General features: G+C 67.9%; 60 protein-coding genes (2 of these 60 only partly in view). 22 read left to right on the top strand and 38 right to left on the bottom strand.

Annotation, left to right across the window (positions count from 1 at the left end):
• Positions 1 to 205, top strand: partial view of a DMT family transporter gene (locus tag EU805_RS12475; RefSeq protein WP_129764306.1) — the final stretch only. It extends 680 nt beyond the left edge of the window; only the last 205 of its 885 coding nucleotides appear in the window; its start codon lies off the left edge, out of view; it ends in the stop codon at positions 203 to 205.
• Positions 206 to 217: 12 nt separating this feature from the next.
• Here the strand turns inward: EU805_RS12475 and EU805_RS12470 are convergent, their stop codons facing one another.
• The 3 genes from EU805_RS12470 to EU805_RS12460 form a co-directional block, all read right to left on the bottom strand.
• Positions 218 to 382, bottom strand: coding sequence for a YdcH family protein (locus EU805_RS12470; protein WP_129764305.1), 165 nt, complete (start codon positions 380 to 382; stop codon positions 218 to 220).
• A gap of 119 nt (positions 383 to 501) precedes the next feature.
• Positions 502 to 1,278: a tRNA1(Val) (adenine(37)-N6)-methyltransferase gene (locus EU805_RS12465; RefSeq protein ID WP_129764304.1), complete on the bottom strand. Its 777-nt coding sequence runs from the start codon at positions 1,276 to 1,278 to the stop codon at positions 502 to 504.
• On the bottom strand, positions 1,275 to 1,487 hold the full coding sequence (locus tag EU805_RS12460; RefSeq protein ID WP_129764303.1) for a DUF2007 domain-containing protein: 213 nt from the start codon (positions 1,485 to 1,487) through the stop codon (positions 1,275 to 1,277). The genes EU805_RS12465 and EU805_RS12460 overlap by 4 nt, the downstream gene beginning before the upstream one ends.
• 49 nt (positions 1,488 to 1,536) lie before the next feature.
• Here EU805_RS12460 and EU805_RS12455 point away from each other — a divergent pair, with 49 nt between their 5' ends.
• A complete protein-coding gene (locus EU805_RS12455; protein ID WP_129764302.1) occupies positions 1,537 to 2,535 on the top strand; it encodes a polyprenyl synthetase family protein in 999 nt (332 codons plus the stop codon).
• A 48-nt stretch (positions 2,536 to 2,583) separates the two neighbouring features.
• Here EU805_RS12455 and EU805_RS12450 read toward each other — a convergent pair whose 3' ends face one another.
• The 3 genes from EU805_RS12450 to EU805_RS12440 form a co-directional block, all read right to left on the bottom strand.
• Positions 2,584 to 3,453, bottom strand: a complete 870-nt coding sequence (locus EU805_RS12450) for a 4-(cytidine 5'-diphospho)-2-C-methyl-D-erythritol kinase (protein ID WP_129764301.1) — start codon at positions 3,451 to 3,453, stop codon at positions 2,584 to 2,586.
• Positions 3,450 to 5,159, bottom strand: a complete 1,710-nt coding sequence (locus tag EU805_RS12445; RefSeq protein ID WP_242494145.1) for a tetratricopeptide repeat protein — start codon at positions 5,157 to 5,159, stop codon at positions 3,450 to 3,452. Before EU805_RS12445 ends, EU805_RS12450 begins: the two co-directional genes overlap by 4 nt.
• Positions 5,160 to 5,263: 104 nt before the next feature.
• Complete coding sequence (locus EU805_RS12440) at positions 5,264 to 6,907, bottom strand: electron transfer flavoprotein-ubiquinone oxidoreductase (protein WP_129764300.1); 1,644 nt, start codon at positions 6,905 to 6,907, stop codon at positions 5,264 to 5,266.
• Between the two features lie 154 nt (positions 6,908 to 7,061).
• Between EU805_RS12440 and greA the strand changes: the two genes are divergently transcribed.
• From greA to EU805_RS12405, 7 genes are all read left to right on the top strand, one after another.
• Positions 7,062 to 7,532, top strand: a complete 471-nt coding sequence (gene greA, locus EU805_RS12435; RefSeq protein ID WP_129764299.1) for a transcription elongation factor GreA — start codon at positions 7,062 to 7,064, stop codon at positions 7,530 to 7,532.
• A 7-nt stretch (positions 7,533 to 7,539) separates the two neighbouring features.
• Positions 7,540 to 8,547: a hypothetical protein gene (locus tag EU805_RS12430; protein WP_242494144.1), complete on the top strand. Its 1,008-nt coding sequence runs from the start codon at positions 7,540 to 7,542 to the stop codon at positions 8,545 to 8,547.
• Positions 8,547 to 9,470, top strand: coding sequence for an AEC family transporter (locus EU805_RS12425; protein WP_129764297.1), 924 nt, complete (start codon positions 8,547 to 8,549; stop codon positions 9,468 to 9,470). Before EU805_RS12430 ends, EU805_RS12425 begins: the two co-directional genes overlap by 1 nt.
• A 64-nt stretch (positions 9,471 to 9,534) precedes the next feature.
• Entirely contained in the window at positions 9,535 to 10,362 is an 828-nt protein-coding gene (gene fghA, locus EU805_RS12420; RefSeq protein ID WP_129764296.1) for an S-formylglutathione hydrolase, read from the top strand.
• Positions 10,359 to 10,823: a YaiI/YqxD family protein gene (locus tag EU805_RS12415; protein ID WP_207208105.1), complete on the top strand. Its 465-nt coding sequence runs from the start codon at positions 10,359 to 10,361 to the stop codon at positions 10,821 to 10,823. Before fghA ends, EU805_RS12415 begins: the two co-directional genes overlap by 4 nt.
• A gap of 21 nt (positions 10,824 to 10,844) precedes the next feature.
• Positions 10,845 to 11,465: an HAD family phosphatase gene (locus EU805_RS12410; RefSeq protein WP_129764295.1), complete on the top strand. Its 621-nt coding sequence runs from the start codon at positions 10,845 to 10,847 to the stop codon at positions 11,463 to 11,465.
• Positions 11,462 to 12,367 carry an ornithine cyclodeaminase family protein gene (locus tag EU805_RS12405; protein ID WP_129764294.1) on the top strand — a complete coding sequence of 302 codons (906 nt, stop codon included), beginning with the start codon at positions 11,462 to 11,464 and terminating at the stop codon, positions 12,365 to 12,367. The genes EU805_RS12410 and EU805_RS12405 overlap by 4 nt, the downstream gene beginning before the upstream one ends.
• Positions 12,368 to 12,443: 76 nt before the next feature.
• Here EU805_RS12405 and EU805_RS12400 read toward each other — a convergent pair whose 3' ends face one another.
• Positions 12,444 to 13,649 carry a GGDEF domain-containing protein gene (locus tag EU805_RS12400; RefSeq protein WP_129764293.1) on the bottom strand — a complete coding sequence of 402 codons (1,206 nt, stop codon included), beginning with the start codon at positions 13,647 to 13,649 and terminating at the stop codon, positions 12,444 to 12,446.
• Positions 13,650 to 13,828: 179 nt separating this feature from the next.
• On the opposite strand from EU805_RS12400, the gene zapE reads away from it, so the two are divergent.
• Positions 13,829 to 14,893, top strand: coding sequence for a cell division protein ZapE (gene zapE, locus EU805_RS12395; RefSeq protein WP_129764292.1), 1,065 nt, complete (start codon positions 13,829 to 13,831; stop codon positions 14,891 to 14,893).
• Positions 14,894 to 15,037: 144 nt separating this feature from the next.
• On the opposite strand, the gene EU805_RS12390 is transcribed toward zapE, so the two are convergent.
• Genes EU805_RS12390 through EU805_RS12375 form a run of 4 tightly spaced genes read right to left on the bottom strand, consistent with a single transcriptional unit; the run spans position 15,038 to position 18,682 of the window.
• Positions 15,038 to 15,553 (bottom strand): hypothetical protein, encoded by a 516-nt coding sequence (locus EU805_RS12390; protein ID WP_242494143.1) that lies wholly within the window; start codon positions 15,551 to 15,553, stop codon positions 15,038 to 15,040.
• The gene (locus EU805_RS12385) at positions 15,543 to 16,817 is read right to left on the bottom strand and encodes a folylpolyglutamate synthase/dihydrofolate synthase family protein (protein WP_129764291.1); all 1,275 of its coding nucleotides are present in this window, start codon (positions 16,815 to 16,817) and stop codon (positions 15,543 to 15,545) included. Before EU805_RS12385 ends, EU805_RS12390 begins: the two co-directional genes overlap by 11 nt.
• Complete coding sequence (gene accD, locus EU805_RS12380) at positions 16,814 to 17,743, bottom strand: acetyl-CoA carboxylase, carboxyltransferase subunit beta (RefSeq protein ID WP_129764290.1); 930 nt, start codon at positions 17,741 to 17,743, stop codon at positions 16,814 to 16,816. The genes EU805_RS12385 and accD overlap by 4 nt, the downstream gene beginning before the upstream one ends.
• Before the next feature lie 54 nt (positions 17,744 to 17,797).
• Positions 17,798 to 18,682: a CPBP family intramembrane glutamic endopeptidase gene (locus tag EU805_RS12375; RefSeq protein ID WP_129764289.1), complete on the bottom strand. Its 885-nt coding sequence runs from the start codon at positions 18,680 to 18,682 to the stop codon at positions 17,798 to 17,800.
• A 102-nt stretch (positions 18,683 to 18,784) separates the two neighbouring features.
• Between EU805_RS12375 and ilvD the strand changes: the two genes are divergently transcribed.
• The 6 genes from ilvD to EU805_RS12345 all read left to right on the top strand — a co-directional run bounded on the left by ilvD (position 18,785) and on the right by EU805_RS12345 (position 25,691).
• The gene (gene ilvD, locus EU805_RS12370; protein WP_129764288.1) at positions 18,785 to 20,548 is read left to right on the top strand and encodes a dihydroxy-acid dehydratase; all 1,764 of its coding nucleotides are present in this window, start codon (positions 18,785 to 18,787) and stop codon (positions 20,546 to 20,548) included.
• A complete protein-coding gene (locus EU805_RS12365) occupies positions 20,545 to 21,174 on the top strand; it encodes a dihydroxy-acid dehydratase (RefSeq protein ID WP_129764287.1) in 630 nt (209 codons plus the stop codon). Before ilvD ends, EU805_RS12365 begins: the two co-directional genes overlap by 4 nt.
• 78 nt (positions 21,175 to 21,252) lie before the next feature.
• On the top strand, positions 21,253 to 22,020 hold the full coding sequence (locus tag EU805_RS12360; protein WP_129764286.1) for a DUF6478 family protein: 768 nt from the start codon (positions 21,253 to 21,255) through the stop codon (positions 22,018 to 22,020).
• Positions 22,021 to 22,035: 15 nt separating this feature from the next.
• Entirely contained in the window at positions 22,036 to 22,434 is a 399-nt protein-coding gene (locus EU805_RS12355; RefSeq protein ID WP_129764285.1) for a hypothetical protein, read from the top strand.
• A gap of 131 nt (positions 22,435 to 22,565) precedes the next feature.
• Entirely contained in the window at positions 22,566 to 24,590 is a 2,025-nt protein-coding gene (locus EU805_RS12350; protein ID WP_129764284.1) for an NADPH-dependent 2,4-dienoyl-CoA reductase, read from the top strand.
• Positions 24,591 to 24,785: 195 nt separating this feature from the next.
• On the top strand, positions 24,786 to 25,691 hold the full coding sequence (locus EU805_RS12345) for a LysR family transcriptional regulator (RefSeq protein WP_129764283.1): 906 nt from the start codon (positions 24,786 to 24,788) through the stop codon (positions 25,689 to 25,691).
• A 109-nt stretch (positions 25,692 to 25,800) separates the two neighbouring features.
• On the opposite strand, the gene EU805_RS12340 is transcribed toward EU805_RS12345, so the two are convergent.
• The 4 genes from EU805_RS12340 to EU805_RS12325 are packed head-to-tail and all read right to left on the bottom strand — an operon-like array spanning position 25,801 to position 28,722.
• Positions 25,801 to 26,712 carry an OmpA family protein gene (locus EU805_RS12340; protein WP_129764282.1) on the bottom strand — a complete coding sequence of 304 codons (912 nt, stop codon included), beginning with the start codon at positions 26,710 to 26,712 and terminating at the stop codon, positions 25,801 to 25,803.
• Entirely contained in the window at positions 26,709 to 27,275 is a 567-nt protein-coding gene (locus EU805_RS12335) for a peroxidase-related enzyme (protein WP_129764281.1), read from the bottom strand. Before EU805_RS12335 ends, EU805_RS12340 begins: the two co-directional genes overlap by 4 nt.
• Positions 27,272 to 27,973, bottom strand: coding sequence for a GNAT family N-acetyltransferase (locus EU805_RS12330; protein ID WP_242494142.1), 702 nt, complete (start codon positions 27,971 to 27,973; stop codon positions 27,272 to 27,274). The genes EU805_RS12335 and EU805_RS12330 overlap by 4 nt, the downstream gene beginning before the upstream one ends.
• Positions 27,974 to 27,999: 26 nt before the next feature.
• The gene (locus EU805_RS12325; RefSeq protein WP_129764279.1) at positions 28,000 to 28,722 is read right to left on the bottom strand and encodes a molybdopterin-binding protein; all 723 of its coding nucleotides are present in this window, start codon (positions 28,720 to 28,722) and stop codon (positions 28,000 to 28,002) included.
• Positions 28,723 to 28,757: 35 nt separating this feature from the next.
• On the opposite strand from EU805_RS12325, the gene sfsA reads away from it, so the two are divergent.
• Both sfsA and map read left to right on the top strand, forming a co-directional pair.
• Complete coding sequence (gene sfsA, locus EU805_RS12320) at positions 28,758 to 29,570, top strand: DNA/RNA nuclease SfsA (RefSeq protein ID WP_129764278.1); 813 nt, start codon at positions 28,758 to 28,760, stop codon at positions 29,568 to 29,570.
• Positions 29,515 to 30,333: a type I methionyl aminopeptidase gene (gene map / locus EU805_RS12315; RefSeq protein WP_129764277.1), complete on the top strand. Its 819-nt coding sequence runs from the start codon at positions 29,515 to 29,517 to the stop codon at positions 30,331 to 30,333. Before sfsA ends, map begins: the two co-directional genes overlap by 56 nt.
• 125 nt (positions 30,334 to 30,458) lie before the next feature.
• Here the strand turns inward: map and EU805_RS12310 are convergent, their stop codons facing one another.
• Genes EU805_RS12310 through EU805_RS12300 form a run of 3 tightly spaced genes read right to left on the bottom strand, consistent with a single transcriptional unit; the run spans position 30,459 to position 32,856 of the window.
• Positions 30,459 to 31,103: an HAD family phosphatase gene (locus tag EU805_RS12310; protein ID WP_129764276.1), complete on the bottom strand. Its 645-nt coding sequence runs from the start codon at positions 31,101 to 31,103 to the stop codon at positions 30,459 to 30,461.
• A complete protein-coding gene (rsmD, locus tag EU805_RS12305; RefSeq protein WP_129764275.1) occupies positions 31,100 to 31,654 on the bottom strand; it encodes a 16S rRNA (guanine(966)-N(2))-methyltransferase RsmD in 555 nt (184 codons plus the stop codon). The genes EU805_RS12310 and rsmD overlap by 4 nt, the downstream gene beginning before the upstream one ends.
• Entirely contained in the window at positions 31,651 to 32,856 is a 1,206-nt protein-coding gene (locus tag EU805_RS12300; RefSeq protein ID WP_129764274.1) for an NAD(P)/FAD-dependent oxidoreductase, read from the bottom strand. The genes rsmD and EU805_RS12300 overlap by 4 nt, the downstream gene beginning before the upstream one ends.
• Before the next feature lie 80 nt (positions 32,857 to 32,936).
• Between EU805_RS12300 and EU805_RS12295 the strand changes: the two genes are divergently transcribed.
• On the top strand, positions 32,937 to 33,428 hold the full coding sequence (locus EU805_RS12295) for a peroxiredoxin (RefSeq protein ID WP_129764273.1): 492 nt from the start codon (positions 32,937 to 32,939) through the stop codon (positions 33,426 to 33,428).
• A 65-nt stretch (positions 33,429 to 33,493) separates the two neighbouring features.
• On the opposite strand, the gene EU805_RS12290 is transcribed toward EU805_RS12295, so the two are convergent.
• The 7 genes from EU805_RS12290 to EU805_RS12260 are packed head-to-tail and all read right to left on the bottom strand — an operon-like array spanning position 33,494 to position 40,162.
• Positions 33,494 to 34,345: a mechanosensitive ion channel family protein gene (locus EU805_RS12290; RefSeq protein ID WP_129764272.1), complete on the bottom strand. Its 852-nt coding sequence runs from the start codon at positions 34,343 to 34,345 to the stop codon at positions 33,494 to 33,496.
• A gap of 4 nt (positions 34,346 to 34,349) precedes the next feature.
• On the bottom strand, positions 34,350 to 34,646 hold the full coding sequence (locus EU805_RS12285) for a 4a-hydroxytetrahydrobiopterin dehydratase (RefSeq protein ID WP_129764271.1): 297 nt from the start codon (positions 34,644 to 34,646) through the stop codon (positions 34,350 to 34,352).
• On the bottom strand, positions 34,643 to 35,821 hold the full coding sequence (locus EU805_RS12280; RefSeq protein ID WP_129764270.1) for a GNAT family N-acetyltransferase: 1,179 nt from the start codon (positions 35,819 to 35,821) through the stop codon (positions 34,643 to 34,645). Before EU805_RS12280 ends, EU805_RS12285 begins: the two co-directional genes overlap by 4 nt.
• A gap of 31 nt (positions 35,822 to 35,852) precedes the next feature.
• Positions 35,853 to 36,605, bottom strand: coding sequence for a glycerophosphodiester phosphodiesterase family protein (locus EU805_RS12275; RefSeq protein WP_129764269.1), 753 nt, complete (start codon positions 36,603 to 36,605; stop codon positions 35,853 to 35,855).
• On the bottom strand, positions 36,602 to 37,063 hold the full coding sequence (locus EU805_RS12270; protein ID WP_129764268.1) for a RidA family protein: 462 nt from the start codon (positions 37,061 to 37,063) through the stop codon (positions 36,602 to 36,604). The genes EU805_RS12275 and EU805_RS12270 overlap by 4 nt, the downstream gene beginning before the upstream one ends.
• A gap of 55 nt (positions 37,064 to 37,118) precedes the next feature.
• Positions 37,119 to 38,420 carry an HlyD family type I secretion periplasmic adaptor subunit gene (locus tag EU805_RS12265; protein ID WP_129764267.1) on the bottom strand — a complete coding sequence of 434 codons (1,302 nt, stop codon included), beginning with the start codon at positions 38,418 to 38,420 and terminating at the stop codon, positions 37,119 to 37,121.
• A complete protein-coding gene (locus EU805_RS12260; RefSeq protein ID WP_129764354.1) occupies positions 38,417 to 40,162 on the bottom strand; it encodes a type I secretion system permease/ATPase in 1,746 nt (581 codons plus the stop codon). Before EU805_RS12260 ends, EU805_RS12265 begins: the two co-directional genes overlap by 4 nt.
• Before the next feature lie 189 nt (positions 40,163 to 40,351).
• Between EU805_RS12260 and EU805_RS17700 the strand changes: the two genes are divergently transcribed.
• On the top strand, positions 40,352 to 41,101 hold the full coding sequence (locus tag EU805_RS17700; RefSeq protein WP_242494141.1) for a hypothetical protein: 750 nt from the start codon (positions 40,352 to 40,354) through the stop codon (positions 41,099 to 41,101).
• Here EU805_RS17700 and EU805_RS12250 read toward each other — a convergent pair.
• The 7 genes from EU805_RS12250 to EU805_RS12220 all read right to left on the bottom strand — a co-directional run bounded on the left by EU805_RS12250 (position 41,098) and on the right by EU805_RS12220 (position 47,880).
• Complete coding sequence (locus EU805_RS12250; protein ID WP_129764266.1) at positions 41,098 to 42,039, bottom strand: phosphatidate cytidylyltransferase; 942 nt, start codon at positions 42,037 to 42,039, stop codon at positions 41,098 to 41,100. The two genes, EU805_RS17700 and EU805_RS12250, sit on opposite strands and share 4 nt — an antisense overlap.
• The gene (locus EU805_RS12245; protein WP_129764265.1) at positions 42,036 to 42,704 is read right to left on the bottom strand and encodes a 1-acyl-sn-glycerol-3-phosphate acyltransferase; all 669 of its coding nucleotides are present in this window, start codon (positions 42,702 to 42,704) and stop codon (positions 42,036 to 42,038) included. The genes EU805_RS12250 and EU805_RS12245 overlap by 4 nt, the downstream gene beginning before the upstream one ends.
• A 40-nt stretch (positions 42,705 to 42,744) precedes the next feature.
• A complete protein-coding gene (locus EU805_RS12240; protein ID WP_129764264.1) occupies positions 42,745 to 43,974 on the bottom strand; it encodes a mandelate racemase/muconate lactonizing enzyme family protein in 1,230 nt (409 codons plus the stop codon).
• 144 nt (positions 43,975 to 44,118) lie between these two features.
• Positions 44,119 to 45,204 (bottom strand): alcohol dehydrogenase catalytic domain-containing protein, encoded by a 1,086-nt coding sequence (locus EU805_RS12235; protein WP_129764263.1) that lies wholly within the window; start codon positions 45,202 to 45,204, stop codon positions 44,119 to 44,121.
• A 119-nt stretch (positions 45,205 to 45,323) separates the two neighbouring features.
• Positions 45,324 to 46,109 (bottom strand): 3-oxoadipate enol-lactonase, encoded by a 786-nt coding sequence (gene pcaD, locus EU805_RS12230; protein ID WP_129764262.1) that lies wholly within the window; start codon positions 46,107 to 46,109, stop codon positions 45,324 to 45,326.
• Positions 46,109 to 47,068: a threonine/serine dehydratase gene (locus EU805_RS12225; protein WP_129764261.1), complete on the bottom strand. Its 960-nt coding sequence runs from the start codon at positions 47,066 to 47,068 to the stop codon at positions 46,109 to 46,111. The genes pcaD and EU805_RS12225 overlap by 1 nt, the downstream gene beginning before the upstream one ends.
• Positions 47,065 to 47,880, bottom strand: a complete 816-nt coding sequence (locus tag EU805_RS12220; protein ID WP_129764260.1) for an alpha/beta fold hydrolase — start codon at positions 47,878 to 47,880, stop codon at positions 47,065 to 47,067. Before EU805_RS12220 ends, EU805_RS12225 begins: the two co-directional genes overlap by 4 nt.
• 117 nt (positions 47,881 to 47,997) lie before the next feature.
• Between EU805_RS12220 and EU805_RS12215 the strand changes: the two genes are divergently transcribed.
• Positions 47,998 to 48,432 (top strand): peptidylprolyl isomerase, encoded by a 435-nt coding sequence (locus EU805_RS12215; protein ID WP_129764259.1) that lies wholly within the window; start codon positions 47,998 to 48,000, stop codon positions 48,430 to 48,432.
• 165 nt (positions 48,433 to 48,597) lie between these two features.
• On the opposite strand, the gene EU805_RS12210 is transcribed toward EU805_RS12215, so the two are convergent.
• From EU805_RS12210 to fabA, 4 genes are all read right to left on the bottom strand, one after another.
• Complete coding sequence (locus EU805_RS12210) at positions 48,598 to 49,383, bottom strand: enoyl-ACP reductase (RefSeq protein WP_129764258.1); 786 nt, start codon at positions 49,381 to 49,383, stop codon at positions 48,598 to 48,600.
• A 2-nt stretch (positions 49,384 to 49,385) separates the two neighbouring features.
• On the bottom strand, positions 49,386 to 50,615 hold the full coding sequence (locus EU805_RS12205; protein ID WP_129764257.1) for a beta-ketoacyl synthase N-terminal-like domain-containing protein: 1,230 nt from the start codon (positions 50,613 to 50,615) through the stop codon (positions 49,386 to 49,388).
• Between the two features lie 66 nt (positions 50,616 to 50,681).
• On the bottom strand, positions 50,682 to 51,383 hold the full coding sequence (ubiG, locus tag EU805_RS12200; protein WP_129764256.1) for a bifunctional 2-polyprenyl-6-hydroxyphenol methylase/3-demethylubiquinol 3-O-methyltransferase UbiG: 702 nt from the start codon (positions 51,381 to 51,383) through the stop codon (positions 50,682 to 50,684).
• A 34-nt stretch (positions 51,384 to 51,417) separates the two neighbouring features.
• Positions 51,418 to 51,927, bottom strand: coding sequence for a bifunctional 3-hydroxydecanoyl-ACP dehydratase/trans-2-decenoyl-ACP isomerase (gene fabA / locus EU805_RS12195; protein ID WP_129764255.1), 510 nt, complete (start codon positions 51,925 to 51,927; stop codon positions 51,418 to 51,420).
• 130 nt (positions 51,928 to 52,057) lie between these two features.
• Here fabA and irrA point away from each other — a divergent pair, with 130 nt between their 5' ends.
• On the top strand, positions 52,058 to 52,498 hold the full coding sequence (irrA, locus tag EU805_RS12190; protein ID WP_129764254.1) for an iron response transcriptional regulator IrrA: 441 nt from the start codon (positions 52,058 to 52,060) through the stop codon (positions 52,496 to 52,498).
• Positions 52,499 to 52,613: 115 nt separating this feature from the next.
• Here the strand turns inward: irrA and EU805_RS12185 are convergent, their stop codons facing one another.
• Both EU805_RS12185 and metG read right to left on the bottom strand, forming a co-directional pair.
• Positions 52,614 to 53,405, bottom strand: coding sequence for a lytic transglycosylase domain-containing protein (locus EU805_RS12185; RefSeq protein ID WP_129764253.1), 792 nt, complete (start codon positions 53,403 to 53,405; stop codon positions 52,614 to 52,616).
• A 131-nt stretch (positions 53,406 to 53,536) separates the two neighbouring features.
• Positions 53,537 to 53,714: the end of a methionine--tRNA ligase gene (metG, locus tag EU805_RS12180; protein ID WP_129764252.1), read on the bottom strand. Its footprint extends 1,565 nt past the window's final position; only the last 178 of its 1,743 coding nucleotides appear in the window; the start codon falls outside the window, past its right edge — the gene reads right to left on this strand; it ends in the stop codon at positions 53,537 to 53,539.

The raw sequence follows: 53,714 nt of genomic DNA, 5'->3' as shown, positions 1-53,714 counted from the left end.
CGTGGGCGTCAAGCGAGGTGACATCCAGCTTCTTGGAACCGCTGCCTATGCCGCGCCGCTTCTGTCCACCCTGGCGCTCGTATCGGCCGGGCTCGCGCCGCTCACCTGGGTGCTGGCCGTGGCCGCGGCATTGATCGTCCTGGGGGCGGCGCTGGCCGCACGGGCCAGCGCCAGGGTCGCCACGGATCAGCGCGGCAACCTCTGACCGCGGGCCTTGTCAGACCGACAGGCGGGTGATTTCCTGCTTGAGCGCCAGCTTCTCCTTCTTGAGCCGCGCGATCTGCAGATCGTCCGAGGCAGGGCTGCGCTGCAGCTCTTCCACGTTGTCCGACAGGCTTTGATGCTTTCTCTTCAACTCTGCGATGTGGGAATTCACGCTCATGGAAGGCTCCTTGATCCAGTGGTTGAGGTCGATAGTGCAGCACAGCCCGCCCGATTTGTCATCAGAATGTTACGCGGGCTTGCGTCTCGGCAGGCTCGCGCGAAATTATTGCCAATTTTCTAACGGTCGATGGGCAATTTCTCGCCGTTCCGCAGGATTCGCTCGATCTGCCGGCTGTAATCGGGCCGATCATCCCCGTGGTGTGCGCCGTCGTGAAGCGGTAGGGCCGAGGCCAGTCGCAGCGGTGACCGCCCGCCGTGCCGCGCCTCCACGATCACAAGATGCGGTGGCCTCTCGGCCCGCGGGCACAGCGGCAGGATCCGCAGCGATCCCAACCGCCCATGAAGCGCCGCGATCACCCGGTCGAGGCGGCCCGCCGGCTGGATCAAGGTCAGCCGCCCCTTGGGCCGCACCCGGCGGATCGCCGCCTCGAGCCAGTCTTCCAGTGGCACCGGACCACCGCGTCCGAGGTCACGTCCCGCGTCCCGGGCGCGGGCACCGTCGGCCCGGTCGAAGAAGGGCGGATTGGTCACCACCCGGTCGAAGGTCTGCGCCCGCAACGGCATGGGCAGATCGCGCAGGTCCGCGGTGACGATCTCCGCCTCGGCGCTCGCGGCACGGGCATTGGCGCGCGCCAGGTCGCAGACGGTCGGGTCCAGGTCGACACCGGTCAGACGCAGCCCCGGCACCCGCGTATGCAGGCACAGCATCGCCGTGCCCACCCCGCAGCCCAGGTCGAGGATGGAGTGGCCCGCCTCGGCCTCCACGCTGGCGGCCAGCAGCACCGGGTCGATGCCCGCCCGGTAGCCCTGCCGCGGCTGGGACAGGGTCAGGCGCCCGCCAAGGAAAGCGTCCTGCGTGACCGCGCCCTGCGCCGCGCGCGTCGTGCGACTCACGAGGTCTCGATCTCCGCGTCGCGCATCACGGCCTGCGCCAGAAACAGGTCCCGGTCCGCCACCATCAGTCGTTGCGGCAAGATGCCGAGGCTTCCGTCGAGGACGCTCATATTTACGTCGAAGCGGAAACAGGTTATGCCCTCTCCGTCCAGAAGGGCGGTGGCGAGGGCGATGACCGTGGGGTCGTTGGTGCGCAAGAGCTCTTTCATCCGGACAGCATAGCGACGGCCTGACGGGCCACAACACGGGATCCCCGACATGAGCCTCGATACACCGGCATCCAAGCCTCACCAACGGCTGGCGCAGGCGCTTTCGGGTGACCTCGAGGCCGTCAACGACATGATCGCCGCGCGCATGGCTTCGGAACACGCCCCCCGCATCCCGGAGGTCACGGCCCATCTCGTCGGTGCAGGTGGCAAGCGGGTGCGCCCGATGCTGACCCTGGCCGCCGCCCGGCTGTGTGGCTACGATGGGCCCTATCACGTCCACCTTGCCGCGACCGTGGAGTTCATCCACACCGCCACCCTGCTGCACGACGACGTGGTCGATGAAAGCGACAAGCGGCGCGGACGCCCCACGGCGAATCTCCTGTGGGACAACTCCAGCAGCGTTCTGGTGGGCGACTACCTGTTCGCGCGCAGCTTCCAGCTGATGACGGAAACCCACAACATCGACGTGCTCCGGATCCTGTCCAACGCCGCCGCCACCATCGCCGAAGGCGAGGTGCTGCAACTGACCGCCGCGCGCAACATCGCCACCACCGAGGAGACCTACTTCAAGGTGATCCGCGGCAAGACCGCGGCGCTCTTCTCGGCCGCGACGGAAGTCGGGGGCGTGATCGCAGGCGCGCCGGAGCAGGTGACGCGGGCGCTTTATGACTACGGCGACGCACTGGGGATCGCCTTCCAGATCGTGGACGATCTGCTGGACTGGGAAGGCGGGGCAGGCATCGGCAAGAGCGTCGGCGACGACTTCCGCGAAGGCAAGCTGACATTGCCGGTGATCCGCGCCATTGCCGCCGGTGATACCAATGACCGGGTGTTCTGGACCCGCACGTTGGAAAAGCGCGTTCAGGAAGACGGCGACCTGCCGCTCGCGCAGGAGATCCTCGCGCGTCACGGATCGCTCGACAGCACGCGAAAGACGGCGCTGGACTGGGCGGCGCGCGCCAAGTCAGCGCTCGATCCGCTGCCCGATCAGCCCTTGCGCGACATGCTGCGCGATCTTGCCGATTACGTGGTGGAACGGCTGGTCTGAGGCAGGCGGCCCCCCGGCAGAGGGGGTGCTGCCGATGTCACGCAGGGCCTAGCGGTCGGCCTGGAATACTCCGCCGGGGGCCACCCACCAGCGGGGATGGCGCAACTGCATCGCCTTGGCGGCCAGCTTCGCATCCGCGGTATGCGCGGTCAGACCCCAGCAGGTCGCGCCCGATCCCGACATGCCGGTCGCGAGGACCTGCGGCAGGCTGCGCAGCGCGGTCAGGGCGGTCTCGATCTCGGGGGCGATCTGGGTGGCGGGGGCCAGAAGGTCGTTGCGTTGCGACGACAGCCAGGCGGCGAAGTCGCCCAAGCTCATCCCTTCGGGAATGTCGGACATCGGCGCGTTGTCCTTTCTATCCAGTGCGGCGAAGACCTGCGGCGTGGGCACCTGCGCGTCGGGCCGCACGAGCACCAGCGCACAATCGGGCAGTCGCGGCGCGGGGCTGAGGATCTCGCCGATCCCGCCCATCCGCTGCGGCGCCGGACCCGCCCGGCAGACGGCGACGTCGGCGCCCAGGCTCCGGACATCCTCGTCGGTCAGCGCATCGAGGCCGACGCCCCAGAAATCGGCGAGCAGCCTCAGCGCCAGCGCCGCATCCGCCGACCCGCCACCGATCCCGGCGGGATGGGGCAGCTCCTTGTCGAGCAGCAGGGCGGCGCCGCGGGTGGCACCGGTGCGCTCGGCCAGAAGCCGGGCGGCGCGCATCATCAGGTTGTCGTCGCCACTGGGCACGCCCGGCTTGAACGGCCCCTTGACCGTCAGCCGCAAATCCGGCGCGGGCCCCACTTTAAGCCCATCGCCGACCTCCGGGAACACCACGAGCGAATCCAGCAGGTGATAGCCGTCGTCGCGCTGGCCCGTCACGTGCAAGGTCAGGTTGACCTTGGCGGGGGCGAGATGCGTGTTGGCGATCATTCCGCGGTATCTTCGGCCAGCGTGATCGGCGGCTCTCCCTCGGCTTCGCGCACGGCGTCCAGCCCGTCGGAAAGCTTCGCGCGGATGCGGGTCGCCAGATCCTCATCGGGGTCGAAGGACAGGGCGCGCTGCCATTGAAACCGCGCTTCCCGCCGGCGGCCGACGGCCCAGTAGGCGTCGCCCAGGTGATCGTTCACGACCGGATCGGTCGCTTCCAGCGCAGCGGCGCTTTCGAGCGGTTCGACCGCGTCGCGGTAGCGGCCAAGCTTGAAGTAAACCCAGCCAAGGCTGTCGATGATCGCGCCGCTTTGCGGGCGGGCCTCGACCGCGCGTTCGATCATGTCGAGCGCTTCGTCCAGTTTCTCGCCCCGCTCGACGAGGCTGTAGCCCAGGAAATTCAGCACTTCCGGCCGCCCCGGTTCCAGTTCCAGCGCGCGCCGGAAGTCGGCCTCGGCGGCGGTCCAGTCATCCATGTCGAAGGCTGCGATCGCGCGGGAATAGTGGATGATCCAAAGGTTGGGATCGGAGGCGGGGTACAGGTCGATCGCGCGGCTGTAGGCGTCGTAGGCGTCGTCGAACCGGTCCGCGCCCCGCAGGACATCGCCAAGCCGCGACTGCACGAAGGGCAGGTCGGGATGGCTTCGGGCAAGCGCATCGGCCACCTCGATCGCGGCCTCCGTCTGCTCGAGGTAGACCAGGTTGTCCACGCGGCCCAGTTCGGCGGCCGGATAGGCAGGGTCCGCGGTGGGGACCTGCGCGAAGGTATCCGAGGCCAGCTCGAACCGGTCCATCTGCTGCAACAACTCGGCGGACAGCAGGATCGCGTCGATATGCGCAGGGTTCAGATGCTGGGCTGCGCGGGCATAGAGCAGGATATACTCCTCGCGCGCTTCGGAGGCGAGGAGCGAGCCGATCATGAACGCGGTCTCGGCGACACCGGCGGCGGCATCGGGCACGACGTCGTAGGGCAGCGACGCGCCGGCTTGAAGGCGGTCGCGCAGATCCGTGATCCCGGGGTCCACCGTTGCGCCGAAGACCTCATCCAGCAGCTCCAGCGCCGCCTCGTTGCGGTCCAGCTGCGACAGCATCTGCGCCTGCGCGATGGCCGCCCGCGGGCTGAAGGCGACCGTCCCGTCGCCGGGGTCCGAGAGGATCTCGAGCGCGCCCTCGAAATCGCCGACCGTTCCAAACGCGAGACCCTTGTGAAGCAGCCCGTAGCTGCGCATGCCCTCGGTCTCGGAAACTTCGTCGAAGGCCTCGAGCGCGCGGGTCATGTCGCCCGCACCGACCATCGCCCAGGCCTCGGCCAGGCTGTCGAAGAGCGGGCTGACGGCGATCGGCTTTTCGGGCGAAAGGATATCGTCCCAGCGACCGGCCTTGGCGGCCGCCGCCACCCGCACGAGGCTGCCGACCTGGCTGGCGATGTCGGCCTCCGCAAGGCGACGGGCGTAGGCTTCGGCCCGGTCGAACTGGTTGAGCGCCACGTGACTGATCGCGGCGCTTTCCAGCAGCTGCGGATCGTCGGGGTTGCCTTGCAGCGCCTCCCCGAAGTAGCGGGCCGCGGGTTCGAAGTCGCTGGCCGCCGCGGCATTGCGCGCGGCCAGATAGGCCCCGGCGGTGCCTTCGGGAATGGTCTGCGCGCTGGCGGCCGGGGCAAGGGCCACGAGCGTTGCAATCAGGGCGGCGCGGGACGGAAAAGATGTCATGAAGGGCCTGTCCGGGATGATTGAGGTGTCACGTTAGGGGCAGGGCGGGGCAGGCGCAATCGCCCGCCCCTCACGTCCTCTCGACCCGGCGAAGGCCCGCCGGATCACATGTTGGGATAGTTCGGACCGTCGCCGCCCTGCGGCACGGTCCAAACGATGTTCTGGCTGGGGTCCTTGATGTCGCAGGTCTTGCAATGGACGCAGTTCTGGAAGTTGATCTGGAACTTCGTCTCGCCCTTGTCCTCGACGAACTCGTAGACCCCCGCCGGGCAGTAGCGCTGCGAAATGCCCGCGTACTTGGGCAGGTTCACCTCCACCGGGATCGCGGCATCCTTGAGCTTGAGGTGCGCGGGCTGGCTTTCCTCGTGGTTGGTGAAGCTGAAGGCCACGTTGGTCAGCTTGTCGAAGGACAGCTTGCCATCGGGCTTGGGGTAGTCGATGACCTTGTGCTTGGCGGCAGGCTCGGTCGCCTCGGCGTCGGTCTTGCCGTGGGTGAGCGTGCCCAGCACCGACAGACCCGTGAGATTGTTGGTCCACATGTCGAATCCGCCCACGGCGAGCGAGGCGCCGAGGCCGAAGCGCGACCAGAGCGGCTTGACGTTGCGCACCTGCTTGAGGTCGATGCCGATCGGCCCGGTCCGCAGAACGGTGTCGTATTCGGTCAGCGTGTCGCCGGCGCGGCCCGCCTTCATCGCCTCCATCGCGGCCTCTGCCGCGTGGATGCCCGAGAGCATGGCGTTGTGATTGCCCTTGATGCGCGGCACGTTCACCAGCCCGGCAGAACAGCCCAGCAGACAGCCGCCCGGGAAGGCAGTCTGCGGGATCGACTGGTAGCCCCCTTCCGAGATCGCGCGCGCGCCATAGGCCACGCGCTTGCCGCCTTCCAGCAGGTCGCGGACCATCGGGTGATGCTTGAAGCGCTGGAATTCCATGTAGGGCGCGACATGGGGGTTGGCGTAGCCCAGGTGGACGACGAAGCCCACGTAGACCTGGTTGTTGTCGAGGTGATAGATGAACGACCCGCCGCCCGCGCCGGACTCGGACAGGGGCCAGCCCATCGTGTGGGTGACGGTGCCCGGCTTGTGCTTTGCGGGATCGATCTCCCAGATCTCCTTCATGCCCAGCCCGTATTTCTGCACGTCGCTGTCGGCGGTCAGGTCGAACTTCTCGATCACCTGCTTGGACAGCGATCCGCGTACCCCTTCGGACAGGAACACGTACTTGCCGCGCAACTCCATCCCCGGCTCGTAGGAGGGGCCTTCTGATCCGTCCGGCTCGCGGCCGAATTCACCGGCGACGACACCCGCGACGCGATTGCCGTCGTAGACAAGTTCGGAACAGGACATGCCGGGGAAGATCTCGACGCCCAGCTCCTCGGCCTGTTCGGCCATCCAGCGGCAGACGTTGCCCATCGAGACGATGTAGTTGCCGTGATTGTTCATCAGCGGCGGCATCAGGAAATTCGGCACGCGGACCCGGCCCGCTTCGCCCAGCATGTAGAAGTTGTCCTCCGTCACGGGGACGTCGATGGGTGCGCCGCGTTCCTTCCAGTCGGGGATCAGGCGGTCGATGCCCGACGGGTCCAGCACCGCGCCCGACAGGATGTGCGCGCCGACCTCGGAGCCCTTTTCAAGCACGACGACGTTGCAGTCCGCGTCCATCTGCTTCAACCGGATCGCCGCCGACAGGCCGGCGGGGCCCGCGCCCACGATGACGACGTCGTAGTCCATTGATTCGCGTGTCGACATGTTCTGTCCTTCGTGCTTGAAAATCCGCGTTCAAAGATAGGTAGAGGCTCCGCGCCCGGCTCGCAATTGCAACGATGCGTCACACGCGCTTGACTTCCGCCCGCCGGAATACGCTATGAACGTCCGACCGAACCGTGACCTCGAAGGGCGCCCCATGGACAAGATCCCCCTCACTGCCGCCGGCCACAAGAAGTTGGACGATGAGCTCAAGCAGCTCAAGAGCGTCGAGCGGCCCGCCATCATCCGTGCCATCGCGGAAGCCCGCGAGCATGGCGACCTGTCCGAGAACGCCGAATATCACTCCGCCAAGGAAAAGCAGTCCTTCATCGAGGGCCGCATCAAGGAGCTCGAAGGGGTCCTGTCGCTGGCCGACGTGATCAACCCCGCCAAGATGTCGGGGCCGGTGAAGTTCGGCGCGACCGTGCATCTGGTGGACGAGGACACCGACGAGGAGAAGACCTACCAGATCGTCGGAGAATACGAAGCCGACATCGAGAAGGGCCGGCTGAACCTCAAGTCGCCGCTGGCGCGCGCGCTGATCGGCAAGGATGAGGGCGACAGCGTTGAGGTTCGCACCCCGGGCGGCGAGAAGTCCTACGAGATCCTCAAGATCGAGTACAAGTAGCGCGCCCATGACCTTGGATCGACCAGAGCCGCGAACGCGCCAGCGCGGAGTTCTCCTCGTGGTGCTGGCGGGCCTGTGGATCGTGGTGGCCTTGGCCGCCGGGGTCGCCTTCGGGTCGGAGGCCCTGCTGTGGCTCCTGGCGATCACCGTGCCGCCGGGGGGGCTGGCGCTGGGGGCGCAGATGTCGGACCTGACCGAGGAGCTGGCGCGCATCCGCGCGGAAACGGCGCTCGCGCGCAAGATTCCCGTCGCCGCCCCGCCCGCCGCCTCTCTCGAATCGCGGCTGGCGGAGCTTGCCGCCACGACCGCGCGGACAGAAGCGAAGCTCGCGACCTTCACCTCGACCCGCGCGCCGGCGGGGCCGGAGGCCGATGCCACGCCCGCCGCCCGCGGCGACCGGACGGCGCACGCCGCCTCTGCGCCGAAGGCGGGTTCCCGCAAGGCCGCGGCCGGGGCAGGGCCCAAGCTTACCCTGACCTCCGTTCAGCCGACCTACGACGAGCAGCATCAACTGGCCCTCGGCCCGGAGGTCGAGGCGCCGAAGGACATGCCCTTGCCGGACCTCATCCGCGCGCTGAACTTCCCCGAAGACGACCGCGATACGGCCGGCTTCGATGCCCTACGTCGCGCGCTGAAGGATCCCCTCGCGGGGCGGCTGGTGAAAGCCAGCCAGGACGTGCTGACGCTGCTCAGCCAGGACGGGATCTACATGGACGACCTGCCGCCCGACCGCGCCCGGCCCGAAGTCTGGCGCCGTTTCGCCAAAGGTGAGCGGGGCCGCGCCATGGCTGCCCTGGGCGGTGTGCGCGACCGGTCGAGCCTCGCGCTCACGGCGGGACGGATGCGCGAGGACGTCATCTTCCGCGACGCGGCCCACCATTTCCTGCGGCTCTTCGACCGCACCCTGATGGCCGTCGAGCCTCGGGCGACCGATGCAGAGCTGGTGGACCTTGCCGATACCCGTACCGCGCGCGCCTTCATGCTGCTGGGGCGGGTCAACGGCGCCTTCGACTGATGGCAGAGATCTTCCTGCAGACCCTGCCGTTCTTCGCGATCATAGCGCTGGGCTACGCATCCGGTCGATCGGGGTTCTTCAGCGCGGAAGCAACGGCTTACCTGACGAAGTTCGTGTTCTACTTCGCGCTTTCGGCGATGCTGTTCCGGTTCTCGGCGAACCTGTCGCTGGGGCAGGTCTGGGACTGGTCCTTCGTCGCAGCCTACCTATGCGGCACCCTGGCGATCTACGTCCTTGCCACCGTCGTCGCGATGCTCCGCCGCCTGCCGGTGGCCGAGGCGGCGGTGGAAGCGCAGGTCGCCGTGGTCGGCAACGTGGGCTTCCTCGGGATCCCGATGCTGACCCTCCTTCTGGGACCGGACGCAATCGGTCCGAACATGATGGTGCTTGCGGTGGACCTGATCGTTTTCGGCAGCCTGATCGTCATCCTGATCACGGGCAGCCGCGACGGGCGGGTGCAGGTGGGCGTGCTGAAAACGGTCGGGCTAGGGCTGCTGGCCAATCCGATGATCGTCTCCATCGCGCTGGGCCTTGCCGTCTCCGCCTCCGGCCTGCCGATCCCGGAACCTCTCAACGCTTTCGTCATCCTGCTGGGCGGGGCCGCGACTCCGGGCGCGCTTTTCGCCATCGGCGCCTCGCTGGCCGGCAAATCGGCCGAGAAGCTGTCCGTCGCCTCCTGGCTGAGCTTCTGCAAACTGGTGGCGCATCCGGCCGCCGTCGCGGTCTTCGCGCTGCTGGTCTTCACCGTCGACCCATTCGAGGCGAGCGTCATGATCGCGCTCGCGGCCCTGCCGGTGGCGGGCAACGTCTACATGCTGGCGCAGCATTACCGCGTGGCCCCGCAGCGCGTTTCGGCGGCGATCTTGGTGTCGACGACGCTCAGCATCCTGACAGTCTCCACCGTCATCGCGCTGGTGACCTGACCTCGTGGCGTGACACCGGGGGCCACCCGCGTTAGCGTCCCGCAAAACGCATCAGGAGCCCATCATGGACACCACTTCCCAGTACAGATCCTTTGGCGGCACGCAGTCCGTCCACACGCACCACAGCAAGGCCACCGGCTGCGAGATGACCTTCGCCGTCTTCCTGCCCGAGGAGGCGCAGAACGGCCCCGTGCCCGTGCTGATCTACCTGTCGGGGCTGACCTGCACGCACGAGAACGCGATGACCAAGGCCGGCGCCCAGCAATGGTGCGCCGAGCAGGGGATCGCCATCGTCTTCCCCGATACCTCTCCGCGCGGCGACGACGTGGCCGACGCCGACGGCTTCGACATGGGGCTGGCCGCCAGCTTCTACGTCGATACTACGCAGGAGCCCTGGGCCGCGAACTACCAAATGGAAACCTACATCACCAAGGACCTGATGGAGGCGTTGAAGGAGCTGCCGCTCGACCTCGACCGGGTGTCGATCACCGGGCACTCGATGGGCGGTCACGGCGCGCTGACGCTGGCGCTGAAGCACCCCGATCTATACCGCAGCGTGTCCGCCTTCTCGCCCATCTGCCATCCGACCGAATCGGAATGGGGCCAGCGCCAGTTCGAGGGCTACCTGGGCAAGGATCGCGAAACCTGGAACGCCCACGATGCGACCTGCCTCGTGCGCGACCGCGGTTCGGATCTGAAGATCCTCGTGGACCAGGGGCTGGACGACCAGTTCTACGACAAGCTGAACACCGCCGATTTCGCCGCCGCCTGCGCTGAGGCGAAGGTGGAAGCCACGGTGCGGCTGCAGAAGGGCTACGACCACAGCTACTACTTCATCGCGACCTTCATGGAAGATCACGTGGCCTTCCACGCCGAGGCGCTCTACGCGTGACCGAGGCCGCCCCCGCGATCTACGTCGATGCCGACGCCTGCCCCGTCAAGGCCGAGGTCGAGCGCGTGGGCACGCGACACAAGGTGCGGATGCTCATCGTCTCGAATGGCGGTTTGCGCCCCTCGCGCAACCCGCTGGTCGAGACGGTCGTGGTCCCCGACGGCCCCGACGTGGCCGACATGTGGATCGCCGGGCGGGCCGGGCCGCGCGATATCGTCGTGACTTCGGACATTCCGCTTGCCGCACGTTGCGTCGAAAACGGGGCGCAGGTGCTCAAGCACACGGGCGAGGCGCTGACGGCGGCCAACATCGGCAATATCCTCGCCACCCGCGACCTGATGGCCGACGTGCGGGCCGCCGACCCGTTCCACCAGGGGGGCGGGCGGGCGTTCTCCAAGGCGGATCGGTCGCGCTTTCTCGATGCGCTGGAACGAGCGCTGCGCAAGGCCAGGACCCTCTAGCCCTTCAGCAAAGGACACCCCATGCCCATCGACGCCGTGATCTTCGACATCGGGAACGTGCTGCTCGAATGGCGGCCCGAACGGTTCTACGACGCCCGGATCGGCGTCGAGCGTCGCCGCGCGCTCTTCGACGCGGTCGATCTGCATGGCATGAACGAAGGCGTCGATCGCGGCGCCGATTTCCGCACCTCGGTCGAGACGCTGGCCCGCGCGCATCCCGAGTTCCAAGACGAGATCATGATGTGGCACGACAACTGGCTGGACATGGCCAGCCCAGCGATCCCGCACTCCGTTCGGTTGCTGCGAGCGCTGCGCGGGCAGGGCGTGCCGGTCTTCGCGCTGTCCAACTTCGGCATCAAGACCTTCGCCGTGGCGGAGGAGACCTACCCCTTCCTCGTGGAGTTCGACCGCCGTTACATCTCGGGGCACATGGGCTTCATCAAGCCCGAGGCAGAGATCTACCGCCGGGTCGAGACCGACTGCGCCACGGATTCCGCGCGCCTGCTGTTCATAGACGACCGCGCCGACAACATCGCCGCGGCCAAGGCGCGCGGCTGGCAGGTGCATCACTTCGATGGCCCGCAAGGCCTTGCCGACCTGCTGGTGGCCGAAGGGCTGTTGACCCGCGAGCAGGCGGAATGACCCGGATCATCGGACGGGAAGTCGAACCGCGCCTCGACTGGATCGCGCTGACGGACGCGCTGGCCGCGGGCCATGATCTGCCGCGGGCCGAGATCGAGGACGTGTTCCTCTACCAGGGCAACCGGACGCTTCTGAACCGGTCGGCCTGGATCGCGGGACTGGGCCTTCTGGTGAAGGCCGCCACGGTCTTTCCCGACAATCCCGCCGAGGGCCGCCCCATGGTGGGCGGAGCGGTGAACCTGATGTCGGACAGGACCGGCGCGCTCGACGCGGTGATCGATTTCGCGCTGCTCACGAAGTGGAAGACCGCCGCAGACAGCCTGCTGGCGGCACGGCGGCTCGCGCGGCCCGACAGCGAGGTCGTCCTGATCGTCGGTGCCGGCACCGTGGGGGCGTCCCTCTACGACGCCTATTCCGCGGCCTTCCCGCAGGCGCGTTTCGTGATCTGGAACCGCTCGCCGGACGGGGCGGCGCGCTTCGCGGCCGCACGCCCCGGTGTCGAACTGTGCGAGACCCTCGCGCACGGGGTCGCCCGCGCCGATATCGTGACCTGTGCCACCATGTCGACCGATCCGGTGTTGCGGGGCGAATGGCTGCGACCCGGAACCCACGTCGACCTGATCGGCGCTTACCGCCCCGACATGCGCGAGGCCGACGACGACGCCCTGACGCGCGCCCGGATCTTCGTCGACAGCCGTGCGACGACGATCTCCCACATCGGCGAATTGCGGGATCCGATCGACCGCAGCGTCATCACCCAAGCGGACGTGCTGGCGGATTATTACGACCTCGACGCCTTCGCCCGTGAACCGGACGACATCACGCTCTTCAAGAACGGGGGCGGCGCGCACCTCGATTTGATGACGGCGGCTTACCTGCTGGACCGGGCCGGACCTGCGTGACGAAGTGCCGGATCCCCGCGGCCCCCTTCATTGCGCAGTGACCGACACGGATGGCCTTGCGCATTCGGGGCGTGGATCAGGGATTCAGTCCTGCGACCCCCCGCGCGGAACGCCGCTCGGTCCTGTGGCGGGGCGCGCCGCGCCAGGATCGGCGGAGCGGTCCGCCGGGACCGAACCCGGCGGCATCGCTTCGGACCACGGGCGTTCCGGCCATGACGCAATCACGTCCCGCGCGCTTGGCTTCGTAGAGCGCATCGTCCGCCGCCGCGACATGCTCGTCGAACCCCGGTGGCAAGGGTGACCAGGACAGACCGACGGATGTGCTGATCGTCAGGATCAGGTCGTCCACCGTGAACGGCATGTCCGAGATCGCCGCCCGGCAGCGTTCGGCAATGTCGCGTCCCCTCGATTGGGAAGTGTTGGGCAGGATGATCGCGAACTCGTCGCCGCCCAGCCGGCAGATCACGTCGTCCGCGCGCAGGCAATTGCGCAGCCGGCGGGTGATGTTGGTCAGTATCTGGTCCCCGACGGGGTGCCCGTAGGTGTCGTTTATCGACTTGAACTGATCGACGTCCAGAAGCAGCAGCGCACGGCCCCGAACCTCGACCGGGCCCTCGTTCAGGCGGTCGATCAGCTGGCAGGCGCTGCGGCGGTTCATCGTGTTGGTCAGGGGATCGGTCCCGGCCGCGGTACGCAGGGTTTCCGCTTCGACAATCTGCAGCCGTTCGCGCGTCAGCAGCCACCCCAAAAGAAGTGTTCCGAACACATGCACCGCAAGAACCGCCGGGCCCGTTTCGAAGAAGTAGCTTCCGACCAGATGCGGGGGCAGCAGCAGGCCGACCCACATGTGGGTGGCCGACAGCCCGGCCAGGCACAGCAGTGCCGGGTTGCGCGACAGACGACGGAACAGGAAATGCCGCCAAACAAGGGCCACGGCGATGGTCCAGAGAATGGTGGCGCAGCCCAGAAGCATCCCGTCGCCGCCGATGCCTATGCGCGCGATCATGGTGATCGATGCGGTCATCACGCCCGCGGGCCAGCTGAACATCGCCACGGCGATCGTCACGAAGACCAACCGCCCGTCCATTAGAAATCCCTCCGAGATCAGGATGGGTTCGAACATCGACACGAGTGCCGCGAAGGTCAGCAGCGCGCCCATCAGCAGGTTCAGGATCAGTTTCGCCCGGATCTTCCGGGCCAGCGTGCCGTAGATGTAGATCAGTGCGAAGGCCATCTCGATCGGCTGGAACAACATCATGATGCTTGAAATGATCTGCGACACGTCGGTCCGTCCTTGCCTGATGACTTTGACCGCAAGATGCGGGGCCTTGCACAAGAATCTCCTAATTTTCCGTCGGTTTTCCCGACGTCACGGGCAAAAAGAACATCGGGTTTGATGCAAGTTGGCGCGGCTCCACGCGGGATTTGAATGTCCCGCCGCGGCGGCGTATCGAATGGCCCATGTCCATCGCCCAAGCCTATGACGCCGCCATCGAGGCCGGCCAGATCACCGAGGATCCCGCGCAGCGCGCCGCGCTGGAAGAGCTCGACCGCGTCCGCCTGGCGCTCGAGCAGCCCGTGAGGCGCCGCCTCTTCGGGCGCACGCCCGAGCCGCCGCGGGGTCTTTACATGTGGGGCGGTGTCGGACGCGGCAAGTCGATGCTGATGGACATGGCCCACGACGGGATCGACACCCCCAAGCAGCGGTCGCATTTCCACGAGTTCATGCAGTGGGTGCACGGCCGCATCAATGCCGCCCGCGCCCGCGGGGTCGACGACGCGGTCAAACCGGTGGCGGACGAGCTGTCGGACGGGCTGCGCCTGTTGTGCCTGGACGAGATGCAGATCACCGACATCACCGACGCGATGATCGTGGGGCGTCTCTTCGAGGGTCTGTTCGCGGGCGGGGTCACGGTGATCACGACCTCGAACAGGCCTCCGAAGGATCTCTACAAGGACGGGCTGAACCGACAGGTCTTCACCCCCTTCATCGACCTGATCGAAGAACGGATGGTCGTCCATCGCCTGGACGCGAAGACCGACTACCGGCAAGGGCGGCTGGCCGGATCGCCCAGCTACTTCACCCCCGCCGATGCGCAGGCGCGCGCGCAGATCGCGGACCTCTGGCAAGACCTCACGAACGGGGAGGCCGCCCCCCTGACCCTGAAGGTGAAGGGCCGCGACGTGGTGATCCCGGCCCATCGCTCGGGCGTCGCCCGTGCGCGCTTCTACGATCTGTGCGGCAAGCCGCTGGGAGCCGCCGATTACCTGGCCCTGGCCCAGGCCGTGCGCGTGCTCATCCTCGAGGACATTCCGTCGCTCGGGCGCGACAACTTCAACGAGGCCAAGCGCTTCGTCACCCTCGTCGACGCGCTCTACGAGGCGCGCGTGCGGCTGATCTGTTCCGCCGCCGCCGCGCCCGAATACCTTTACCGCGAAGGCGAAGGCAGCTTCGAGTTCGAGCGGACGGCCAGCCGCCTGCGCGAGATGCAATCCGAAGGCTGGGGCGAAAAACGGGGATCCTAGACACGAAAAGACAGGCCATCGGCCTGTCCCTCGCCCTGCCAAGACGGTTGGTGCGGGCGGCATTCTGTGTGCCACTCTGTCCCTTGATGTCGTTTTTGAATCACGGGTGATTCGGCGTCAAGCATTTTTTCACGCTATCGTGAATTAACTGATCGGCGCCACGCTGTCGCATTCGGGTGTGACCGGTGCGCGGGTGGCCACGAAGGGCGTCGCGGGGTCTATCGTACTGGCCGAGATATAGGCCCCGTTCACGCAGATATCCTGCCCGTAATTGCCGGAATTGAAGCCGAAGCCACCGAGCCCGCAATCCGTCACTTCGCCGTTGGCGTTCCACCCCTGGCTTCGCGGACCGGTAAAGCTGCCGCCGGTGGGAAAGGTCATGGTCGCGGGGTCGAAGCGCAGGTGCCACGTCGTCTCCGGCCCGGCGTCCTGCGCGTTCCATGTCCCCAGCAAGGCCCCGTTGCGATAGCCCGCGATCTTGAAGGCGCTGACGTCGCCTTGCGTGACGATCGGCTTGCGCATCGCGGCGTCCGACAGGGTCATGCGGCCCGTCATCGTGTAGCCGTTCGCCCCGGTCCAGCAGAAGTTCAGCGTCTCCGCAGCCAATGGTCGGGCGACGGCCAAGCCAATGCACAGGATGAGAACCAGCTTACGCCCCATCGTTGGCCCTCAGCACATGACCTGCGAGGTAGAGTGATCCGCAGATCAGAACCCGCACCGGTCCAAGGGCGGCCAGATCGCGCAGGGCGGTCTCCAGATCCGGGGCGGTCCGGGCGGTCAATCCGACGCGCTCCGCCGCCTCCGCCGTCGTCTCGGCGGGCAGGGTGTTCGCTTCATCGGGGATCGAGAGGGCGGTCAGGCTTTGCACCTCGACCGCCAGCGGGGCCAGGTATCCGGCGATGTCCTTGGTGTTCAGCATTCCACAGATCAGATGCGTCGGGCGCCGCGGCAAAGCGGCAAGCGTCGCGGCAAGCGCACGACCGGCGGCGGGGTTGTGCCCGCCATCGAGCCAAAGCTCCGCCGGGGCGGCGAGGTCGACCAGTGGGCCGGTCGTCAGCCGCTGCATCCGGGCCGGCCAGCTTGGCTGGGTGACAGCCGCCTCGCAGGCCGCTTCGTCCGTCCCCAGGTGGCGCAGGGCGGCAAGTGCTATCCCCGCATTGGCGATCTGGTGCGGGCCGGGCAGGGCGGGCAGCGGCAGGTCCAGCAGGCCGGTCTCGTCCTCGAACACCAGCCGGTCGCGTTCGCGGCGGACGTGCCAGTGCTGTCCATGCGCGAGCAAGGGCGCGCCAAGCCGGGCCGCCCGGTCCTCGATGACTTCGAGCGCCTCGTCGTGCTGTAGTCCAACGATACAGGGCACACCGCGTTTGAGAATGCCGGCCTTCTCGCCGGCAATGGCGGCCAGCGTATCCCCAAGGAAACTTTGGTGGTCCAGATCTACCGGCGTGATAATCGTCAGCGCCGGGTCGACCACGTTGGTCGCGTCCAACCGCCCGCCGAGACCCACCTCGAGCAGGGTCCAGTCGGCGGGCGTCTCGGCGAAGGCCATGAGGGCCGCGACGGTCGTGATCTCGAAATAGGTGATCGGGTCGGGGCCGTTGGCGGCATAGGCGCGGTCCAGCACCTCCGTCAGCGCGGGTTCGGAAATCAGCGTGCCCGCCAGGCGGATGCGCTCGTGGAAACGTGCGAGATGCGGCGAGGTATAGGCGTGGACGCGGTCGCCCTTCGCCTCCAGCCCTGCGCGGATCATCGCCTGGGTGCTTCCCTTGCCGTTGGTGCCCGCGATGTGGATCACCGGTGGCAGGCGGGTCTGGGGATTGCCCACCGCACCCAGCAGGCGCCAGACGCGATCGAGCGTCAGGTCGATGACCTTGGGATGCAGCGACATCATCCGCGCGAGGATCGCGTCGGAGCCGGCTTGCGTCACGCCTCTATGACCTCTTCAGCGGTCCGGTCGGCCTCCGGTTCCAGGCTGGGCGGCGGTAGGTCGCCTTTCACGGCCGCCGGCTGGTTCATCAGCATCCGCACGATGGTCACCAGTTCGTCCTTGAGTTCGGTGCGCTTGGTGACGCGGTCGAGCATGCCATGATCCAGAAGGTATTCCGCCCGCTGGAAGCCTTCGGGCAATTGCTCGCCGATGGTCTGTTCGATCACGCGCGCACCGGCGAAGCCGATCAGCGCGTTGGGCTCCGCGATCTGCACGTCGCCCAGCATCGCGTAGGAGGCCGTGACCCCCCCGGTCGTCGGATGGGTGAGCACGACGATGTAAGGAAGGCCCGCTTCCTTCAGCATCTGCACGGCGATGGTCGTGCGCGGCATCTGCATCAGGCCCAGGATTCCCTCCTGCATCCGCGCGCCACCGGCGGCCGAGAACAGGATCAGCGGGCGGCCCAGTTCGATGGCACGCTCGGCGGCGGCGACGATGGCGTTGCCCACGTACATCGACATCGACCCGCCCATGAAGCTGAAGTCCTGCACCGCGGCCACGATCGGGGTGCGGCCCATCTCCCCCTCGGCCAGCAGCATCGCGTCCCGCTCGCCGGTCTTGCGACGGGCTTCCTTCAGGCGATCGGTGTATTTCTTCTGGTCGCGGAAATGCAGCGGATCGGTCACGGGGTCGGGCACCGCGATCTCGGTGAAGACGCCGCCGTCGAAGAGGGAGTTCAGTCGCGCCCGGGCGCCGATGGCCATGTGATGGCCGCAGTTGGTGCAGACGTTCAGGTTCTCGGCCAGTTCGCGGTGGAACAGCATGGTGCCGCAGGCGTCGCACTTGGTCCACAGGTTGTCCGGGGTCTCGCGCCGCGAAAACAGGGCGTTCACCTTGGGGCGGACGTAGTTGGTGATCCAGTTCATGGGCGGGCTCCTCGGCTTTGGTTCCAGATAGCCGCCGTCCCGCCGCTTTGCAATCTAGACCCGCAGGGCCACCCGGGCCGCCAGCCACATGACCCCGACCGACAGCACCGTCATGCCGATGTCGAAGACGGTGAAGGGCGTGACCAGCGCCACGAACCCGGGGTCGAGCTCCACCGGCGCCTCGGGCGGGTAGAGCAGCAGCGCCAGCCCGCTCGACGGCGCGCCTTCACCGTCGATGACCACGCTGGCGAAGACGTTGTTGGCGAAATGCAGGCCCACCGCCGCCCCGATGGAGCCCGTGCGCGCCGTCAGGTCCGCGCAGGCCAGGCCCAGCACCGTGGCCCAGATCGCCCAGAGCGTCCCCTCGGCCAGCGTCTCGCCGTTGTAGAGGTGGCCGAGACCGAAGTAGACGGACGGGATCACCATCCAGACCAGCGGCCGGGCCGAACGGGCGCCGAGCTGCTGTTGCAGGTAGCCGCGGTAAACGAGCTCTTCGGTGCCGCTTTGCAAGAGGATCGCGGCCAGTCCCGGGATCAGCCACAGGGCCCACGACAGGACCGGTCGGACGGTCAGATCCCCCTGGAAGTCGAGCCAGAGCATCGCGGGCTCCTGCAGTGCCAGCACGATGCCGACGGCGACACCGGCCCGCACCAGAGGCCGGCGAAACGGCGTGCCGATCAGACTGCGCAGCCCGCGCCCGTGCATCACGCGGACGGCCAGCAGCACGGCGGCGGCGGGCAGGAGGAAGCCCGCGAAGTCCAACGTGGTGGCCCAGGGACTGTCGACCGCAGAGGCCGGGATCCACAACAGCGCCAGGCCCATCAGCCAGAAGGCGAACTCGAACGCCACGAGCACCACGAGGACCGAACCCAACCCGCCTGCGGGGCGGGCCTCGGCCGTGAAACGTGACATGAGGGTGTAGCGGTCGGGCCAGATCATGCCGCAACTTGGCGCGGGGATGCGCCCCCCGCAACCGCCAGTTCCGCCTTGTCACAGGCCACGGGGGAAACTATTCGACAGGGAATGCCACCGGAGGACGCCATGCTCGACAATCGCCCCGACAAATCCAAGCTGCCCAGCCGTCACGTGACCGAAGGGCCCGCGCGTGCGCCGCACCGGTCGTATTACTACGCGATGGACCTGACCGAGGACGATATCGCCCAGCCCTTCGTCGGCGTGGCCACCTGCTGGAACGAGGCCGCCCCCTGCAACATCGCGCTGAACTGGCAGGCCCAGTCCGTCAAGCGCGGCGTGAAGGAGGCCGCCGGCACCCCGCGCGAATTCACCACGATCACCGTGACCGACGGGATCGCCATGGGCCACGAGGGGATGCGCTCGTCGCTCGCCAGCCGCGAGGCGATCGCCGACACGGTCGAGCTGACCATGCGCGGCCACGGCTACGATGCGCTCGTGGGGCTTGCGGGCTGCGACAAGTCGCTGCCGGGCATGATGATGGCGATGATCCGGCTGAACACGCCGTCGGTCTTCATGTACGGTGGCTCGATCCTGCCGGGCAAGGTGCCGGACGGGGCCGACGTGCCGGAGGATTTCGCCTCCCGCGATCTGACGGTGCAGGACATGTTCGAGGCCGTGGGCCGTTACCAGGCCGGAGAGATGACCGACGCGCAGCTCGCCGTTCTGGAACGCGTGGCCTGCCCCTCCGCCGGGGCCTGCGGCGGCCAGTTCACCGCAAACACCATGGCCTGCGTCTCCGAGGCGATCGGCCTGGCGTTGCTGAACTCGTCGGGCATGCCCGCGCCCTTCAAGGACCGCGCGCAATACGGCGAGGCCTCCGGCCGCGCGGTAATGAACCTGATCGCAAAGAACATCCGCGCGCGCGACGTCGTCACTCGCAAGAGCCTCGAGAACGCGGCCCGCGTGGTGGCCTGCACCGGCGGGTCGACCAACGCCGGGCTTCACCTGCCCGCCATGGCGCACGAGGCCGGGATCGACTTCGACCTCTGGGACGTCTGCGACATCTTCAAGGACACGCCCTATTTCGTCGACATGAAGCCGGGCGGCCAGGCGGTCGCCAAGGATCTCTACGACGCCGGCGGCATTCCGGTCGTCATGAAGGAGTTGCGCAAGGCAGGCCTGATCCACGAGGACTGCATGACCTCATCCGGCAAGACCATCGGTGAGGAGCTCGACCAGATCGAAGGAGAGCCGGACGGCAAGGTGATCCACTTCATCGACAACCCGATCACCAAGACCGGCGGCGTCGTGGGCCTGCGCGGCAACGTGGCCCCCGAAGGCGCCATCGTGAAGGTGGCCGGCATGACCGAGGATCAACAGGTCTTCACCGGTCCCGCCCGCGTCTTCGAGAACGAGGAAGAGGCCTTCGCCGCCGTCAAGGCGCGCGAATACCAAGAGGGTGAAGTGCTCGTGATCCGCAACGAAGGTCCCGCGGGCGGCCCGGGCATGCGCGAGATGCTGGCCACCACCGCCGCCCTGTCGGGGCAGGGCATGGGCAAGAAGGTGGCGCTGATCACCGACGGCCGCTTCTCTGGCGCGACCCGCGGCTTCTGCGTGGGCCACGTCGGGCCGGAGGCCGCCCACGGCGGTCCGATCGCACTGCTGAAGACCGGCGACGTCATCACAATCAACGCCTTGACAGGTGAGCTCTCGGTCGACCTGACCGACGAAGAACTCGACCGGCGCCGCGCCGACTGGTCCGGCCCGCGCGAGACGATCTACGCCACCGGCGCGCTGTGGAAATTCGCGCAGCTCGTCGGCGGGGCCCGCAAGGGGGCCGTGACCCATCCCGGAGGGAAGATGGAAAAGCACATCTACATGGATCTGTGAGCCGTCCGATCCGTTTTGCGATCCGTCTCGCGATCCTGGGCGCCGCGCTGTTCGTGTCGGGCTGCGCCGGTGGGCTGCCGGGCGCAGGGGGGGCGCAGCGAACGGTCGTGCTGGACCGCGCGATCCAGCTGACGGCGCCCGGCGGCTATTGCGTCGATCCCCAGATCAGCCGCCCCGCGCGGGGTTTCGCCTTTCTCGCCGCCTGTGCCGTCATCGACCCCCGGGCAGAGGTTGCGCCGCCCGCGGCCCTTGCGATCGTCACCGTGCAGGCCGGTGCCGCCGGTGGGGCCACCGTCGGGGGGGCGGAGCGTGATTTCCGCGATTTCCTGCGCACCGAGCAAGGCCGCACCCTGCTGGCGGCGGGCGACATGGGCGGGCCGATCGAGATCCTGACCACCGATGTCGAACCCAATCGCGTGCGGGTCTATACCCGCGATCTCACCCCTCCCGTGATCCGGGGGACGCAGGCGGAAAGCTGGCGCGCCTTCACCGACGTGGCCGGTCGCACCGTGACCGTGACCGTGCGCGGCCTGGCCGACGAGCCGTTGTCGCAAACGCGCGGCCGAAGCCTTCTGGATGCGGCGCTTGGCAACCTGACCGCCATCGCGCAGCGACCTGCGTCGTGACATCATCAGCCCCTGCGCCCCGGGGCTTGGCCGATGCCCCGATGACGGGGCCCAACACAGGATAGGACCGGAACGCCCGTGCTTGCCTTCACCTCTCTTGGACGATCCCTTGCCGGGCGGGCCTTGCGCCACTGGCAGCGGGCGGCCGAGCGTGCGGACCGGACGCCAATCGACGCGTTGGAGGTCCAGCGCGGCGAGGCGGCGGCCCTTCAGGCGGCCTTGTCGGACTTCCAGCATCGGGCACAGGCGCGTCTCGTCGATCCGCGCAAGGGCGGCGACCGCATGGACCTGCCGGGCGGCACCGACTGGTCCTGGCGGCCCGAGGCCTGGAAGGGGCCCATCGCGCATCGCGGGGCGGCAAGTGTCGAGCAACGGACGCCGATGGGCGAAGGGCTGACGTTGTTCCACGACGGCGGCACCTCCGAGGTTTCCCTGCGCCAGATGCGCAACCTTCACGCCCGGGATCAGGCCCCCTTCGGCCTGCGACTGGAGGTCTTTCACTTCGATGGGACCTTCCTCAGCCTCGTGCTCGACCTGCCGCAGGACGCCTGCGAGGGGCTGCAGCAGCGCCACATCGTGCGCGTGGCCCTGAAGCTCGAACTCGAACGCAGGGCCGAGGTCTTTGCCCGGCTCAACGTCAAGCACGGGCCCAACACCGAGAAGATGCTCCGCGAGATCCCCGACCCGAACGGAGAGGTCGTCGTCGAGTTCGACCTGGCTTATACGGACATGAACGAAAAACGCGTCGAATCCGCCTGGGTCGACTTGATCTTCGAAGGGGCCTCGATGAACCAGATCACCCTGCGCGACATTACCCTCTGCCGCTACCCGCGTGCGGAAATCTGAACAGGACACGGCCCCATGACCCGCTTGACCCTGACGAAAACGACCTTCTCTCAAGGTGTCTGGATCGGCTGCCTTTCGGGTGTCGCGGGGGAGGCGCCGACGCTCGACTTGCTGCTTGACGCGGAGCGCTTGGGTGCCCCCGTGGTGACCGCAGAGGGCGAAGGTATCTTCCGCGTCCAAGTCGAGATCCCCGCAGACCGTCTGTCCGATGGCGTGCAGACCTTCGTGATCACCACGGCGGACGACGGAACCACGCTCGCCACCATCTCTGTCGTCTGCGGCGCACCCCTCGCGGATGACATCCGGGCCGAGATCGACCTGCTGCGCGGCGAGTTGGACATGCTCAAACGCGCCTTCCGCCGTCACTGCGTCGAGACCGGCGCAACCGAGGCCCGTCCGTCGGACGAGGCCTGATCCACCCGATCCCGTATCGCTGCTGCCGCGCGCGGCCCCATGGGCATGGTGGGTGCCTTCGATCCTGACGCCGCGTTGGGGATGACGCCGGTCGCGGGACAAGGCAGGATGGCGCCAACCGGAGGACAGCCATGACCGACTACCCGCATCTTCTCTCGCCGCTCGACCTGGGCCACACGACGCTGAAGAACCGCGTCCTGATGGGGTCGATGCACACCGGACTCGAAGAGACGCGCGACTGGAACCGCGTCGCGGAGTTCTACGCCACCCGTGCGCGCGGCGGGGTGGGCCTGATGGTGACCGGCGGCATGGCGCCCAATCCCGAAGGCGGCGTGTTTCCGGGGGCCGCGGGGCTCTACAGCGCCGAGGATATCGCCAACCACCGCATCGTGACCGACCGCGTGCACGACGCCGGCGGCAAGATCGCCATGCAGATCCTGCATGCGGGCCGCTATGCCTATTCCAAGGATTGCGTGGCCCCATCGGCCATCAAGTCCCCGATCAGCCCCTTCCCGCCGCGCGAGCTGGATGAAGCGGGCATCGAGAAACAGATCACCGACATGGTCACCGCCGCCACCCGTGCGCGCGAAGCGGGCTACGACGGGGTCGAGGTCATGGGATCCGAGGGCTACTTCCTCAACCAGTTCCTCGTGCGTCACACCAACCACCGGACCGACCGTTGGGGCGGGCCTTACGAAAACCGGATGCGCCTGCCGGTCGAGGTCGTCTCTCGCATCCGCGCGGCGGTGGGGCCCGATTTCATCGTGATCTATCGGCTGTCGATGATCGACCTCGTCCCCGACGGATCGACCTTCGAGGAGGTCGTGCAATTGGCAAAGGCGATCGAGTCGGCGGGTGCGTCGATCCTGAACACCGGGATCGGCTGGCACGAGGCGCGGGTGCCCACCATCGCGACCTCCGTCCCGCGGCGCGCCTTCGCCTGGGTCACCAGGAAGCTGATGGGCCAGGTCGGCATACCGATCATCACCTCGAACCGGATCAACACGCCCCAGGTCGCCGAAGAGGTGCTGGCCGAGGGCTGCGCCGACATGGTTTCGATGGCGCGGCCGTTCCTGGCCGATCCCGATTTCGTGGCCAAGGCGCAGGCCGGGCAGGCGGCGCTGATCGCGCCCTGCATCGCCTGCAACCAGGCCTGCCTCGACCATACCTTCGGCGGCAAGCTGTCGTCGTGCCTGGTGAACCCGCGCGCCTGCCACGAGACGGAGCTGGTCGTGACCCCGGCCGAGGCGCGCAAGTCCATCGCCGTCGTGGGGGCCGGTCCGGCTGGCCTCTCGGCGGCGCTGACCTGTGCCGAACGGGGCCACGCGGTGACACTCTTCGATGCGCAGGACGAGATCGGTGGCCAGCTCAACATGGCCAAGCAGGTGCCCGGCAAGGAAGAGTTCTGGGGCCTCGTCGACTGGTACCGCGCGGCGGTGCAGGCTGCGGGGATCGACGTGCGGCTGAACACCCACGCCTCCGCCGGGGACCTCGCCGGTTTCGACGAGGTGATCGTCGCCACCGGCGTGCTGCCCCGCGATCCGCAGATCCCCGGGCAGGACGGGCCGAACGTGCTGTCCTACATCGACGTGCTGCGCGGCAAGGCCCGGGTCGGGGACCGTGTCGCGGTGATCGGTGCGGGCGGTATCGGCTTCGACGTGGCCGAGACATTGGTGACAGAGAAGGCCCATACCGACGATCTGCCCGAATGGATGATCGAATGGGGCGTCACCGATCCCGAGGCGCATCGCGGTGGCCTCGCCCCCGAGGGGCCGCGACCGCACCCCGCCGTGCGCGACGTCACGCTTTTGCAGCGCAAGGCGCAGAAGCTGGGCCGGGGCCTGGGCAAGACCACCGGCTGGATCCACCGCGCGGGCCTGCAGATGAAGGCGGTCGAGATGATCGGCGGCGTCAACTACGAACGGATCGACGCCGACGGTTTGCATATCAGCTACGGCGAGGCGCGTGAAAATCCCACCTGCATCGCCGTCGACACGGTGGTGCTTTGCGCGGGCCAGGTGCCCGAGACCGCGCTGACCGAGGCGCTGACGGCCCAGGGCACCCCGTGTCACGTCATCGGCGGTGCGGACGTTGCGGCGGAACTCGACGCAAAGCGCGCCATCGACCAGGGCACGCGGCTCGCGGCCACGCTGTAGAAGCCCGAGCGCCGCGCATGCGGCCTTGCCTGTCGGGGCCGCAGGCGGCCGAACCTCTTTCCGCCTGCTGCCCCGTTGTTTCGATCTGGTCCCCAGTCCTTGTTCTATCCCTCAATTGTCAGGCAAGCGTCCCAATCGTGCCTGATTTGATCGCCATCACGGTGGGCAACGTATGAACTGGATCAGGACCCCGACATGGATCGCCTTACCGAAATGGAAGCCTTTGCCACGGTCGTGGACCAGGGCGGTTTTACCGACGCCGCCAAGAAGTTGGGGATCTCGAAGTCTGCTGTCTCGAAGCATGTCTCCTCGCTCGAAGCGCGGCTTGGTGCGCGTCTTCTGAACCGGACGACCCGCCGCGTCTCTCCGACCGAGATCGGGTTGGCCTACTACGACCGCGCCCGGCGCGTCCTGAACGACGCGGGCGAGGCCGATGCGCTGGTCACCTCGATGCAATCGGCGCCGTCGGGTCTGCTGCGGATCAGCGTCGCCACGGATTTCGGCGTCAATCACCTGTCCCCGGTGTTGGGCGATTTTCTGGCCGAGTTCGGCGACATCACCGTGAACATGGTCCTCAACAACCGCTACGTGGAGTTGATCTCCGAAGGGTTCGACATGGCGATCCGCATTGGGGAACTCGAGGACAGCACCCTGCGGGCGCGCAAGCTGACCGAAACCTCCCGCCGGATGATCGCCTCGCCCGCCTACTTCGAGCAATACGGTCGCCCCCAGAGGATCGACGATCTGAACGAACACAAGCTCTTGCATTATTCCAACGCCGCAAATTCCGCGGTCTGGAAGCTGACCGCGCCGTCGGGCGAGAAACGCCAGGTGCGCACCGCGGGATGGCTGACGGTGAACGATGGGCAGTCCTTGCTGAACGCCTGCGTGGGCGGGCTGGGGATCGCCTACCTGCCGAGCTTTCTCTACGCCGATGCGATGGCCAAGGGGCTCGTCGAGGAAGCGATTCCCGATCTGCCTGTCGAAACGCAAGGCATCTACGCGGTCTATCCGCCGGGGCGTTTCACCCAGCCCAAGGTGCGCGCCTTCATCGATTTCCTGGTCAACGCCTTTGCCGAAAAGGGCCCCGACGCCTGGTAGGGGACCGACCGATGCCGGTCCGGGCGCTTAGAGCGACCGGCGGGATCGGCGCGTGTTACGATCCGGAGTCCGCGCCTGCCACGGGCGGCGGCCCTCGATCCGTTCGCGGTCAGCGCCGCCCCGTCACCATCGCCTCCACCCGCCGGTTGGCGGTACGGCCGTCATCGGTCAGGTTGCTGGCGACGGGCGAAAGATAGCCCATGCCCGCCGCCGTCAGCTGCGCGCGTGGCACGCCGTAACCGGTGACCAAACGTTCGACCACCGCGCCCGCCCGTTGCCGGCTGAGGGCGATGTTCCCCTCCAGCGCGCCTTGGGCATCGGTGTGGCCGACGATGCTGACCGCAAGGTCGGGATTGGCGTCAAGATAGGCCGCAAGCGCCTGCAGGGAAGGAATGGGTTCGCCCGTCAGGGCCGTGACGCCGGTTTGGAAATCCACGCCGTCGAGGATCGCATGACCCGAAACCTCGAGCGCCGTGGCAAGGTCACCCGGAACCGGCGCGCGCAAGGCAGGCGCGTCGGGCGCCGCCCCGGGCAGCGCGTCGGGGTCCGGCGCGATCCGCGTGATCTGGACGTAGCCCCCCTGCGGCGTCCGGCTGACCAGCAGGGAAACCGCGGCCTCCCCCTTCCGGGCGGAGAGGAAGCGATAGGCCCCGAGGTCGACCAGCATGTCGGGCGGCGGCTCCACGGGGATCGCGAAGCGGAAGTCGAAACCGCCGCAGCCCGTTGCCGCGCAGTCGAGCAGGACCTCGAACCCCTGGTCCAGCAGTTGATCGCGCAGGCTGGCCAAGATCACGCCGGGGTCGAGCGCGCGCGCCGGGATTTGCCAGACCTCCACCGATTGCGCGCCCGAAAGCGGGCGGGTCGGCACGGCCCCTTCCGACCAAGGGCCGACCGGCAGGGCGTAGCTGGCCTGTTCGACCGTGCGGCTCAAGGTGCGCTCCGCGTTTCCGGGCAGCGACAGCGCCTGCGCTGAAAGGGCCGCGGGCCAGAGCGTTAGAAGAAGCAGGGCCGCCGTCTTCATCGCGCCTGTGCGTGATACTCGGGGTTGGGCGCCATCTCGGTGGCGGAGGCCACGCGGTTCGTCATGTTGAAGAAGGCGGCGACGCTGGCGATGTCCCAGATCGCCCGGTCGCTGAACCCCGCCGCACGCAGGGCTTCGCGGTGCGTGTCGTCCATCTTCGCGGGCGCCTCCGTCAGTCGTTCGGCGAAATCCAGCATCGCGGTCTGCCGGGCATCCAGCCGGGCCGCGCGCCAGTTCATCACCAGCGCCTCTCCCAGAGCCGGATCGCCAGACAGCTGCCGGACCGCCGCCCCGTGCGCGGTCAGGCAATAGAAGCACTTGTTCACCGAAGAGACGACCACGGCGATCATCTCGCGCTCGAGCTTGCTCAACTCAGAATCCGCCAGCATCAGATCGTTGTAGAGCACCGTGAAGGCGTTCAGCTTGTCGATATCGAAGGCGTAGGCGCGCAGCACGTTGGGCACCATCCCCAGCTTGTCCTGGCAGACGTCGAAGTATTTTCGCGTCGCGGCTGGCAGGGGATCGACCATCGGCAGATCGAGGGCGGTGGGCTGGTCGGTCATGACGGCTCCTGCGGTTTGACGCGGTAATGATAGCGCCCGACCTCGCGCATGCCGAGCCCCTCGTAGAGCGCGCGTGCGCCGTCGTTCGCGACCGTGGTCAGAAGCGAGAACGTCTGCGCCCCGGCCCCTTGCGCCCAGGCCGCCGCAGCACGGGTCAGATGCCGGGCCAGGCCCTTGCGGCGATGGTCCGGTGCGATCTCCAACGCGTGCAGCATGGCGACGGAGCCGTGTCGTGCGACGAAGAGCGTGCCGGCCGGCCGGTCGTCGATGCGGCCCAGGATCGTCGTCTTCTCGCCCGTCACGCGGTCCATCACCGCCAATCGCGCCGGGCCGATGCCGCCCTCGGCCCAGATCCTGCGCTGAAGCGCAAGCGGTGGCCAGACGGTGAAGGCCGTCACCGGTGGCGGGGCCGGGTAGAGCAGGGCCTGCGTCGGACAGGCGTAGACGATCGTCTCGTCGCGAACAACGTAGCCTGCGTTCGCCAGGACTTCGTCCGCGCCGGGATCGCCGGGCAGGATGGAGAAGACGACCTCCTGCTGCAGGGCGCGCATGGCGTCCGCCGCCTGCGATAGATCGTCCGGCGTAACGGGGGCATGGGCACTTGCGGCGCTGACCCGGTTGCCGCCGCCCAGCCCACGCCGGATCCTCCAGGGGCCAAGTTGTTGCGTCTCGGCGGCGGGCCAGGTGGCCGCGATCACTGCACCCCAGTCTGTCCCGGCTGCGCTCACGCGGGAAAGAGGTCGCGCAGGCGGGCCATGGCGTCCTCGACCCGCGCGCCGTCGCGACCGCGCACCACGAGGTTCGTGCCGTATCGCCCGTCGCGCTGGAACGGGTAGCTGCCGACCGAGAGGTCGGGAAAGTCCTGTGCCACCTGCGACAGGGGTTCGGCCACGTCACCTTCGCCGCGGAAGACCGGCCAGCTTTCGGACCGCAGCGGCGCGCCGTGGGCGAGGGTCGACACGACGCTTTGCACCATCGCCTCGAACACCGACGGCACGCCTGCCATGACGTGGATGTTGCGCAAGGTGAACCCCGGCGCGGCGCTGACGGGGTTGTCGATGAGCGTGGCGCTTTCGGGAATGCGGGTCATCCGAAGGCGCGCTTCGTTCAGGGTCGTGCCCGCGCGGTCGTAATGCGCCTGCAGGATCGCCCGGGCATCGTCGCGCACGCCGATGGGCGTGTCGCAGGCGGCGGCCACCGCATCGGCGGTGATGTCGTCATGGGTCGGGCCGATCCCGCCGGAGGTGAACAGGTGATCGTGGGCGCCCGACAGGTCGCGGACCGCGCGAACGATCGTGTCGTGATCGTCGCCGATCATGCGGGCCTCGCGCAGGTCGATGCCCGCCTCGGTCAGCGCCTTGGCCAGGTGGTTCATGTTACTGTCGCGGGTGCGGCCCGAGAGGATCTCGTCCCCGATCACGAGCATGGCGGCGGTTGGGTTGGTCATCGTCATCTCCGTTTGGGTTGGGTATAGCGGCGCGCATGGAGTTTGCCACGCCCTTGATCCCCGCCACGCTCATCCACCGCTACAAGCGTTTCCTGTGCGACGCCACACTGGACGACGGGGCGGAGGTGACGGCCCATGTGGCGAACCCGGGCAAGATGACCGGCCTGAACGCGCCGGGCCTGCGCGTCTGGCTGGAGCCCAACGACGATCCCCGGCGCAAGCTGGGCTACGCCTGGCGTCTGGCCGAGGTGCCGGGCGGTTTCGTCTGCGTCGATACGGCACAGGCCAACCGTGTGGTGGGCGAGGCCCTGCGGGCGGGCGCCGTCCCGGGGCTGGAGCGATATACGACCGTCCGAAGCGAGGTGCGCTATGCCAAGGCCAGCCGGATCGATTTCCTGCTGAGCGGCGACGGCCCGGACCTGTGGCTGGAGGTCAAGAGTGCCACCGTCTCTCGCGTGCCGGGCCTGGCCGAGTTCCCCGACACCGTCACCGCCCGCGGGGCGCGGCACATGGCGGACCTAGCAGACCGCGTAGCGGCGGGCGACCGCGCGATGGTGCTGTTCTTGGTGAACCGCAGCGACTGCACCCGTTTCGACGTGGCCCGGGACATCGATCCCACCTACGGGGCCGCCTTCGACGCGGCCCGCGCCGCGGGGGTCGAGGTCTTGGCGCTCGGCACCGCGATGGATCCCGGCGGCATCCGCGCGACCGGCCCCGTGCCGGTCGGCCGACGGGGTGGCGAAGGCGAGGCTTTTGTCCTATGTGGCAGACAAGCAACCTTCGAGGCCGACCGTGAAGACCCAGACCCAAAGCCAGAACGTGACCAAGGACGGGATTCGCCTGTATGAGCCCTCCGATTTCGCGGGCATGGAGAAGGCGGGCCGCCTGGCCGCGCAGATCCTCGACGACATCGCGCCGCACGTCGTGCCGGGACAGACCACCGGCAAGCTCGATGACTTGATCACCCAGTGGGTGGAGGCGGCGGGCGCTACCTCGGCCACGATCGGCTACCGGGGCTACCAGCATGCCTCCTGCATCAGCGTGAACCACGTGGTCTGCCACGGGATTCCGGGTGACAAGGTGCTGAAGGATGGCGATATCCTCAACATCGACGTCACCGTGATCGTGGACGGATGGTTCGGCGACTCGAGCCGGATGTATTGGGCCGGCAAGATGTCCCGCAAGGCCGAGCGTCTGGTGCAGGTCACCCACGACAGCCTGATGAAGGGGATCGAGGCCGCGCGCCCCGGCAACACCTTCGGCGACATCGGCCACGCGATCCAGACCTACGCCGAAGGACAGCGCATGTCCGTCGTGCGGGACTTTTGCGGCCATGGCCTTGGTCGCGTCTTCCACGCGCCCCCCAACGTGCTGCACTACGGCCGCGCGGGCACCGGTCCGGTGCTGGAGGAAGGCATGTTCTTCACCATCGAGCCGATGATCAACCTCGGCCGGCCCGAGACCAAGATCCTGTCCGACGACTGGACTGCCGTGACCCGCGACAAGTCGCTCTCCGCCCAGTTCGAGCATTCCATCGGGATCACCGCGCAAGGGGCGGAAATCTTCACGCTCTCCCCCGCCGACCGGTTCCATCCGACGATGGTGGAGTGAGCGGGACGACGCTTCCGACCCCTGCGAGGGCAAGCGCGCGACCGATTTGAGCGCGCTGCGCGCGCCCAAGCCTCCGGCGGGAGTTTATCGGGCCAGATGAAGGCGGATCGCGCCCCGCCATAAGGTCAATGCGCCAGGCCGAGGTCTCGCGCCACCTGAGCCATGTCTGTGATCGGTTTCGCGGAATAGCCCTTTGCCCGGGCGGGATCGCCGTCGCCGAGGTAGGCGTAGCAGCGGACATCGGCGGCCGCCGCGGCCTTCCAGCCCGCGGGCATGTCATCGATGAAGACCGTACTGGCGGCGTCCGTCCCGGCCATTTCCATCGCGTGGTGCAACATCGCGGGGCCCGGTTTCGGCGGGAAATCGTGGCCCGAGTAAATCCGGCCCGCAAAGCGGTCCAGAAGCCCCGAAGGCGCGAGACTGACCTGCATCTTGTCGAGCGATCCGTTCGACGCGATGGCGATGGCGATGCCCGCGGCCTCCAGCCGGTCGATCAGGTCAATCACGCCGGGAATGACCTCGACGCCTTCGCGCAGGGCGGTCAGCACTTCGGCGTAGATCCCGTCCAGCCAGTCGTGGGGCAAGGCAGCACCACGGCGCGTGGCCTCCACCCCGACGCTTTGCATGGTGCCGCCGGCGAAAAGCGCGTGCACTTCGGCGGGGTCGATGTGCAGCCCGTGGCGGCCCAGGTTGGCCGACAGGATACGGTCGGTGGTGGGTTCGGTGTCGACCAGCACGCCGTCGCAGTCGAAGATTACGAGATCGGTCATAGCGCCTCCAGGAAGGTGAGGTGGGTCTCTCCGAAGGCGCGCGTGTCGCGGCGGGCGTAGCCCGGCGGGGCGATCTGGGGGGCGTTTTCCTCCCAGACGATCAGGGCGCCGGGCGCGATCCAGCCTTGTGCGCGGGCCCAGGCGAGCGCGGCGGCGCCCAGCCGCTGGCCGTAGGGCGGGTCGAGGAAGATCAGCGAACAGGGCCGGCCGGGCGGAATTGCATCAACCTCGACCGGCAGGACGGTCGTGTTTCCCTCCCGCCGAAGCTTGGCGATGTTCGCCGCGATCAGCGACAGGGCCGTGCTTCCGCTGTCGACGAAGCTGGCGTGCGCCGCCCCGCGCGACAGCGCCTCGAGCCCCAGCGCGCCGGTCCCGGCAAAAAGATCCAGCACCCGCGCGCCGGTCACGGGATCGCCGAAGCGGCCGCCCGCGAGCACGTTGAACAGGCTTTCCCGCACCCGGTCCGAAGTCGGGCGCAGATGGGCCGCGGTATCGCCTGCCCCGACCTCGGCCAGCTTCACCCCCCGCTGTGCGCCGCCGACGATCCTCACGCGCGCAAGAGCGCCTTGAGGTCGGTCTCGGGGTCGGTGACGACCTGCGGTGCGGGGCTCTTGCCCGCCTCGATCAGGCGCTTGCCCACCATGTAGCCCCGGGTGTCCGACAGGCTGTCGATGGCGATGAGATCGTCGCCCCGGTAATACCAGTGCGAGCGCGCGCCGCCGACCTCGCGGACGTGAACGGCGGTGTAGCCGGTGTTCAGCCCCGCGATCTGAAGCTTCACGTCGAACTGGTCGGACCAGAACCAGGGCTTAGGCTGGTAGGTCACGTCGCGGCCAAGCAGGTTCTGGGCCACGATCTCGGCCTGGTCGATGGCGTTGCCAACGCTTTCGATACGCACCCGCGCGTCGCCCAGCGGCGTGGAGGCACAATCCCCGGCGGCCCAGATGTGCGGGTCCGAGGTGCGCCCGTGGGCATCCGCCGCGATCCCGTTGTCGATCGAAAGGCCCGCCCCTTCGGCGAGCGCGGTGGCGGGCGCGATGCCCACGCCGACGACGGCGAAGTCGATGTCCAGCGTGCTGCCGTCGGAAAGGACCGCCCCCGTCACGCGGTCGGTGCCGGTCAACTTCTCGAGGCCCACGCCTTCGCGGATGTCGACGCCGTGGCCCTTGTGCAGATCACGGAAGAAATCCGAGGTCTCGGGGGCTGCGACGCGTTGCAGGATGCGATCGGCGGCTTCGACCAGCGTGACCTGCACGCCGCGCTTGGCGGCGACGGCGGCGGCCTCCAGCCCGATGTAGCCACCCCCGATGATCAACGCGCGCGCGCCCTTCGCGAAGGCGGGTCCCATCCGGTCGGCATCATCCAGATCGCGCACCGCGAACACCCCGTCGAGCGTCCCCCCGATCGAGGCGGGGAGCGTGCGCGGATGCGCGCCGGTGGTCAGCACCAGATCGTCGTAGGCGATCGCTTCCCCCTCCAAAGTGACGGTCCTGGCGACCGGGTCGATCGCCTCCGCCCGGGCGCCCAGCCGCACGTCGATACCGTGCTGATCGTACCACTCCGCGGGCCGGAAATAGAGCCGGGCTTCCTCCATCTCTCCCAGCAGGTAGGCCTTGGAAAGGGGCGGGCGCTGGTAGGGCAGACGCGGTTCGGCGCAGAGGAGCGTAATCTGCGCCTCGGCCCCTTCGGACACCAGTTTGGCAATCAGGGCGGAGCCCGCCTGTCCGCCGCCCACGACAACAATCTTGCGCATGTCTCCAACCCTTCGTTACATCCCTTAACAATCCGTTGTATATCGGGGCCAGACCAAAGCGCAATCAAAGGACCGATGCGATGCCACTCCAGACCGGCCAGACCCTGCCCGATGCAACCGTCCTGATCATGGGTGGCGACGGCCCCGAACAGGTGCAGCTGCAAGACCTGCTGAAAGGGCGCAAGGTGGTGCTTTTCGCCCTGCCCGGGGCCTACACGGGCACCTGCACCACCGCCCATGTCCCCAGTTTCATCCGCACCGCAAAGGCCTTCGCCGACAAGGGCGTGGACCAGATCCTGTGCCTTTCGGTGAACGATCCCTTCGTGATGGCCGCATGGGGCGCATCGACCGGCGCCAGCGACGCGGGTATCACCATGGTGGCCGACACGCAGGCCGCCTTCACCAAGGCGGTCGGCATGGACTTCAGCGTCCCCGAACGCGGGTTCATCGACCGCTCGAAGCGCTATGCGGCGCTAATCGAGGACGGCGTGGTGACGATCCTGAACGAAGAGCCCGCGGGGGGCGAATGCGACATCTCCGGCGGTGAGGCGCTGCTGGCCCGGCTAGACTAGTCCGTGCGGGCGCATGGCCCGGCAATCGCGCCGGGCAGGGGCCCGGCGGGACGGCCCGTGCCGGTTCAGTCGCCGTCGCTGACGTTGACGACGGTGCGCGTGGGGAATGGGATCTCGACCCCCGCCTGGTCCAGCGCCACCTTGACCTTGCGGGTCATGTCGGCCTGGTACTGGAAGAATTCGGCGCGCTCGCACCAGACCCGCACCAGGAAATCCACCGAACTGGCGTTCAGGTTGTTGACCTGGATGAAGGGCTCCGGCTCGGCCAGGGAGCGTTCGTCGGCCATAATTGTGTCGATGATCGTCCGGTGCGCCAGGTCGAGGTCCGCGCCATAGGCCACGCCGAAGGTCCATTCGGCCCGGCGCTGGGGGTAGACCGAGTAATTGGTGATCGTGTTGCCCCAGACTTCGGAGTTGGGGACGATGATCTGGAAATTGCCGATGCTGGCCAGTTCGATGTAGTTGAGGTTGATCGCCTTCACGGTGCCCATCGACCCGCCGATGTCGACGAAATCGCCCAGCTTGATGGGGCGGAAGAAGACGATCATGACCCCCGCCGCGACGTTCGACAAGGTGCCCTGCAAGGCCAGGCCGATGGCCAGACCCGCGGCACCGATGACGGCCACGACACTCGTCGTCTGCACCCCGAAGGTGTTCAGAACGAAGAGGAGGGAGAAGCCGATGATGATGTAGCGGACGATATTGCCCAGGAACCCGAAGAGCGTCTCGTCGAGGTGGACGTTCTTCTGCCCGACACTCTCGATCCGGCGACCGACCCATCCCGCGATCACGAAGCCCAGGAACAGGATCACGATCGCGGCCAGCACGTTGCCCAGGATCGAGACCAGGAATTCCAGCGTCAGCAGATCCGCGAGGGATTTGCCGTTCATGATCGGTTGGGTCAGCAGGTTTTCCATCTCATCAGTCCGCCAGTCGGTCCAGTATCTTCGCCAGTTTCACGTCGAGCGCGCTCAAACCATCCACGTCATGGGTCGTCAAGGTCACCTCGACCGTCTTGTAGACGTTGGACCATTCGGGGTGGTGGTTCATCTTCTCGGCATGGATCGCGGCACGGGTCATGAACCCGAAGGCCTCGACGAAGTTCTTGAAGGTGAACGTCTTGCGGATCGCGTCGCGGTCCTCGACTTGGCGCCAGCCAGACGTTGTCAGTTCGGTGAGGGCGTGATCGCGGTCGTCTCCGGTCAGAAGGTCGGTCATTGCTGTTCCTCTCTGTGGTCGCGCCGGAAGGGGCCGTAGGCGGTGAGCACCTCGATCTCCTCGTCCACGGCGCGGGCTTCCTGGGCCAGGTAACGGGCGATGGCGTCGCGGAAATTCGGATCGCCGATCCAGTGCAACGAATGGACGGGCGTGGGCAGGTAACCGCGGGCGAGCTTGTGCTCTCCTTGCGCGCCCGCCTCGACCCGGTCGAGGCCACGGGCGATCGCGAAGTCGATGGCCTGGTAGTAGCATAGCTCGAAATGCAGGCTGGGGTGATACTCGACGCTGCCCCAGTAGCGGCCGTAAAGCGTGTCGCGCCCGATGAAGTTCAGCGCGCCGGCCACGGGACGCGCACCGTCCAGGGCCAGTACCAGCAGCATGTCGTCGCGCAAGCTCTCCTGCGCGCGGTCGAAGAAGGCGCGCGTCAGGTAAGGTGTGCCCCACTTGCGGTTGCCGGTGTCCTGGTAGAACTGCCAGAAGGCATCCCAGTGGTGCGGCCTGATGTCGTCGCCGGTCAGTTGGACGATCTCTCCACCGAAGGCTTGGGCCTGCGCACGTTCCTTGCGGATGTTCTTGCGCTTGCGGCTGGAAAGGTCGGCGAGGAACCCGTCGAAGTCCGCATAGGCATCGTTGAGCCAGTGGAACTGCTGCCCCGTCCGGCGCAGAAGGCCAAGCTCTTCTCCCGCCGCGGCTTCCTCCTCGGTGCAGAAGGTCGCGTGCACGGAACTGAGGTCATTGTCCGCCGCGATCTGGACGGCGCCCTGCACGAGGGCCGAGATGCCGACCTCCTCGAACCCCGGGCGGGTGAGGAAACGGCGGCCCGTGGCCGGGGTGAAGGGGACGGCGATCTGCAGCTTGGGATAGTAGCGCCCGCCCGCGTTCTCGTAGGCGTGGGCCCAGTTGAAATCGAAGATGTATTCGCCCTGGCTGTGCCCCTTGGCGTAGAGCGGCGCGCAGGCGATCACCTGGTCGTCCGCGCGGGCCACCAGGTAGCGCGGCTGCCAGCCCGATCGCCCCCCGACGGAGCCCGAATCCTCAAGCGCCTTGAGGAAGCGGTATGTCGTGAAGGGGTCGACCGGCGGGCCGTCGCCCGGACAGGCGCAGGCGTCCCAGTCGCTTTCGGCGATGCCGTCGAGGCTGGGGTGGGCGGTCAGTTCGATGGCGGTTTCGGTCATGCGCCTTGAGGTGGGCGGCGAGGCTCGCGCGTCAAGCCGGGTATCCCTCGAACGTGATGTTGTCCGCCACTTTGCGCGCCTGCGTTTCCTGCTCGGCGCTCTTGATCGTCCAGGTCAGCACCTTGGCACCCTGGCTCTTGAGATCCGCGATCACCGGCGCGTCCAGATCCTCGCGGTCGTGGCTGACGAAGCAGGCGCCCAGGTGGCCGTAGTCCGGCACCTGCCGCAGGCGTTCCAGGGTGGGGCGCGGGATGCCGGGCCAATCCCCGGGTGCAAAGGCGCAGGTCGTCAACCCGCGGGCCACCTCGGGGGCCAGCCGGGCCATCTCGGCGACGTGGTTTGGATTGAACGACATCACCGCCACGTCGCCATCGTAGCGGTCCAGCAGGGCGGCGATCGTCTTGCCCATGGGGCCGGTCGCGGGACCCAGCGCACCGTCCTGGTCCTTGATCTCCAGCAAGAGCGGCACGCGGCCCGCGACGAGGGTCAGCACCTCTTCCAGCGTCGGGATGCCGCCCCTGTCACCCATCAGCGGGATCTGCGCCAGTTGCGCGCTGCTGCGCTGGGCGAGGGGCCCCATCTCGATCGTCAGGCGGCGCAGGTCGTAGTCGTGAAACACCATCGGCACCCCGTCAGAGGCGCATTGCAGGTCGATCTCGATCCCGTAGCCCGCCGCGACCGCGGCTTCGATCGAAGCGCGCGAATTCTCCACCCGCCCTGCGGCGCTGTCGTGAAGGGCGCGGTGCGCGATCGGGCGGTCGAGAAAGCTCGCGGGCAGGGTCACGAAAGTTCGACGATCGCTTCGATTTCGACCATCACCCCCAGCGGCAAGCTGGCCGCCGAAACGGCAGAGCGTGCGTGACGGCCCTTGTCGCCCAGCACCTCGACCAGGAAGTCGGAGGCGCCGTTGATCACCTTGGGCTGATCGGTGAAGCCCGAGGTCGAGTTCACGAAGCCGGTCAGCTTCACGACCCGCGCCAGCCGGTCGAGATCGCCGCCCGCCGCCGCCTTCACCTGGGCCAGGATCGACAGCGCGCAGGCGCGGGCGGCCGCGGCGCCATCCTCGATCGTCGCGGTCTCTCCCAGCTTGCCCAGCAGGTTGCCCTGCGGCCCCTGGCTGATCTGGCCCGAGACGTAGACGGTCTGGCCCGTGACGACGTAAGGCGCGTAGTTCGCGGCCGGGGCGGGGGCGTCGGGCAGGGTCTCTCCCAGCTCGGCCAGTTTGTCTTCGATGCGGCTCATCGCGCGGCTCCTTGCAGTTCGCCCGCAGGCTAGCCACGCGGGCGCGGAAGGGCAATCAGGACTCGCGGAATGCCCTTGCGAAATAATCCGACAGCGGCTTGACGAGGTAGGCCATCGGCGTGCGTTCGGCGGTGCGCACGTAGGCCTCGACCGGCATGCCGGGGATCAGGATCATGTCCTGGGGCATCTTCTCGATCTCGCCGTCGTTCAACCGCACCTCAGCACGGTAATAGGAGACGCCGGTCTGCTCGTTGCGGAAAGCATCGGCGGAGATCTGGGTGACGGTGCCGAAAAGTTCCGGTGTGCGGCGCTGATCGAAGGCGGAGAAACGCACCACCACGTCCTGACCCACGAAGATCTGGTCCACGTCCGTGACCTGCACCTGCGTGGTGATCACCAGCGGCCTGTCCTGCGGGACGAGGTACATCAACGGTTCCGCCGGCTGGATGACCGAGCGGGGGGCGAAGACCTCCAACCCGTAGATGACGCCCGAGACGGGGGCGCGGATGTCCAGCCGGTCCAGCCGCTGCGTCAGGGTGCGGCGGCGTTCGGCCAGTTCCAGCGCGGTGTATTGCAGATCGCGCAGCCGGGTAATCGCCTCTTCCCGGCGGGTGGAGGTCAGGCCCAGGATCTGGATGTCGATCTCGGTCATGCGCTCGGCCGCCTGGGCGGCCTGGGCGGTCAGGCTGCCCACGCTGCCTTGCATGTTCGCCTCCTCGCGCTGCAGGGCAAGGACGCGGCTGGCTTGGGCAAGTCCCCGGTCGAGCAGGCTTTGCTGGTCGGTCAGCTCCTGTTCGATCAGGGCCTTCTGTGCTGTCAAGGCGGCTTGCTGGGCGTCGAACCCTTCGACCTGCTTGGCGATTTGGTTGCGCTGCTGGGTCAGTTGTTCGGTGTTGCGCTGGATGGTTTCGTTGCGCGCCTCGAACAGGCGCTGCTGGCCGTCCATCAGGTCCGCCGCATCCGCGCCGCCGGCCTCCAGCAGGGGATCGAAGTTCAGCGTCTCGGCCCCGTCGCGTTCGGCTTCGAGCCGCGCGCGGCGGGCGAGAATCTCGAAGAGCTGCCCTTCGACGATGGCCAGCTCGCTCGCCAGTTCGTCCCGGTCCAGCATGATCAGCAGATCGCCCGCAGCGACTTCGTCACCTTCGCCCACCAGGATCCGGTCCACGACTCCGCCGTCGGGATGCTGGATCACCTGCCGGTTCTGATCCACCTCTATCTGGCCCGAGGTGATGACCGCGCCGCTGATGTTGGCGAAGACAGCCCAGGCGCCGAAGCCGCCGACGAGCACCACGAGCGCCAGCACCCCGACGAGAAGCGGCCTGGACGCCGACCAGCGCGAGGGGACGTCGCCGGTCATTGCACGCCTGCCGCGCGACCGGTGGCGGCGCTGATCTGGCCCGCGTTCCTGACGACTTCGTTCATCACGTCCTCCTTCGGTCCAAAGGCGCGACGGGTGCCGTTCTCGATCACAAGCAGCAGGTCGCATTCCTGGATGGCGGCGGGGCGGTGGGCCATGATGAACACGGCCCGCCCTTCGGATTTCGCCACCTTGATCGCGGCATTGAGCGCCGTGGATCCGTCGTTGTCGAGGTTGCTGTTCGGCTCGTCCAGCACCAGCACGACCGGATCGCCGTACATCGCGCGGGCCAGCCCGATCCGCTGGATCTGCCCTCCCGACAGGCGGCCGCCGCTGGCGGTGATCTTCGTGTCGTAACCGTCCGGCAGCTTGAGGATCATCTCGTGCGCGGCGGCCTTCCGCGCGGCGCGGACCACGGCGGCATCTTCGGGCTGCAGGGACATGCGGGCGATGTTCTCGGCGATGGTGCCCTCGAAAAGCTGCACCCGCTGCGGCAGGTAGCCCACGTAGCGCCCCAGCGTGTCGGGATCGTATTGATCCAGTGCCGCGCCATCGAGCCGGATCTTGCCGCCCGCGGGCCGCCAGACCCCGGTCAGCGCACGCGCCAGCGTCGACTTGCCCGCGCCGGAGGTGCCGATCACGCCGACCGCCTGACCGGGTGCCACCTCGAAGCTTATCATCCGCAGCGAGGCCTGGGTCTCCCCCGGCGGGACCACCGTCACCTGGTCGGCCACGATGCGGGCGCGGGGGGCGGGCAGTTCGGTGCGCCGGGCCTCGGCCGGGATGCTGCCCAGAAGGGTGGCAAGGTTGCGCCAGCCTTCGCGGCCGCGCTGGAAGACGGCCCATTGGCCCACGATCTGCTCGACCGGCGCCAGCGCGCGGCCCATCAGGATCGACCCCGCGATCATCGCCCCCGGCGTCAACTGCCCCTGCAGCACCAGGTAGGCCCCGAGGCCCAGCATCGCCGATTGCAGGAACAGCCGGAACGTCTTGGTCATCGCCGTGTAGGTGCCCGACGTGTCCGCCGCCCCGATCGTGGCGTCGAGCGACTGGCCGCGCGCGATCTGCCAGCGATCGAAGCTCGCACCACGCATGCCCATGGCGTGCACCATCTCGGCCTCCGAGCGGATCTGGCCGCCCAGCGTCTCCGCGTGGAAGGAGGCGGCGTTCGCCACCTCCAGCGGCTTGCGCGAGGTGATCTGGTTGAACACCGCGACCACGATCAGCACCAGCCCGCCGCAGACCGCGAGGATGCCGAGGTAGGGGTGGAAGATGAAGATCCCCAGGAAGAACAGCGGCGTCCACGGCAGGTCGAACAGCGACATCAGCGCGGGCGAGGTGATGAGCCGCTGCACCGATTCCAGGTCGCGCATGCCGGTCTTCGCCTCCGCCGGGGCGCGGTTGAGCGTGCTGGCCTGCAGCACCGCGCCGAAGACGCGGCGGTCCAGCCGGGCCTGGAACCGCGCGCCTAACCGGCCCATGACGCGGCCCCGCACGTAATCCAGGATCCCCATCATCCCGTAGAGGAACGCCACCAGAACCGTCAGCGCGATCAGCGTCTCGTAGCTGCGCGAGCCCAGCACGCGGTCGTAGACGTTGAGCATGTAGAGCGGGCCGGTCAGCATCAGCATGTTCACGAAGAAGCTGAAAATTCCGACCGCCCAGTAAAGCACGCGACCCTCGCGGCGCACGGCCACCAGTTCGGCCAGTCCTTCGCGTCGCATCTGGTCGCTCACCGACATGTCCGTTCCCCGCTCGTCGCCGTCATCCCCGCGTCCTGGCGTGGTGTAGCGGCCCGTCATCGCCCGATCACCTGAATTTTTCGTAAATTTGGGATAAAACCGGTGAACGCGCCCCATCGGACACGGGCCCCGCCGCCCGCGTGACATTCCCCCGCCCGCATCCTAGAACACCGGGCAGGAGGATTGACGATGACCCGAACCGCTTTTGCCCTAGCCATGCTAGTGACGCCCGCCTTCGCCGGACCCTACGACGGGACCTACAAGCAAGCCGCCAACAGCGAATGCGGCCTCGTTGGCGTGGATGGTGGTGCCGTGCGGATCGAGGACGACATCTTCTACGGGGTCGGCGCGGAATGCCGGATGTCCGACCCGGTAAACGTGATCGACATGGATGCCCTTTTGTACACCATGCAGTGCTCGGGCGAGGACGAGATCTTCACCGAACGCGCCATGGTGATGGACAAGGCGCAGGACGACGGGATCATCATGGTCTGGAACGGCTATGCCTTCGTCTACGACCGCTGCCCCGATCCCGACGCGCCGCCGCCCCGGACCACCGCAGAGGCGGATCCCCCCGCGGCAGATATCGAGGAGGCGTCCGCCACCGAGGACGGCTCCATCGAGGTCGAGGCTGCCGCCGGTGACGATGGGGGGACCGATACGGCGGACGTCTCGCCTGATGCGGAGGATCCCTCCTCGAATGCCGAGGAGGCGCCGACCACGTCAGGTGAGAACGCGCCCCCTGCCGCCTCCTTGGATTTGGATAACGTTTCCGCCGACGATGACGCGGCTTCCACGACCAGTGAAGACACGCCCGTCGACGAGGAGGAGGCGTCGGACGCGCCCGCAGGTACCGCGGCCAGCCCCGACGCCGACGCCAATACGGACGATGTTCCCTCCGGCGACACCGGAGGCGAAGAGACCGGAATCGGCGGTTAGCCCCAGATCAGCCGCGTCACGTGGTAGAACACGGGGGCCGCGAACATGACGGAATCGAGCTGGTCCATGACGCCGCCCTGGCCGGGGATCAGGTGGGACCAGTCGCGCACGCCCTTGTCACGCTTGATCGCGGCGAAGACGAGGTGCCCCATCATGCCCGCGGCCGAGATCAGCGCCGCCATCGCCGCCGCCCCGAACAGGCAGAAGGGCGTGATCCAGTGCAGCCCGGCCCCGATCAGCGCGGCACAGGCGATGCCGCAGGCCATGCCCTCGCGCGTCTTGGGCGACAGGTCGGGTGCGATCTTGTGGCGTCCGATGCGGCGGCCGAAGAAGTAGTCCAGCAGGTCCCCGAACTGGACGGTGAGGAAGAGGAACGCGATCAGCAGCACCGGGCCGTCGTCCGCGTCCTCGATCCGCAGGGTCAGCAAGGCGGGTACGTGGGACAGGCAATAGACGCAGATCATCAGCGCCCACTGGGTTTCGGCCACGCGCACGAGAAAGCGCCGCGACTCCCCCCGCAGGGCAGAGACGACGGGCAGGAGCAGGAAGGCGTAGACCGGGATGAAGACGGTGAAGGCCCCGGTCCAGCCCAGCCAGACGAAAAGGTACTGCACCGGAAGGACCGCGAAGAAGGCCAGCGCCAGCGACAGGTGATCCGCCCGTGTCTTGGTGGTCAGCGTCAGGAACTCCCGCAGGGCCGCGAAGGACGCGAAGAGCGACAGGATCACGGCGCCCGCGCGTCCGGCCAGCAAGGCCAGCGAGACCAGCACGACGATGACCCACCAGCTCTCCACCCGGGTCTGGTAGGTGTCGAGCACCGGGTTCGCGCGTCCCGCGGGCTGGCGGGCGCGCAGCACCTCGCCCAGGATGGTCAGCGCCACCAGGATCGCGCAGACCCCCAGCGCCAGCAGCGCCACATTGGCGGTCGTCTCGGTCATGCGCGCCGCTCCGGTGCGAGGTCCGAAAGGGCCGTCGCCGCGCGCGCGAGGAAGGCCTTGCGGTCCTCGCCCTCGTGCAAATGAACGGGCGTGCCGAAGGTGACGGTGCAGATCAGCGGCAGGGGAATGACCTCGCCCTTGGGCATGATGGCGTTGAGATTGGCGATCCAGGTCGGCACCAGCTCGACCTGCGGGCGAGCCGCAGCGATGTTGTAGAGCCCGGACTTGAAGGGCAGCAGGGGATCCTCGGTCATGTTGCGGTTGCCTTCGGGAAAGAGGATCAGCGACGACCCGTCGTCGAGGGCGGCGAGGATCTTCTCCATCGGCTTGTCGTCGACCTCCGGCCTGCGGTCGATCAGCACGGCGTTGAAGATGTCGCGCCCGCAAAACGCCCGCAATGGCGAGGTCAGCCAATAGTCCGCCGCGGCCACGGGACGGGTCTGGCGGCGCAGGGCCGTGGGCAGCACCGCCCAGATCATCGGCAGATCGCCGTTGCTGGTGTGGTTGGCGTAATAGACCCGCAGACCGGGTTCGGGGGTGATACCTTTCCACTCGGCCCGGGCCGCGGTCACGAAGAGCGCGAAGAGCCGCAACGCCTGGCCCGCGACGGCGGCGGCGAACTTGCGGGGCAGGGCGGTCAGACGTGACGCGGTCAGACGTGACATGGGGCCGATCCTGACGCGGGGCGCGGGCTTTGGAAAGGGCTCACTCGACGGGCGGGGCGCCGCCTTCGAAGAGGTTCACGCCGTGATAGCCGATGGGATCCTCCTGCATCTCGAGGTGCAGCCCCGTGCCCGTATAGGGATGCGCGCGGGCCAGGTCCTCGTCCACCTCGATCCCCAGGCCCGGGGCCGTGGGGACGGGGATGTAGCCGTTCTCGACCGACAACCCGTGCTTGATGAGGTCGAAATGGAACGGCGTCTCGATGGTTTCGGCCATCAGGATGTTGGGAATCGCGGCGGCCAGTTGCACGTTGGCGGCCCATTCGACGGGGCCCGCGTAAAGGTGCGGCGCCAGTTGCGCGTTGTAGGCTTCCGCCAGGACGGCGATCTTGCGCGCCTCCCAGATCCCGCCGCAGCGGCCAAGCGCAGGCTGCAGGATCGCGGCCGCCCCGGTGCGCAGGACGGGCGCGAATTCCGCGCGGGTGGTCAGCCGCTCTCCCGTCGCCACGGGGATGCCCGTGGCCCCAGCGACGCGGGACATCTCGTGGGTGTTGTCGGGGGGAACCGGTTCCTCGAACCAGAGCGGATCGTAGGGGGCCACGGCCCGGCCCAGCCGGATCGCGCCCGCGCTGGAGAACTGCCCGTGCGTGCCGAAGAGCAGGTCCGCGCGGTCGCCCACGGCGGCGCGGATCGCGCGGCAAAAGGCGACGGAGAGCGAGATGTCCGGCATCGACGGCATGTGCCCGCCCCGGATCGTGTAGGGGCCGGCAGGGTCGAACTTCACCGCCGTGTAGCCGCGCTCGACCATGGCGTAGGCGGATTCGGCGGCCATCTCGGGGCTGGTCCAGAACTCGGGAAGGTCGTGGCCCGGCTGCGGGTAGAGGTAGGTATAGGCGCGGATGCGGTCGTTCGTGCGCCCGCCGATCAACGCATGCACGGGCCGGTCGCGCGCCTTGCCGAGGATGTCCCAGCAGGCGATCTCCAGCCCCGAGAAGGCGCCCATCACGGTGAGGTCGGGCCGCTGGGTGAACCCCGCGGAATAGGCGCGGCGGAACATCAGGTCGATATTCTCGGGGTTTTCGCCCTCCATGTGCCGCGCGAAGACATCCGCGATCACCGCCTGCATCGCCTGCGGTCCCACGGAAGCCGCGTAGCACTCGCCCCAGCCGGTGATCCCGTCGTCGGTGGTCAGCTTCACCAGGATCCAGTAGCGCCCGCCCCAGCCCGGCGCGGGCGGGGCCGTCACGATGATGTCGAGGTCGCGCAGCTGCATGCCGGTCTCCGTGAGTTTATTTCGCCAGGTGAAAGAGGACGTTGAGCGCCTTGTTGACGCGCTGCGCTGGTTGCGGCGGGATAGGCGGTCGGGGCCTGGCGTCCGCGCCTCGCGCCCACGCGCATTCGGTGGGGCCTCGGCGGGTCATTCGAAGACGATGACGTTGCGCTTGGCGGATCCCGTCTTGGTATCGGCGATGGCCTCGTTGATCTGGCTCAGCGGCCAGGTCTTCGAGACGAGTTCGTCCAGCTTCAAGCGGCCCTGGCCGTAGAGGTCCACCATCCAGGGGATGTCGCGCGCGATGACCACGTCGCCCATCTTGGATCCCTTCAGCCCTTGCGAGGTGGCCGCGAACATCACCGGCTCGTAGGTCGAGGTGGCGCCCGAATGCGGCATGCCGACCATGATGACCTGACCGCCCATCGCAAGGTACTGCGGCGCGCTGTCGAAGGCGGGGATCGCGCCCACCGTCACGATGACGGCGTCGGCGCCGCGACCCATGGCGGCCTTGGCCGCGCGCCAAGGCTTGGCTTCGGTTGCGAGAACCCCGTCCGTGGCGCCGAAGTCGCGCGCGATGGCCAGCTTCTCCTCGCTCATGTCGACGGCCACGATGCGGCGCGCGCCGGCGATCCGCGCCCCCTGGATCGCGTTGAGGCCGACGCCGCCCGCGCCGATCACCACCACGTCCTGACCCGCGCGCAGGTTGGCCGCGTTCACCACCGCGCCGACGCCGGTGATGACCCCGCACGCCAGGAGAGAGGCCGCGACGGGGTCCATGTCCACGGGCAGTTTCACGCATTGGCTGGGGTCGACCACCACCCGTTCGGCGAAGGCGCCCGCGTTCATCGCCTGCACGATGGGCGCGCCGTCCTGCGTGGCGAGCGGCGTGTTGAACGCGGGCGGCGTGGCGCAGAGCGTGGGCTGCCCCGATCCGCAGGTCGCACAGGACCCGCAGGCACGGATCAGCGTGACGACCACCGTGTCGCCCAAGGCCAGCCCGCGCACGCCGTCGCCCATCGCGGTGATCTCTCCCGCCGCCTCGTGGCCGTAGATGGCCGGAAGCTGGCCGCCCCAGGCGCCTTCGGCGTAGGAGATGTCGGAGTGACAGATCGCGCAGGCCTTCAGCTTGACCTCGACCTCTCCGGCGCCGGGCGGGCGGATGTGGACGGTCTCGACCGAGAGGGGCTGGGCGAAGTCATGGCAGACGGCGGCTTTGATGGCGGTGGTCATGGGAGCTCCGTAAGCAGGACGGGATGAAACGGGGACGATGGCGCGTCAGGTCGATGCCGCGCCTGGGTGAAACGGCGCGGTTAGCCGGACGCAGGGGCGGCCGACGCGGCGAGACGGCCTCAGATCGTGCCGGTCCGGGCCAGGAAGTCGCTCAAGGTGCGGGCGTACTCCTTTGGCTGTTCGACGCAAGGCAGGTGCCCCGCGCGGCGGATCACCGTGAACTGCGCGCCGGGGATGAGGTCCGTCGTCTCGCGTACCAGATCGGCCGGGGTCGCCTTGTCGTCGGAGCCCGCGATCCCGAGTGTCGGCAGCCGCAAGCCGCTGGTGGGCGTGATGAAATCGGTCCCCGCGATGGCGGCACAGACGCCGGCGTAGCCTTCGGCACTCTGGCTTGCGACCATCTCGCGCCAAGGTGCCACGGCGTCGGAGGTGCGAAAGGCATCGGTGAACCAGCGTTCCATGATGCCGTCGGCGAGCGGCTCCATCCCGCGGGACTTCACCGCAGCGATCCGGTCCTCCCACAGCGCGCGGGTGCCGATCCGCGCGCCGGTGTTCGACAGCACCAACGCCCGCACGATGTCCAGCCGCTTGGCGGCCAGGCCCTGCGCGATCATCCCGCCGACCGAGAGGCCGACGAAGACGCAGTCGCGCACCTCCAGCGCGTCGCAGACCGCTTCGGCGTCGGAGACGAGCTGACCCATCGTGTAGGGCCCCTTGGGCACGTCGGAGGCACCGTGCCCTCGCTTGTCCCAGCGGATGTAGCGCGGCCCCGCGGGCAGCAGGTCCATGATCGGGTCCCACAGGTGCAGATCGGTGCCCAGCGAATTGGCGAAGACGACCGCCGGACCGCTTGGGTCGCCGTCCTCGCGCAGGTTCAGGCGGACGCCGTTGTTATCGATGAACATCACAAGGTCTCCAAGGCGCGGGTAAATAGGGTCGGATCGACGTTGCCGCCGGTGGCGATGGCGATGACGGTGTCTGCCTTCGACCGGGTCAGGGCCGCGGCCAGCGCCACGGCGCCACCCGGTTCGGTCACGATGCGCAGACGCTGGAAGGCCTGGGCCATAGCGCGCAGGGCATCGTCGTCGCCGACGACGTAGCCGGGCCCGCACAACCGCTTGAGGATCGGAAAGGTCAGCTCGCCCGGGGCGGGTGTCACGATGGCGTCGCAGATCGAACCGGACGGGCTGGGGTTGCTGCGGATCTCTCCCGCGTCGAGGCTGCGGGCCGTGTCGTCGAAGCCCTGCGGCTCGCAGGGATGGACCCGCATCCGCGGCGCCTCGGCCTCCAGCGCCAGGGCGACGCCAGCGGTCAGACCCCCGCCGCCGCAACAGACCAGCACTTCCGCTTCACTCACGCCGAGCGCGCGCGCCTGGGCCGCGATTTCCAGCCCCGCGGTGCCCTGGCCCGCGATCACGAGCGGCTCGTCGTAGGGGCGCACCAGGGTGAGGCCGCGCTCGGCGGCGAGGGCTGTGCCGATCTCCTCCCGGCTTTCGGTGGCGCGGTCGTAGACCACGACCTCGGCCCCGAGGGCACGGGTGTTGGCGATCTTCACCGCAGGCGCGTCGGAGGGCATCAGGATCACCGCGGGTACGCTGTGCAATCGGGCGGCCAGTGCCACGCCTTGCGCGTGATTGCCGGAGGAATAGGCGAAGACGCCGTTGGCGCGTGTCGCCCCATCCATGGCCGAGAGCGCCGACCAGGCCCCGCGGAACTTGAAGCTGCCGGTATGCTGCAGGCATTCGGCCTTCACCAGCACCCGCCGCCCGGCCAGATCGTCGAGGAAGGGCGAGGACAGCAGGGGCGTCACGCGGGCGCGGCCGTCGAGCCTGTCTGCCGCGGCACGGATCATCTCTATGTTCATCGGATCTGCTCCAGCCAGTCGTGCAGGGCGGCGAGCGATTCCGGCTCGTCGAGGAAGGGGACGTGGCCGCGATCGGGAACTTCGGCCGCGATGGCGTCTGGGCGGCGGCGCTGCATCTCTTCGAAGGTCTCCTGCGTCAGCAAGTCGGAGTTCGCGCCCCGGATCATCGCCAGCGGCAGTCCAGCCAGCGCGTCGAAGAGCGGCCAGAGGTCGGCGCTCGGCTCCGAGCCGTCGCCCAAGGCAGAGGAGAGCGCGGGATCGTAGCGCAGCGCCAGACCGTCGTCGGTCTGGGCGTAGTGCTGCTCCACCTCGGCGCGCCAGCGGTCCATCGGCACGCCGGGGAACTGCGTCATGAGCGTGGCGCGGGTGGCGGCGGCCTCGTCGTAGGTCTTCTGCGCCGGACGCTTGCCCACGTAGGCACGGATCAGGTTCAGCCCGCCTTCGTCCAGCTCCGGCCCGATATCGTTGAGCGCCACGCCCAGCAGCCGGTCCTTGGCGGTCGCTGCGAGGAACATTGCGATCATCCCCCCGCGGGAGGTGCCGATGCAGGCGGCCTTCTCGAGCCCCAGGTGATCCATGACCGCCAGCACGTCGCGGGTCTCGTCCGGAACGGTGTAGGTGGCGGGATCGGCCCACCCCGACTGGCCGCGCCCGCGGTAGTCCACCCGGATCAGGCGGCAGTCCAGATGCGGTGCGACGTGGTCGAAATCGGTGGTGTTGCGCGTCAGGCCGGGCAGGGCGAGGACCGGCGTGCCACTGCCTTTCTCTTCGTAGTAAAGCGGCGTGCCGTCGGCGGCGGTGATCTGTGGCATGCGGCCTCCTCGCGGTTTCGTGCGACTGTGGCACGGTCCCCCGCCAAGGGCAAAGCGGTTTGCATCCCGCGGGTGTCCCCGATAGGCACGACGCGATTCGCAAGAAAGGACATAGACATGACCGAAGCAAAACAGGGCGACACCGTCCGCATCCACTACACGGGCACCCTTCAGGACGGCACCGTGTTCGACAGCTCCGAAGGCCGTGACCCGCTGGAATTCACCGTGGGATCCGGACAGATCATCCCCGGCCTCGACAATGCCATCCCCGGCATGGCCGAGGGCGAGGCCAAGACGGTGAACATCCCCGTCGACGAAGCCTACGGCCCGGTCAACGCCGAGGCGCGCCAAGACGTGCCGCGCAGCGATATCCCCGCCGAGATCACGCTGGAGGAAGGCCTGCAACTGCAGATGCAGACGCCGCAGGGCCAGGTCGTCCCCGTGACGGTCGCTTCCGTAAACGAGGACACGGTGACGCTGGACGCCAATCACCCGCTGGCCGGCAAGGACCTGACCTTCGATGTGACCATGGTCGAGGTCAAATCCGCCTGAGCCCGCGCGGCGTAACATGAAGGGGGTGGGCGGGCCCGCCCGCCCACCCCGTCCTGGGGGCTCTGCCCCCAGACCCCCGGGATATTTCCGGCCAGAAGAAGCAGGGGGATCGCGCTTCGATGCGCGCGCCCGAGATTGCGGAACGGCCCCCCACGGCGGCCTTCGTCACAGCTGATCGGGCTGCGGCATGCCGAGGATGTGGAAACCGCCATCGATGTGCAGGATCTCGCCGGTCGTGTAGGCGCCCGCGTCGGAGGCAAGGTAGACCGCCGTGCCGCCGACCGCGTCGAGCGTCGCGTTTTCGCGCATCGGCGCATTGCTCGCGGTATGCTTGAAGGTCTTGCGCGCGCCCGCGATGGCACTGCCCGCGAGCGTCTTCATCGGCCCCGGCGAAAGGGCGTTCACGCGGATGCCCTGCGGGCCGAGATCGTTCGCCAGATACCGCACGGCGGACTCGAGTGCGGCCTTCGCCACCCCCATCACGTTGTAGTATGGCGTTACCTTGTTGCTGCCCTGGTAGGTCAGAGTGAGCAGCGTGCCCCCCTCCGGCATCAGTTCCGACGCGCGCTTGGCCACGTCGATGAACGAATAGCAGCTGATCGTGAGCGAGTTCTTGAAATTCGCCCGGGTGGTATTGATGAACCGCCCCGCCAGTTCCGACTTGTCGGAATAGGCGATGGCATGGACCACGAAGTCGATCGTGCCCCAGCGGTCCTTCAGCATCTGGAAAGCCGCGTCCATGGAGGCGTCGTCGTTCACGTCCACGTCCACCATCAGGTCCGAGCCGACGCTCTGGGCCAGGGGTTCCAGCCGTTTGCCGAAAGCCTCGCCTTGGTAGGTGAAGGCCAGTTCCGCCCCGGCCTCCGCCATCGCCTTGGCGATCCCCCAGGCGATGGAGCGGTCGTTGGCCACCCCCATGATAAGCCCGCGTTTTCCCTGCATCGTAATCATCGTCAGTTTCCCAGTTTCGAAAGCAGCATCGACCCGTTGGTGCCGCCGAACCCGAAGGAGTTCGTCATCACCGTGTCGAGTCCCGCGGCCTCGACGCGGGCGGTGGCGATCTCCTCGGGCTTCAGCGCGGGATCGAGCGTTTCGACGTTGATCGAAGGGGCGATGAAATCGTCCTGCAGCATCAGCAGGCAGTAGACGGTTTCCTGTGCGCCCGTGGCGCCCTGGCTGTGGCCGGTCATCGACTTCGTGGAACTGACGGGCGGCGTGCTGCCCTCACCGAAGACCCGGCGGACGGCCTCGATCTCGCCCACGTCGCCGACGGGGGTGCTGGTCCCGTGGGCGTTGATGTAGGACACCTTGCGACCATCGGGCAGGGTCTTGAGCGCGCCGCGCATGGCGCGTTCTCCTCCTTCGCCTGACGGTGCCACCATGTCCGCCCCGTCGGAGGTCGCGGCGAAGCCCGTGACCTCGGCGTAGATCTTCGCACCGCGGGCCTGGGCTGCATCGAGCGTTTCCAGCACCACCATCGCGCCGCCCCCCGCGATCACGAACCCGTCGCGGTTCGCATCGAAGGCGCGGCTGGCACGTTCCGGCGTGTCGTTGTACTTGCTGCTCATCGCGCCCATCGCGTCGAAGAGGCAGGACAGCGTCCAGTCCAGCTCCTCTCCACCGCCCGCGAACATGATGTCCTGCGCCCCAAGCGCCACCTGCTGCGCCGCCATGCCGATGCAGTGCAGCGAGGTCGAGCAGGCGGAGGTGATCGAGAAGTTCATCCCCTTGATCTGGAACGCCGTGGCAAGGTTGGCGCTGACCGTGGAGGACATCGTCTTGGGCACGGCGAAGGGCCCGATCCGCTTGGTGCCGCCGGTCTTCAGGACCGTCTGGTGCGCGGAGAACATGGCAGAGGTCGACGGCCCGCCGGAACCCGCGATCACGCCGGTCATCGGGTCGACCACCTGCGCCTCCGACAGGCCCGCGTCCGCGATCGCCTGGGTCATGGCGATATGCGCGTAGGCGGCCCCGGGGCCCATGAACCGCAGCGTCCGCTTGTCCACGTGATCGGCCACGTCCAGCTTCAGGGTGCCCGCGACCTGGCTGCGGAAGCCGTGTTCGGCCATCTCGGCGCTGGCTTCGATCCCGGAGCGTCCGGCCTTGAGGCTGTCCAGCACCTCCTGCGCATTGTTTCCGATGGGCGAGACGATTCCCAGCCCGGTGATGACGACACGACGCATGGACGCTCCTCTCGGTGAATTGATCCCTGTCTAGTGGACGGGGGCGCGGATCGGCAAGGCGAAAGGCTAATCCTTGCGCGCGACACCCATGTAGATCACGGCCTTGGTCGGCACCCGGCCGAAGCTGGGGTCGAGCCTGCGGGTCACGCCGCGCGGTCCCAGCCCGGTCTCTTTCAGCGGTACCAGACCTGCGGTCCGCATCATCGCGTGCAGTTCGGCGGGTTTGATGAACATGTCCGGGTCGTGGGTGCCCTTGGGCAAGATCTTCAGCACGTCCTCGGCCATCGTGATCGCGGCAAGCCGGGCGACCGGATTGCGGTTGATCGTGTCGTAGAAGAACAACCCGCCGGGTTTGAGGACGCGGGCGATCTCGTGAAGGGTCGCTTGCACGTCCGTCACATGCTCCAGCACGTCGACGCAGGCCACGGCGTGGAACATCGCGTCGGTGTAGGGAAGGTCCTCTCCGACGCCGGTGTCGTAGCGGATGTCACGTCCGTTCTGCTCGGCGTGATCGCGGGCGGCGCGGAGCGCGTCCTCGGCGGGGTCGATGCCTGTGACGGTCGCGCCGCGCGCGTCGAGTGCCTCGGCCAGGAACCCTCCGGCGCAGCCCACGTCGAGCACCTGCTTGTCCTGCCAGTCGATGAAATCGTCGAAGAACGACAGCCGCCCCGGCACCATGTTCTTGAGCGTGCGGATCCAGCGGACCTCGTCGCTCCACCAGCGGTCGGCGTGGGTGTCGTAGATGCTCAGGTCGTTGCGGTCTGCCATGCCGTCCAACGCCGTGCGTGCGCCTTGGGGTCCGTCAGCTTTCCGACAGGGCGACCTTCATGTCCTTGACCTGGTAGATCACCTCGCCGTCGGCTTCGACGATGCCGTCGGCCACGCCCATGGTCAGGCGGCGGGTCTGCACGGCCTTGGTGAAATCCACCTTGTAGGTCAGCATCTTGCGGTCGGGGCGCACCATGCCGGTCAGCTTGACCTCGCCCACGCCGAGGGCATAGCCACGCCCCTGCCAGCCGCGCCAGCCCAGATTGAAACCGGTGAGCTGCCAAAGCCCGTCGAGGCCGAGGCAGCCCGGCATGATCGGGTTGCCGGGAAAATGGCATTCGAAGAACCACAGGTCGGGCGTGATGTCGAATTCCGCCACCACGTGGCCCTTGCCATGCAGGCCGCCGTCGCCAGAGATGTCGGTGATCCGGTCCATCATCAGCATCGGCGGTTCGGGAAGTTGCGCGTTGCCGGGGCCGAAAAGCTCTCCACGCGCACATTTCAGCAGGTCCTCGCGGTCGAAAGAAGTCGGATAGTCTGACATGGGCGGCCCCCGGGGATAAGCTCTGGATTGGCGGGGGCATAACATTCGCCTTGCAACGCAGGCAAGCGGTGTCGCGGGGCTTGCGCGAAAACCATTGAACGCCGGGGCACAGGTACCATATGAGACGGGTATGACCGATTTTCCTGCCTTGACCGAAGCGGCCACGCGTCGCGCCACCGACTGGCTCGGCCATGCCGGGCTGCGGCCCACGCGGCAGCGCGTGACCTTGGCCGCCTTGCTGATGGGCGACGGACAGGACCGCCACGTCACCGCGGAAGGCCTGTACGAGGCCGCCGGCACCCGCGAGGCGGGCGTGTCGCTGGCCACGGTCTACAACACTTTGCGCGCCTTCTGCGACGCAGGCGTCCTTCGCGAGATCACGGTCGACGGTGCGAAAAGCTACTTCGACACCGACATGCACGACCACCCCCATTACTTCTGGGAAGATACCTCGGAGCTCTCCGACGCCCCGCGCGAGGCGCTGGATATCCGCGGCCTGCCCGCGGCCCCCGAAGGCGCGGAGCTGGTCGCGGTCGACGTCATCCTGCGCCTGCGCAAATCCGACGGATAAGGTCCGGCGCGCGCGACCGATCGAACGGCAATCTGCATCGCGAGACGTGAAAAAGGCGGGGCATGCCCCGCCTTTCGTATGTCGTCCGGGCGGCGGGACATATCCCGCCGGACCCTTATTGCGCGATACGCGCGCCCATGATCGCGATGGCCTGCTGGTAGACCGTCGCCGCGTTCCATTCCTGGATCACGCTGAAGTTGCGCTGCCCCTCTTGGTAGCCCTGGCCGGGCTGCCAGCCTTTCTGACGCAGGAAGTTGGCGGTGGAGTAAAGCGCGTCCGTCTGGTTCGTGAGGTCCACGACACCGTTGCCATCCGCGTCCACGCCGTAGCGGATCACGTTGGCCGGCAGGAACTGGGTGTGGCCCAGCTCACCGTGCATCGCCCCGATCGTGCCGCCATTGATCGCGCCACGGTCGACCAGCATCAGCGCCGCCATCGCGTGGGTCGAGAAGAAGTCCGACCGGCGGCAATCGTAGGCCAGCGTGGAGATCGCGCTCAGCACGTTGCTGTCGCCCATGAAGTTGCCGAAGGCCGTCTCCATCCCGTGGATCGCCACGATGACCGAGGCGGGGACACCGTAGGTCGCCTCGAGCTGCTGGTAGAAGCCGGGGTTGGCGGCGATGCGCTGACGGCCCTGCGCCACGATGGTGTCGGCCCCGCGGATCCGCATGAACTCGTCCAGGCTGTAGCGGAAGGACTTCTGGTTGCGGTCGGCGTTGATCGTGCGCTGGGCGTAGGAGGTGTTTGCGAGGGCGTCGAGCCCGCGCTGGCCCACGCCTTGCGCGGCGGCTTCCTGGGCGAACTGTTGCTTCCAGGCGTTGAAGCCCGAGGCATCGTTGCCACAAGTGGCGGCCACGGCGGAGCCCGCGGTGAAGGCAAGGGCGGCGGCGAGTGCGAATGTGCGCATGTGTAAGGTCCATCTGGTTGATTTCGCCAGAACCTAGCACGAGCGCGGCGTTATCCAATATCAGGGCCACCAAGCGCCCGTGCGGGGCGCTTTTTCTTCTTAACCAGCGCGCGGCCGGGCCAGTTGCGGGGTCAGTCGCGCGTGCCGGCGAACCGCGCGGCCCATTCGGCGCGCTGGTCGTCGGTGATCTTCGTGAAGAGGTTCTCCGGCACCGTAAAGGCGTGGCCGGAAGGCAGGGCGCCCAGCGCCGCGGCGGCGTCGGTGGGCCATGCCTCGTCGTCCGCGCCCACCGCATCGCGCATGGTGCGC

Origin of the sequence: Salipiger sp. IMCC34102, assembly GCF_004145405.1 — a bacterium.
Taxonomy (GTDB): domain Bacteria; phylum Pseudomonadota; class Alphaproteobacteria; order Rhodobacterales; family Rhodobacteraceae; genus Loktanella.
The sequence above is the reverse complement of the archived record's forward strand: the minus strand, read 5'-3'. Positions and strand labels throughout refer to the sequence as shown.

What these genes read in the sequence shown, in the direction of transcription:
- EU805_RS12470 (WP_129764305.1), bottom strand. Translation starts at nt 382, where the DNA reads ATGAGCGTGAATTCCCACATCGCAGAGTTGAAGAGAAAGCATCAAAGC.
- EU805_RS12460 (WP_129764303.1), bottom strand. Translation starts at nt 1,487, where the DNA reads ATGAAAGAGCTCTTGCGCACCAACGACCCCACGGTCATCGCCCTCGCC.
- EU805_RS12455 (WP_129764302.1), top strand. Translation starts at nt 1,537, where the DNA reads ATGAGCCTCGATACACCGGCATCCAAGCCTCACCAACGGCTGGCGCAG.
- EU805_RS12450 (WP_129764301.1), bottom strand. Translation starts at nt 3,453, where the DNA reads ATGATCGCCAACACGCATCTCGCCCCCGCCAAGGTCAACCTGACCTTG.
- EU805_RS12445 (WP_242494145.1), bottom strand. Translation starts at nt 5,159, where the DNA reads ATGACATCTTTTCCGTCCCGCGCCGCCCTGATTGCAACGCTCGTGGCC.
- EU805_RS12440 (WP_129764300.1), bottom strand. Translation starts at nt 6,907, where the DNA reads ATGTCGACACGCGAATCAATGGACTACGACGTCGTCATCGTGGGCGCG.
- greA (WP_129764299.1), top strand. Translation starts at nt 7,062, where the DNA reads ATGGACAAGATCCCCCTCACTGCCGCCGGCCACAAGAAGTTGGACGAT.
- EU805_RS12430 (WP_242494144.1), top strand. Translation starts at nt 7,540, where the DNA reads ATGACCTTGGATCGACCAGAGCCGCGAACGCGCCAGCGCGGAGTTCTC.
- EU805_RS12425 (WP_129764297.1), top strand. Translation starts at nt 8,547, where the DNA reads ATGGCAGAGATCTTCCTGCAGACCCTGCCGTTCTTCGCGATCATAGCG.
- fghA (WP_129764296.1), top strand. Translation starts at nt 9,535, where the DNA reads ATGGACACCACTTCCCAGTACAGATCCTTTGGCGGCACGCAGTCCGTC.
- EU805_RS12410 (WP_129764295.1), top strand. Translation starts at nt 10,845, where the DNA reads ATGCCCATCGACGCCGTGATCTTCGACATCGGGAACGTGCTGCTCGAA.
- EU805_RS12405 (WP_129764294.1), top strand. Translation starts at nt 11,462, where the DNA reads ATGACCCGGATCATCGGACGGGAAGTCGAACCGCGCCTCGACTGGATC.
- zapE (WP_129764292.1), top strand. Translation starts at nt 13,829, where the DNA reads ATGTCCATCGCCCAAGCCTATGACGCCGCCATCGAGGCCGGCCAGATC.
- EU805_RS12390 (WP_242494143.1), bottom strand. Translation starts at nt 15,553, where the DNA reads ATGGGGCGTAAGCTGGTTCTCATCCTGTGCATTGGCTTGGCCGTCGCC.
- accD (WP_129764290.1), bottom strand. Translation starts at nt 17,743, where the DNA reads ATGAACTGGATCACCAACTACGTCCGCCCCAAGGTGAACGCCCTGTTT.
- EU805_RS12375 (WP_129764289.1), bottom strand. Translation starts at nt 18,682, where the DNA reads ATGATCTGGCCCGACCGCTACACCCTCATGTCACGTTTCACGGCCGAG.
- ilvD (WP_129764288.1), top strand. Translation starts at nt 18,785, where the DNA reads ATGCTCGACAATCGCCCCGACAAATCCAAGCTGCCCAGCCGTCACGTG.
- EU805_RS12355 (WP_129764285.1), top strand. Translation starts at nt 22,036, where the DNA reads ATGACCCGCTTGACCCTGACGAAAACGACCTTCTCTCAAGGTGTCTGG.
- EU805_RS12350 (WP_129764284.1), top strand. Translation starts at nt 22,566, where the DNA reads ATGACCGACTACCCGCATCTTCTCTCGCCGCTCGACCTGGGCCACACG.
- EU805_RS12345 (WP_129764283.1), top strand. Translation starts at nt 24,786, where the DNA reads ATGGATCGCCTTACCGAAATGGAAGCCTTTGCCACGGTCGTGGACCAG.
- EU805_RS12340 (WP_129764282.1), bottom strand. Translation starts at nt 26,712, where the DNA reads ATGAAGACGGCGGCCCTGCTTCTTCTAACGCTCTGGCCCGCGGCCCTT.
- EU805_RS12335 (WP_129764281.1), bottom strand. Translation starts at nt 27,275, where the DNA reads ATGACCGACCAGCCCACCGCCCTCGATCTGCCGATGGTCGATCCCCTG.
- EU805_RS12325 (WP_129764279.1), bottom strand. Translation starts at nt 28,722, where the DNA reads ATGACCAACCCAACCGCCGCCATGCTCGTGATCGGGGACGAGATCCTC.
- sfsA (WP_129764278.1), top strand. Translation starts at nt 28,758, where the DNA reads ATGGAGTTTGCCACGCCCTTGATCCCCGCCACGCTCATCCACCGCTAC.
- EU805_RS12310 (WP_129764276.1), bottom strand. Translation starts at nt 31,103, where the DNA reads ATGACCGATCTCGTAATCTTCGACTGCGACGGCGTGCTGGTCGACACC.
- EU805_RS12300 (WP_129764274.1), bottom strand. Translation starts at nt 32,856, where the DNA reads ATGCGCAAGATTGTTGTCGTGGGCGGCGGACAGGCGGGCTCCGCCCTG.
- EU805_RS12295 (WP_129764273.1), top strand. Translation starts at nt 32,937, where the DNA reads ATGCCACTCCAGACCGGCCAGACCCTGCCCGATGCAACCGTCCTGATC.
- EU805_RS12290 (WP_129764272.1), bottom strand. Translation starts at nt 34,345, where the DNA reads ATGGAAAACCTGCTGACCCAACCGATCATGAACGGCAAATCCCTCGCG.
- EU805_RS12285 (WP_129764271.1), bottom strand. Translation starts at nt 34,646, where the DNA reads ATGACCGACCTTCTGACCGGAGACGACCGCGATCACGCCCTCACCGAA.
- EU805_RS12280 (WP_129764270.1), bottom strand. Translation starts at nt 35,821, where the DNA reads ATGACCGAAACCGCCATCGAACTGACCGCCCACCCCAGCCTCGACGGC.
- EU805_RS12270 (WP_129764268.1), bottom strand. Translation starts at nt 37,063, where the DNA reads ATGAGCCGCATCGAAGACAAACTGGCCGAGCTGGGAGAGACCCTGCCC.
- EU805_RS12265 (WP_129764267.1), bottom strand. Translation starts at nt 38,420, where the DNA reads ATGACCGGCGACGTCCCCTCGCGCTGGTCGGCGTCCAGGCCGCTTCTC.
- EU805_RS12260 (WP_129764354.1), bottom strand. Translation starts at nt 40,162, where the DNA reads ATGTCGGTGAGCGACCAGATGCGACGCGAAGGACTGGCCGAACTGGTG.
- EU805_RS17700 (WP_242494141.1), top strand. Translation starts at nt 40,352, where the DNA reads ATGACCCGAACCGCTTTTGCCCTAGCCATGCTAGTGACGCCCGCCTTC.
- EU805_RS12250 (WP_129764266.1), bottom strand. Translation starts at nt 42,039, where the DNA reads ATGACCGAGACGACCGCCAATGTGGCGCTGCTGGCGCTGGGGGTCTGC.
- EU805_RS12245 (WP_129764265.1), bottom strand. Translation starts at nt 42,704, where the DNA reads ATGTCACGTCTGACCGCGTCACGTCTGACCGCCCTGCCCCGCAAGTTC.
- EU805_RS12240 (WP_129764264.1), bottom strand. Translation starts at nt 43,974, where the DNA reads ATGCAGCTGCGCGACCTCGACATCATCGTGACGGCCCCGCCCGCGCCG.
- EU805_RS12235 (WP_129764263.1), bottom strand. Translation starts at nt 45,204, where the DNA reads ATGACCACCGCCATCAAAGCCGCCGTCTGCCATGACTTCGCCCAGCCC.
- pcaD (WP_129764262.1), bottom strand. Translation starts at nt 46,109, where the DNA reads ATGTTCATCGATAACAACGGCGTCCGCCTGAACCTGCGCGAGGACGGC.
- EU805_RS12225 (WP_129764261.1), bottom strand. Translation starts at nt 47,068, where the DNA reads ATGAACATAGAGATGATCCGTGCCGCGGCAGACAGGCTCGACGGCCGC.
- EU805_RS12220 (WP_129764260.1), bottom strand. Translation starts at nt 47,880, where the DNA reads ATGCCACAGATCACCGCCGCCGACGGCACGCCGCTTTACTACGAAGAG.
- EU805_RS12215 (WP_129764259.1), top strand. Translation starts at nt 47,998, where the DNA reads ATGACCGAAGCAAAACAGGGCGACACCGTCCGCATCCACTACACGGGC.
- EU805_RS12210 (WP_129764258.1), bottom strand. Translation starts at nt 49,383, where the DNA reads ATGATTACGATGCAGGGAAAACGCGGGCTTATCATGGGGGTGGCCAAC.
- EU805_RS12205 (WP_129764257.1), bottom strand. Translation starts at nt 50,615, where the DNA reads ATGCGTCGTGTCGTCATCACCGGGCTGGGAATCGTCTCGCCCATCGGA.
- ubiG (WP_129764256.1), bottom strand. Translation starts at nt 51,383, where the DNA reads ATGGCAGACCGCAACGACCTGAGCATCTACGACACCCACGCCGACCGC.
- fabA (WP_129764255.1), bottom strand. Translation starts at nt 51,927, where the DNA reads ATGTCAGACTATCCGACTTCTTTCGACCGCGAGGACCTGCTGAAATGT.
- irrA (WP_129764254.1), top strand. Translation starts at nt 52,058, where the DNA reads ATGACCGATTTTCCTGCCTTGACCGAAGCGGCCACGCGTCGCGCCACC.
- EU805_RS12185 (WP_129764253.1), bottom strand. Translation starts at nt 53,405, where the DNA reads ATGCGCACATTCGCACTCGCCGCCGCCCTTGCCTTCACCGCGGGCTCC.